Below are 56,135 nucleotides of genomic sequence, written 5' to 3' on the forward strand. Positions count from 1 at the left end.
CCCACAAGCCCCCACTGCCCTTGAGTTCAGTGGGGGCTTGTGGGAGCGGGCTTGCCCGCGAAAAGGCCACCATCGACTCAACTGACACCCCTCACCTGCCCCTGCGCCGATAGGGAAACACATCGATCACCTTCCCTTCCCGTATCGCCCCCTGCAATCCCTGCCAGTAGTCCGCGTCATACAACTCCCCATGCAGCCGACTGAACAACCGCCGCTGGCCGATATCGGCGAACAGGAACGGCGGAAACTCCTCGGGAAACACATCGTGCGGCCCGATCGAATACCAGGGCTCGCCAGACATCTCATCCTCCGGGTAGCGCGGCGGCGGGATATGGCGAAAATTCACCTCGGTGAGATAGCTGATCTCGTCGTAGTCATAGAACACCACCCGCCCATGCCGGGTAACGCCGAAGTTCTTCAGCAGCATGTCGCCGGGAAAGATGTTTGCCGCCGCCAGTTGCTTGATCGCCAGCCCGTAGTCCTCCAGCGCTTCGAGCACCTGGGCCTCGCTCGCCTGCTCCAGGTACAGGTTCAACGGCGTCATGCGCCGTTCGGTCCAGCAGTGGCGGATCAGCACGCTGTCACCCTCCACCACCACCGTCGAAGGCGCGACCTCCAACAGCTCGGCCAGGCAATCGGCTTCGAACTTGGCCACCGGGAAGCGAAAATCGGCGAACTCCTGGGTGTCGGCCATACGCCCCACGCGATCGACACTTTTCACCAGCCGGTATTTTTCGATCACGGTGGCCCGGTCGACGGTCTTCGAGGGTGAAAAGCGGTCCTTGATGATCTTGAACACGGTATTGAAGCCCGGCAGGGTGAACACACTCATCACCATGCCACGCACGCCAGGCGCCATGACGAAACGGTCATCGGTACTGGCCAGATGATTGATCAACGCGCGGTAGAACTCCGACTTGCCATGCTTGTAGAAGCCGATCGAGGTATACAACTCGGCAACGTGCTTGCCCGGCAGGATGCGCTTGAGAAAGTTGACGAACTCCGCCGGCACCGGCACATCGACCATGAAGTACGAGCGGGTGAACGAGAAGATGATCGACACCTCGGCCTCGTCGGTGATCAGGGCATCGGCCTCGATGCCATGGCCCTCGCGGTGCAGCAGCGGGATCACCAGCGGCCATTGCTCGTCACGGGTGTACAGGCGCCCGACCAGATAGGCGCCCTTGTTGCGGTACAGCACCGAGGAAAACAGCTCCACGGCCAACGCCGGATCCTTGCATACCCAGTCGGGCAGGCAGTCACGCAGTTGCTCCTCAAGGCGCATTAGATCGGCGTCCAGCTCGCCGTAGGGCACTTCGAAAGCATGGTCGGCAAGGATCGCCCGCAACAGGCTGCCCAGGCCATCGCGCAGGTGATAGGTGCGGGTCTGTGCAGCGCGCTCGCGGCCGCGCATGGCCGGACGGGTGGTGTGGATGAACATGCAGCCGTCGCTGATCAGGTCGTGGCTGAACAGGCTGCAGAACAGGGAGTTGTACCAGGTCTCGGCCAGCTCATCGTCCAGGCGCGGGTCGATCAGGCGGATATAGGCGCTCTTGACCAGCGGCCACTGTTCCACGTCCAGCAGCAGCGAGGCGTCGAAACCCTCGCGCAACCAGCCGTTGACCTCGGCGACCTTCTCTTCGTACAGGTTGATCCGCGCAGCAGCGGCCTGCTGGATCGCCTGCCATTGCGCCTGTTCGAAGCGTTCGCGGGCGCCCAGGGTGATGCGGCGAAAGTGTTCGCGGTAATTGTCGAAGCCATCGAGGATCATCCGGGCGATGGCTGCAGCGGGCCAGGGCTGGGGCATGCTGAGGGGCTCGTTGGGTGCGGAATGAAAAGAGCTTAGTCGGGTGTCGGCCTTTTCGTGGGCCGACACAATTGCCAAAGCAAGAAAGCACAAGAAACACCCCCGACAGCTGACGTACACTCGCGCCCCTGCCCAGAACCCGGAGATACCCGTGAGCCCCATCGCCCTCGCCCGCCTGCTGACCCTTGCCGCCGTCTGGGGCGCGAGCTTCCTGTTCATGCGCATCATCGCCCCTGAACTGGGTACGGTGCCGACCGCTTTCTTTCGCGTCTCCATCGCCTGCCTCGGCCTGATCGGCATCCTCGCCGCAGCCAGTGTGCGCTGGGACTTCCAGGGCAAGCTCGGTGCCTGCCTGGTGCTGGGCATGATCAACTCGGGCATTCCGGCGACCTTCTATTCGGTCGCCGCGCAGGTATTGCCCGCGGGCTATTCGGCAATCTTCAACGCCACCACACCGCTGATGGGCGTGCTGATCGGCGCGTTGTTCTTCCGCGAAAGTATGACCCTGCCCAAACTGTGCGGGATCTTCCTGGGCCTGTTCGGCGTCGGCATCCTCAGCGGCGCAGGCCCGGTGGCGCTGGACATGGCACTGGTGCAAGGCGCCCTGGCCTGCCTTGCGGCGACCACCTGCTATGGCTTCGCCGGTTTTCTCGCCCGGCGCTGGATCGGCGGCCTGGACAGCCGCCTGTCGGCCCTGGGCAGCATGCTGGGAGCGACCTTGCTGCTCAGCCCGCTGTTTGCCTGGAGCGCCCTGACCCAGCCACCCGCCAGCTGGGGTGGCTGGTCGGTGTGGCTGTCGTTGCTGGGCCTGGGGCTGGTGTGCACGGCCTTCGCCTACATCCTGTACTTCCGCCTGCTCAACGAAATCGGGCCGGTCAAGGCCAGTACCGTGACCTTCCTGATTCCGGTGTTCGGGGTGCTGTGGGGAGCCTGGTTGCTGGATGAGCCCCTGTCGTTGGCGCACCTGTATGGCGGGGTCCTGATTGCCGCAGCACTGTGGTTGGTGCTGCGGCCGGCGCGTGCCTGAAACCGTACCGCCGCAGGCGGTATCAGGCCTCGGCCATCTTCACCCCAGGCTTGCGGAACACGAACAGCAACCCCACCACGATCAGCCCCATCCCCAGCAGGCTCAGCGGCGCCAGGCGGTTACCGAAGATAAGGAAATCCATCACGGCAGTCACTGCTGGCACCAGGTAGAACAGGCTGGTGACATTGACCAGGTTGCCTCGGGCGATCAACCGATAGAGCAGCAGCGTCGCCAGCAACGACACCACCAATCCCATCCACAGCAGGGCGCCGACGAAGCTGGCGCTCCATTCGACGTGCAGCGGCTGAAACGGCGCAAACACCGCACACAGGGCAAACCCTGCGAGGTATTGCAGCGGCAAGGTTCCCATCGGGTTGTCGGTGATGCGCTTCTGCAGGATCGAGCCGAACGTCATGCTGGTCAGCGCCAGCAGGGCAAACAGCATCCCGGCAAGGGAAACCCCACCCAGGTTGATGCTCTGGTAGACCACCATCACCAGGCCGCCAAGCCCCAGGCCCAGGCCGAACAGACGGCTCCATGAGCGCTGACGCTCCATCGACACCACCGTGAGGATTGGTTGCACCCCCATGACCGTGGCCATGACACCGGGGGTGACGTGGGTGTTGAGCGCCAGCAGGTAAAAGATCTGGTACGCACCGAGCAGCACGCAACCGGTGCCCAGGGCACGCAGGATACCGCCGCGACTGCGCGGCCAGCGCAACCCCAGCCAGGGGCCGATCAGCAACAGCCCTGCCAGGGCCAGGGCCGAGCGCAGCAGCAGGAAGGCGAAGGGGCTGGCCTGGGCCAGGCCGAGCTTGGAGACGATCGCCCCGCTGCTCCACAGCAGGACGAACAGGCTGGTAGTGGCCGCCGAGGCCACGGATGCTTTGGAAAGGACAGACATGTAGTGCCACCTGAGTATTGGGCAAAAGCCAAACGGTGGGCGCGCTTCAGCGAGCAAAGAGGCCGACCGTGTTCAGTAGGTTGCGAGTGCGCGTGGGCCGGCGAGAACGCCGATCAGCCCAGCACGACCACGCAGCGGGGCGGGGATACGCCGCCGACGACGCCACTGACAGGTGGTGGGTAGTGACTGATCATGGCCGGCTGCTGGCTGCCACGCACGACAACGCCCGCGACAGGCGCGAGAACGTAGGCGGAGGTGGAAGGGATGGCTGGCATGAACAGGTCTTCGGGGAAGATGGATGTTTCGGAATATATCGGTGAATGCGGGACAGGGCAACACCCTGGATTGATCGGACAGACCTCTTCGCGGGCAAGCCCGCGAAGAGGTCAACGAATCAGAACAACCAGCGATACAGCAGGTAGGCCACCACCACCGCCAGCACCGGCCGCAGGATGCGGTAGGCCTTGGGGTTGGAGCGCTTGAACTGCTTCACATGGGTGCTGATGCGGTTGCTGAAGCGCTTGCTCCAGGCATAGGCCTGGTTGATCCCGCCCACCCGCTCGTCGTCAGTGTTCTGCGGCGCGGTGGCGCGGCCAAGGAACGCGCTGACCTTGCGGTTGATGCGGGTCATCAGCGGGCTGTTGAGCGGACGCTCGACGTCACAGAACAGGATTACCCGCGTCACGTCGGTTTCGTTCTTCACCCAGTGCACATAGGTTTCATCGAACATCACGTCTTCGCCGTCACGCCAGGCATAGGCCTGGCCATCGACGTAGATGCGGCAGTCATCGGAGTTGGGGGTCGAAAGCCCCAGGTGATAGCGCAGGGAGCCGGCAAACGGGTCGCGATGCGGGTTCAGGTGGCTACCGCCAGGTAACAGGGCGAACATTGCACCTTTGACGTTGGGAATGCTGCTGACCAGTTCGACGGTACGCGGGCACAGGGCCTCGGCGGACGGCAGCGGCTTGTCGTACCACTTGAGGTAGAACCGCTTCCAGCCCTTCTTGAAGAACGAGCCGAAGCCGGCGTCGTTGTCTTTTTCGGCTGCGCGGATATACCCCTCGTCGAACAGGCGCATGGCCTCTTCGCGGATCTCCTGCCAGTTATCCTTGAGCACATCCAGTTCCGGGAACCGCTGGCGGTCCAGGTAAGGCTTGGACGGTACGCCGGAGAACAGGTACATCAGGCTGTTGTAGGGGGCGAACAGCGCCGAATGGTTGACGAACTGGCGCAGTACCGGCAGGCGTGCCTTGCCGCGCAGGTGCACGAACAGCACACTGCCGAAGAACACCAGCAGGACACCCGCCTTGGCGACGAAGGAAAAGGTCATGCAACACTCCTTGACGGGGAAATCAGGCCATCCCCAGATAGCCGGACATGATAAACCCATCCGGGCCGGGTAAAAACAGCCCGGACCGGATCACAGTGTCACGGATTGTGCAGCAAACCGAAACCGTCGGCATTGCCCAGGATCAGCGTTGAGGCAGGGGCGCTAGACGCCCCTGGGCTTCACTGCTGGTTTTCCTGCTCGCTGAACATGTCGCTGAACAGCATGCTCGACAGGTAGCGCTCGCCCGAGTCCGGCAGGATCACCACGATGGTCTTGCCCTGCATCTCCGGTTTTTCCGCCAGGCGCACGGCCGCCGCCATCGCCGCACCGCAGGAGATACCACACAGGATGCCCTCCTCCTGCATCAGGCGGATGGCCATGGCCTTGGACTCTTCATCGGTGACCTGCTCGACCTGGTCGACGACCGACAGGTCGAGGTTCTTCGGCACGAAACCTGCGCCGATGCCCTGGATCTTGTGCGGGCTGGGCTTGAGTTCCTCGCCGGCCAGGGTCTGGCTGATCAGCGGCGAAGCCACCGGCTCCACAGCCACCGACAGCAGCGGCTTGCCCTGGGTGTGCTTGATGTAGCGCGACACGCCGGTAATGGTGCCGCCGGTGCCGACACCTGCGACCAGCACATCAACGGCGCCGTCGGTGTCGTTCCAGATCTCGGGGCCGGTGGTCTTCTCGTGAATCGCCGGGTTGGCGGGGTTTTCGAACTGCCCTGGCTGGAAGTACTGCGCGGGATCGGAGGCGACGATCTCGTTGGCTTTTTCGATCGCACCTTTCATGCCCTTGGCAGGGTCGGTCAGCACAAGCTCGGCGCCCAGAGCCTTGAGCACCTTGCGCCGCTCCAGGCTCATGGAGGCCGGCATGGTCAGCATCAGCTTGTAGCCGCGCGCCGCAGCAACGAAGGCAAGGCCGATGCCGGTGTTGCCCGAGGTGGGCTCGACAATGGTCATGCCCGGTTTGAGCTTGCCGCTGCCTTCGGCGTCCCAGACCATGTTCGCGCCGATCCGGCACTTCACCGAATAGCCCGGATTGCGCCCCTCGATCTTGGCCAGAATGGTCACCCCGCGCGGGGCGATGCGGTTGATCTGCACCAGCGGCGTGTTGCCGATGGAGTGGGCGTTGTCGGCGTAGATACGGCTCATGGCAGGGGTCCTTGAATCGTTGGAAACAGGCGGGAAAGCTTCAAGGGTAAGCCTGCCCCGGCAGCCCGTAAAGCCCGTTCGAACCAAGCCCGGCGCCTGGCGGTCAACCGCACAACCTGCCTTGGAGAGCTTGCGATGAAAGCCCGTTATCGCTGGTCGCTGATCGGCCTGGCCGGCCTGATCGTGCTGCTGGTGGCCCTGCATCTGGCCCTGCCCTACCTGGTGCGCGACTACCTGAACGACAAGCTCGCCGACATGGGCGACTACCGCGGCCAGGTCGCCGACGTCGATCTCGCCTGGTGGCGCGGTGCCTACCAGATCAACGGGCTGAAGATCGTCAAGACCACCGGCAAGGTGCCCGTGCCGCTGCTCAATGCGCCGCTGATCGACCTGTCGGTCAGTTGGCATGCGCTGTGGTACGACCAGGCCGTGGTCGCCGAGGTGGCGTTCGTGCGGCCCGAGCTCAACTTCGTCGATGGCGGCAGCAAACAGAACTCGCAGACCGGCCAGGGCACCGACTGGCGCCAGCAACTGGAGAAACTGCTGCCAATTACGCTCAACGAAGTGCGCATCGAAAACGGCACCCTGACCTTTCGCAACTTCAACTCCAAGCCGCCTGTGGACCTCAAGGCCATCCAGCTTCAGGCCAGTATCCGCAACCTGACCAACGTGCGCGACGAAAAGGGTCGGCGTGACGCCAGCTTCGAGGCCACCGCCCTGATCGCCGGAGATGCCAAGGCCGAAAGCCGCGCCACCTTCGATCCGTTCAGCGACTTCGACGACTTCGAGTTCCGCCTGCGCGCCGAGGGCCTGGAACTGCGTCGACTCAATGACTTCGCCAGCGCCTATGGCAAGTTCGATTTCAATGCCGGGCACGGCGACCTGGTGATCGAGGCCCAGGCCGAGAACGGTAGGCTCAACGGCTATATCAAGCCGTTGCTGCGCGATGTCGATGTGTTCGACTGGCAGCAGGATGTCGAAGACAAGGACAAAGGCTTCTTCCGCTCGATCTGGGAGGCGGTGGTCGGTGCCAGTGAAACGGTGCTGAAGAACCAGCCGAAGAATCAGTTCGCCACCCGCGTCGAGCTCAGTGGCAGCGTGCATCAACAGAACATCAGCGCATTCGAGGCGTTCCTGCAGATATTGCGCAATGGTTTCGTCCAGGCATTCAACGCCCGCTACGAGCAGCCGCCACCCAAGGCTGACTGAAACCGGGGTGACGGGCCATTCAGGGACTGAATACCCGGTCTGCGTTTGCAGCTGCCTGGGGCCGCGTTATAGTCGGGGACACATCATAGACATGAGTTCTCGGTGTCGGCCTTTTCGCGGGCAAGCCCGCTCCCACAAGGTACTCTCCCCTGTAGGAGCCAGCTTGCCCGCGAAAAAGCCAGCACCGACACCCCGCAGAGGATCGGCTCCATGAAATTCGAAGGCACCCGCAACTACGTCGCCACCGACGACCTGAAGCTGGCGGTCAACGCGGCCATCACCCTCGAACGCCCGCTGCTGGTCAAGGGCGAGCCGGGCACCGGCAAGACCATGCTGGCCGAGCAACTGGCCGAATCTTTCGGGGCACGCCTGATCACCTGGCACATCAAATCCACCACCAAGGCCCACCAGGGCCTCTACGAGTACGATGCGGTGAGCCGCCTGCGCGACTCGCAACTGGGCGTGGACAAGGTCCACGATGTGCGCAACTACCTGAAGAAAGGCAAGCTGTGGGAAGCCTTCGAGGCCGATGAGCGCGTGATCCTGCTGATCGACGAGATCGACAAGGCCGACATCGAGTTCCCCAACGACCTGCTGCAGGAACTCGACAAGATGGAGTTCTACGTCTACGAAATCGACGAGACCATCAAGGCGAAACAGCGCCCGATCATCATCATCACCTCCAACAATGAAAAAGAGCTACCCGACGCCTTCCTGCGCCGCTGCTTCTTCCACTACATCGCCTTCCCCGACCGCGAAACCCTGCAGCGCATCGTCGATGTGCACTACCCGAACATCAAGCAGTCGCTGGTCAGCGAGGCGCTGGACGTATTCTTCGACGTGCGCAAGGTGCCGGGCCTGAAGAAGAAGCCCTCCACCTCCGAGCTGGTCGACTGGCTCAAGCTGCTGATGGCCGACAACATCGGTGAGGCGGTGCTGCGCGAGCGCGATCCGACCAAGGCCATCCCGCCGCTGGCCGGTGCCCTGGTCAAGAACGAGCAGGACGTACAACTGCTGGAGCGCCTGGCCTTCATGAGCCGTCGCGGCAACCGCTGAGGGGCTGGCCATGCTGCTCAACCTGTTCAATGAAATGCGCGCGGCCAAGGTGCCGGTGTCGGTGCGCGAACTGCTCGACCTGCTCAACGCCCTGCAGCAGCGTGTGGTATTCGCCGACATGGACGAGTTCTACTATTTGGCGCGGGCAATCCTGGTGAAGGATGAGCGCCATTTCGACAAGTTCGACCGCGCCTTCTCGGCTTATTTCAAGGGCCTGGAAAACCTCGACCGCCACCTGGAAGCGCTGATCCCCGAAGAATGGTTGCGCAAGGAGTTCGAACGCTCGCTCAGCGATGAAGAGCGCGCGCAGATCCAGTCGCTCGGCGGGCTCGACAAGCTGATCGAGGAATTCAAGAAGCGTCTCGAGGAGCAGAAGGAACGCCACGCCGGCGGCAACAAGTGGATCGGCACCGGCGGCACCAGCCCGTTCGGCTCGGGCGGTTTCAACCCCGAGGGCATCCGCGTCGGCGAGGCCGGCAAGCGCCAGGGCAAGGCGGTCAAGGTCTGGGATCAGCGCGAGTACAAGAACCTCGACGACCAGGTCGAGCTGGGCACGCGCAACATCAAGCTGGCCCTGCGTCGCCTGCGCAAGTTCGCCCGCGAGGGCGCCGCCGAGGAGCTCGACATCGACGGGACCATCGACCACACCGCCCGCGATGCCGGGCTGTTGAACATCCAGATGCGTCCGGAACGGCGCAACACGGTCAAGCTGCTGTTGCTGTTCGATATCGGCGGCTCGATGGATGCCCACGTGAAAGTGTGCGAAGAGCTGTTCTCGGCCTGCAAGACCGAGTTCAAGCATCTGGAGTACTACTACTTCCACAACTTCGTCTACGAATCGGTGTGGAAGAACAACCTGCGCCGCACCTCCGAGCGTTTTTCCACCTTCGACCTGCTGCACAAGTACGGTGATGACTACAAGGTGGTGTTCGTCGGCGATGCGGCGATGGCGCCCTACGAGATCACCCAGCCGGGCGGCAGCGTCGAGCACTGGAACGAAGAGGCCGGGTATGTGTGGATGCAGCGCTTCATGGAGAAATTCAGGAAGATCGTCTGGATCAATCCTTACCCGAAACAGACCTGGAACTACACCGCCTCCACCCAGCTGGTGCGTGAGCTGGTCGAGGACCGGATGTTCCCGCTGACCTTGCAGGGGTTGGAAGAAGCGATGAGGTATCTGTCCAAATAGGTTCGCGGCGTCTGTACCGACCCTATCGCGGGACAAGCCCGCTCCCACAGGGATTGGGCTGGCCTTTAGATTTTGAACAAGGCAGTTTCTCCCACAGATACCCTACCGTCCCTGCGAACAGTGGGTTATCTGTGGGCTTGCCCCGCGATAGCGCCCGAAAGCTCACGCCCAGCGCTGCAGATACCCCTGCTGCTCCCGCCAGGCCGTCTCCTGCACCACCGCCCGAAACCGCACGACCGCCCCCGGCATGCACTGGGCCAACTGCGCCAGCGCCAGCGGCGTCAACGCCCCCAGCCGCGGATAGCCGCCAATGGTCTGGCGATCATTGAGCAGCACGATCGGCTGCCCATCCGGCGGCACCTGCACGGCGCCCAGCGGAATACCTTCGGAAATCATCGGCGCGCCCTGGTAGACCAGTTGCGGCCCCAACAGGCGGCTGCCCATGCGGTCGGCACGGCTGTCCAGCGTCCAGTCGCTGTTGAAGGCCTCGAACAGGCTGGTGCCGCTGAAGTCGCCGATCTGCGCGCCCATCACCAGGTCCAGTACCGGCTTGGCCGGATACAGCGGACGCAAGGCTTCGGGTACTTCACGCAAGGCCGGGGCGCCCTCGGCAAAGCGCAGAGCCTGCCCCTTGGCCAGCGCCTCGCCGCGCCCCTCGATGCCACCGAGCGCTTCACGCGCCACCGTCGAACAACTGCCCAGCACGGTTTCGCCGGCAAAACCGCCCGGTGCCGCCAAGTAGGCACGTATCCCCTGACGCGGCTGCCGCAGCGTCAGCCGTTGGCCCTTGTGCAGGGCGAAGCTGCGCCAGGGCGCCAGCGGCTGGTCGTCGATCCTGGCGTCCAGATCGGCGCCGGTCAGGGCCAGCACACAGTCCTGCTCGGCGAGCAGGCTCAAACCACCCAGCGCCACCTCCACCACTGGCGCGTCCAGGGCATTGCCCAGCAGCCAGTTGGCCCAGTTCATCGCCACCCAGTCCAGCGCTCCGCCCTGGGTCACACCCAGATGCCGCACACCCAGGCGCCCGGCGTCCTGTAGCTGGCACAGCGCGTTGCTGGCTTCGATCCTCAACTGCCTCATGCCAGCGCCTCCAACGGACGGTCATCGCCGCCCAATGCCATGAATTCGGTGTGCGACACCGCCACGAAACGTACCCGATCCCCCGGCTGCAGCAGGCTGTAGCCATCACGCTCGCGGTCGAACAGACGCACCGGCGTGCGCCCGATCAGGTTCCAGCCCCCCGGCGACACCGCAGGGTAAGCCGCCGTCTGCCGCTCGGCGATGCCCACGCTACCGGCTGCGACACGCTTGCGCGGTGTGCTCAGGCGCGGCGTGGCCAGACGCTCGTCCACCAGCCCCATGAAACCGAACCCCGGTGCGAAGCCCAGGGCGAACACCGGGTAGTCACGCGCGCAGTGCAGGCGGATCACCTCGTCTTCGCTCAGGCCACTGCGTGCGGCCAGCAGCGCAAGCTCCGGGCCGACGCTGGCGTGGTACCACACCGGAATCTCGTGACGCCGACCACTGTGGCCTGTATCCGGCTGCAAGCCTTCCAGCGCCTGGCCAATTCGCGCGCGCGCCTCACCTGGCGCCAGGTCCGACTGCAGCATCAGCGTGGTGTAGGACGGCACCAGGTCGATCAGGTGCTCACCGAACGCTGCGCGCAGGCGCTGGCTGGCGGCGAGGATCCACGGCATGTTGCCCTCATCGATGGTGTCGAACAGCCGCACCATCAGGCTGTCGATCGCCACCACTTCGATACGTGGCTTCATCGCGACATCCTCATGCCTGCAACGCGTCGAGGGCCTGGCGGATCTGCCGCACCGCAGCCACCGAGCTTTCGTTGTCGCCATGCACACACAAGGTGGCAGCATTGAGCCGCAGCGCGCTGCCATCATTGGCCACCAATGCCTCGCCACGGGCCAGGCGCACGGCCTGCTCGACCACCAGGGCCGGGTCATGGTGCACGGCACCGGGCAGGCGACGCGACACCAGGTGGCCGCTGGCGGTGTAGGCGCGGTCAGCGAACGCTTCGAACCACAGCGGCACCCCGATCTCGTCGCCCAGGGCCTGTGCAGCGCTGTCGTCGGCGGTGGCCATCAGCATCAGCGGCAGGTCTGCGTCATAAGCGGCCACAGCCTCCAGCACCGCGCGCAGCTTCTGCGGGTCGGCCATCATGTCGTTGTACAGCGCGCCGTGCGGCTTGACGTAGGCCACGCGGCCACCGAGCACCTTGCAGATGCCGTCCAGGGCGCCGATCTGGTAGTGCAGCAGGTCGCGAATCTCGTCGTCGCTGCAGGCCATCGAGCGGCGGCCGAAGCCGACCAGGTCCGGGTAGGCCGGGTGCGCACCGATGGTCACGCCATGCTGCAGCGCCAAGGCCACGGTGCGGCGCATGGTGCCGGGGTCGCCGGCATGGTAGCCACAGGCGATGTTGGCGCAGTCCACGAAGGGCATGACCTCGGCGTCCAGGCCCATGCGCCAGTTGCCGAAACTCTCGCCCATGTCGCAATTGAGAAGCAGGCGGTTCACCTGTCGAACTCCTGTTGTGCTGTTCATAGGTCTACCTTAACGCGCCTTCAGTTCTTTGCCGCGGGTTTCTGGCAGGCTCAGGGCGGCGACGATCACGATGCCATAGGACACCGCAGCGAATGCGCCGATGCCCAGGCCCAACGGGATCTTCTCGCCGAGCAGGCCGATCAGCAGCGGGAACATCGCCGCCAGCACCTTGCCGACGTTGTAGCAGAAGCCCTGCCCCGAGCCGCGGATGCGCGTGGGGAACAGTTCGGTGAGGAACGCCCCCATGCCGCTGAAGATGCCCGAGGCGAAGAAGCCCAGCGGGAAGCCCAGCCACAACATAACGCCGTCACTGACCGGCATCTGCGTGTACAGCAGGACAATGACGAACGAACCCACCGCGAACAGGATGAAATTCTTGCGACGCCCCAGCAGGTCACTGAGGTAGGCGCTGATCACATAGCCGATGTAGGAGCCGACGATGACCATGGCCAGGTAGCCACCAGTGCCCAGCACGCTCAGGCCACGCTCGTTCTTGAGGAAGGTCGGCAGCCACGAGGTGATGGCGTAGTAGCCACCCAGGGCGCCGGTGGTCAGCAGCGAAGCGCGGATCGTGGTCCAGAGCATGCCGGAGGCGAAGATTTCGTAGAAGTGCGAAGGCGCTTCAGGCTTTTCCGCGCTCTTGGCTTCGCGGTAGACCTCCGGGTCCTTGACCATGCGGCGCACGAAGATCACGAAGATCGCCGGCAACAACCCGAGCAGGAACAGCGCACGCCAGGCCTGTTCGGCCGGCAGCCAGGAGAACAACAAGGCGTAGAGGATCGCGGTCAGGCCCCAGCCGATGGCCCAGCCCGATTGCACCATGCCCACTGCCTTGCCGCGGTCCTGGGCACGGATCACCTCGCCGATCAGCACTGCACCGGCGGTCCACTCGCCACCGAAGCCAAAGCCCATCAGGGTGCGGGCGATCAGTAACTGCTCGTAGCTCTGGGCGAAGCCGCAGAGGAAGGTGAAGAAGGCGAACCACAGCACGGTCAGTTGCAGGGTACGTACGCGGCCAATGCGGTCGGAGAGGATACCGGCGACCCAGCCGCCGATGGCCGAGGCGATCAGGGTGCTGGTGTGGATCAGGCCGGCTTCGGCAGTGCTGATGCCCCAGATCATGATCAGGGTGGGGATGACGAAGCTGAGCATCTGCGTGTCCATGCCGTCCAGGCCATAGCCGATCTTGCAGCTCCAGAAGGTGCGTCGTTGCTGGGAGTCGATGTCACGGTACCAGGCAAAGGGCCCGCCCGAAGATCGGGCGGGTGCCTGCTGCTGTACGCCGGTGGGGTTCATGGATGCCTCGGCTTGTTGGTATTGTTTGAGGAACGACTGCGTGGTCGCGGCCTGGACGCTATTGTTCAAAGCCCGCGCAACCTGCGTCCAACGAGAAAAACCGTCGGTCTGGAACAAGAAAACCTGATCGCCCTGCCCTGCGAGCACACGATGAACCTGCGATTTCTCGAAACCTTCGTCTGGGTCGCCCGGCTCAAGAGCTTTCGCCTTACGGCCGAGAAGCTGTTCACCACCCAGGCCTCGGTGTCCAGCCGCATCGCCGCGCTGGAGGCCGACCTGGGCGTGAAGCTGCTGCTGCGCGACTCGCGCGGCGTCAGCCTGACCCCGGAAGGCAGCAAGGTGCTGGAGTACGCCGAGCGCATGCTCGACACCGCCAAGGCGATGAAACAGTCGCTGGGCGGCGAACGGGCCGTGGTCGGTCGGATCCGCCTGGGGGTCATGGACACGGTGATCCACACCTGGATGAGCGCCTTGGTGGCCGAGTTGACCGAGCGCTACCCGCAGGTGGAAATCGAGTTGGTCGCCGACACCTCGCTGAACCTGCGCGACCAGTTGCAGAAGGGTTTTCTCGACGTGATCCTGCAGACCGACCTGCTGCGCCAGGAAAGCATCCGCAGCCTGGACCTTGCGCGCTACCCGATGGGCTGGATCGTCGCCACCGGCTCACCGCACCATCGCGACTATGCATCGCTGGCCGAACTGGCGCGCGAGCGGATCATCACCTTTTCGCGCAACTCACGGCCGCACCAGGAGGTGTTCAGCCTGCTGCAGAGCGCGGGGAGCGAGACGCCGCGGCTGAACTGCGTGAACTCGGTGTCGGCCATCACCCGGTTGCTGCGCGACGGCTTCGGCATCGGCGCCCTGCCCCCGGCGCTGGTCGCCGCAGAGCTGGCACGCGGCGAACTGGTGCTGCTGACCGGGCTGCAGCCACCGCCTAGCCTGGAGCTGGTGGTGTCGTGGCAGACCGGGGTGGAGCTGGTCGATGAAGTGGTGGGGTTGTGCCGGCAGGTGCTGGAGCGCTATGCGCAGGATGTGGGGGTGCAGCGGATCGTGCTGGTCTGAGCCAGGGATGTGTCAGTTTCGGCCTTATCGCGGGACAAGTCGCAGCGGCGAACCGCCGCTCCCACAGTGTTGGACCTTGCGGGAGCTACTGTCCTGTTCAAAATCTAAAGGCCAGCTCAATACTTGTGGGAGCGGCGGTTCGCCGCTGCGACTCGTCCCGCGATGAGGCCCGCCCCGGCAACGAAATACCGGCAGCCTAGCGCCAGCTTTCCTTCACCGCCCGACGCCGCCCGCCCAGGATCACCCAACCGATCCCCAGCAACAGGCTCTCGACCAGGAACGCCAGCAGGAAGCCGCTGGCAATCCCCCAGCCGATCGCCTCGGGCACCAGCAGGATCTGGTAGCTATAGCCCTTGAGCGTCTCTTCGCGCAGCTGCGGATCGGCCTGCACCAGCACATGCCAGCTGCGGCTGGCCCAACTGCCTTGCAGCGCCTGCCATTCGTTTTCCAGCAACTGGTTGCGAATCATCAGGCTTTCGATGCTGTTGGCGTCACTGTTGAACACCGGGTCGTCGCTGGTACGGTAATGGCGCACCAACGCCTGCAGATCGCCCTTGAAGAAGCGCTCGGCGGTTTCCTGGAAGCCCGCCAGCGCTTCGCGCGACTCGAGCATGTGCGCCTCGACCCGCTGGCTGTAGTCCTTGACCAGGCCGGGCACCTGGACACCGGCCAGCAGGCCGAAGGTGAACAGCAGCAAACGCAGGTAACTTCTGAACATGCTCTGTCCTTAGCCTTTGGCGACGCACTCGCCGTGCCGCCACAGGGCCCATTGACCCGGCTCGTAACGCTGCCAGGTCTCGTTTTCGGTCAGGGCCTCGGTGGCGATCACCGTGACCACGTCATTGGGTGTGGTTTCCGATTGAAAATCCACGATCAGGTCGACATCCTTCAACCGCGCGGCACCAAAAGGCGCGCGTCGGGTGATGTGTACCAGCTTGGTCGAACAGAAGCAGAACAGCCAGTCGCCGTCGCTGAGCAGGCAGTTGAACACGCCCTTCGCGCGGTAGCCTGCGCAGGCCTCGACCAGCACCGGCAGCAGCGCCTCGACCTCGACGGGCTCGGGGAATGCCGCACGCACGCGGTTGAGCAGGTCGCAGAAGGCGGCTTCGCTGTCAGTGTCGCCGACCGGGCGGTAGAACGTCTTCTCGCCACTGAAATCGGCGAGCTGGCCGTTGTGCGCGAAGCACCAGTTGCGCCCCCACAGCTCACGCACGAAGGGGTGGGTGTTGGACAGGCAGACCTTGCCGACGTTGGCCTGGCGGATATGGCCAATAACCACTTCGCTCTTGATCGGGTAACGCTGCACCAGGTTGGCCACCTCCGACTCGCTGCTCGCGGCCGGGTCCTGGAACAGGCGCAGGCCACGCCCTTCGTAGAAGGCAATGCCCCAGCCATCGCGGTGCGGCCCGGTACGCCCGCCGCGCTGCATCAGGCCTGTGAAGCTGAAGACGATATCGGTGGGGACGTTGGCACTCATGCCCAGCAATTCACACATTGGCGAGGGCTCCGTCCTAGATCCGTGGCTCGACGCGGCCGCCACCATTGCCCGGGCGACGCACCGGGGCAGCAGGTGGCTCTTCACGGTAGCGATCGCGAGGATCGGCGACGGGCGCATCGGCCATCACCGCATCGTCTTCGGCCGCCTGGCGCTTGGCGGCGGCCTCGACCTTCTCGCGGCGCTCGCCAGCGCGTTTTTCCAGTGGCCAGCGCACCAGCACGAACAGCAGGTAAAGGCCAAAGGCGATCATGCCGTACATCGCCAGGTCCGAGGCTGCGCGCCAGGCGTTGTTGCCCACCTTGAACGCCAGGTCCAGGGCGGTGATGGCAATGGCCGGGGCAAAGCTGTCCTTGACCGGGTCGACAATGGTGGGAGTGAACAGCAGCACGGCAACGATCACCCGCAGCGGCTCGCGCAGCCAGCGCCACATCCAGCCGGTGAACTTGAAGGCCACCAGCAGGCAGCCCAGGGCGGCGACAGCGTAGAGGCCCCAGGCCAGTGTGTAGTCTTGTTCGATCATGGTGTCCGTGCAAGGCAGGCAAAGAGATGCCTATGATAAACACTTTTACGGGCACAGGCGCCTCTTCCCTCTATGAAGCCTGAGCGGCCTCTTCGCGGACAAGCCCGCTCCCGCAGACCGGCAATGCTGGCGAAGAGGCCGGCACAGACGCCACCAAACCACGGACATCCCATGCATACCAGACCCAAGCCCCCCATCGCCCGCCCCGCCCAAGCCGCCGATCCCTACGCCTGGCTGCAGGAACGCGACACCCCCGAAGTGCTGGCCTACCTGGAGCAGGAAAACGCCTACCAGCAAGCCTGCCTCGCCGACCAGGCCGAGCTGCGCGAACAGCTGTTCGAAGAAATCAAGGGCCGCATCCTCGAAACCGACCTGTCGCTCCCCTCCCCCTGGGGCCCCTACCTCTACTACACCCGCACCACGGCAGGCGACGAATACCCGCGCCACTACCGCTGCCCGCGCCCGGCCGACGACAGCAACCGCGTCGACGAAAGCGCCGAGCAACTGCTGCTCGACCCCAACGCCCTGGCCAACGGCGGCTTCCTCGCCCTGGGCGCGTTCAATGTCAGCCCCGACCATCGCCTGCTGGCCTACAGCCTCGACACCAGCGGCGACGAGGTCTACACCCTTTACATCAAGGACCTGGAAAGCGGCAGCGTCACCACCCTGCCCTTCGACGACTGCGACGGCAGCCTGACCTGGGCCAACGACAGCCGCACGCTGTTCTTCGCCGAACTGGACGACACCCACCGCCCGTGGCGCCTGCGCCGCCACACCCTGGGCGAAAGCGACGCCAGCACCGTGTTCGAAGAGCCCGATGGGCGCTTCTTCCTGCACTGCTACCGCGCAAGTTCCGAGCGCCAACTGGTGCTGCTGCTCAACAGCAAGACCACCAGCGAAGCCTGGGTACTCGATGCCGCCACGCCACAGGCCGACTTCACCTGCCTGGCGCCGCGGGTCGAGGGCCACGAGTACTTCCCCGACCACGGCCAGCTCGATGGCCAGTGGCGCTGGCTCATCCGCAGCAACCAGGACGGCATCAACTTCGCCCTGTTCCACGCCCCGGCCGACCAGGTGCCCAGCCGCGCACAATGGCAGGTACTGGTGCCGCACCGTGACGACATCATGCTCGAAGGCTTGAGCCTGAACGCTTCGGCGCTGTCGCTGAGCCTGCGTGAAGGCGGCCTGCCGATCATCGAAGTCCGCCCCCAGGGCCTGCCGGCCTATCGCGTCGAACTGCCCGACGCCGCCTACAGCCTCTACGTGCAGGACAGCCTGGAGTTTTCCAGCACGCGCATCCGCCTGCGCTACGAAGCGCTCAACCGCCCGGCCCAGGTTCGCCAGCTGGAGCTGGCCAGTGGTGAGCAGCAGGTGCTCAAGCAGACCCCGGTACTCGGTCGCTTCGATGCCGACGACTATGTCAGCCAACGCCTATGGGCGACCGCCAAGGACGGCACCCAGGTGCCGATCAGCCTGGTGCGCCGCCGCCAGGACCTGGACCGCGAAGTGCCGCTGTACCTCTACGGCTACGGCGCCTATGGCGAGAGCCTCGACCCCTGGTTCTCCCACGCCCGCCTGAGCCTGCTCGAACGCGGCGTGGCCTTTGCCATCGCCCATGTGCGTGGCGGCGGCGAGCTGGGTGAAGCCTGGTACCGCGCTGGCAAGCAGGAGCACAAGCAGAACAGCTTCGACGACTTCATCGCCTGTGCCGAACACCTGATCGCCCAGGGCGTCACCCGCACCGAGCAACTGGCCATCAGCGGCGGCAGCGCCGGCGGCCTGCTGATGGGCGCGGTGCTCAACCAGCGTCCGGAGCTGTTCCGCTGCGCCATCGCCGAGGTGCCTTTCGTCGATGTGCTCAACACCATGCTCGACCCCGAGCTGCCGCTGACCGTCACCGAGTACGACGAGTGGGGCAACCCCGAAGAGCCTGAGGTGTACGCACGCATCAAGGCCTATGCCCCCTACGAGAACGTCAAGGCCCAGGCCTACCCGGCCATGCTGGTGGTGGCTGGCTACAACGACAGCCGCGTGCAGTACTGGGAGGCGGCCAAGTGGGTGGCGCGCCTGCGCACCCGCAAGACCGACGACAACCTGCTGCTGCTCAAGACCGAAATGGGCGCCGGCCACGGCGGCATGAGCGGACGCTATCAGGGGCTGAAAGACGTGGCCCTGGAATATGCGTTCGTCTTCAATGAGTTGGGCGTGGTGTAAATCGCATTTCTTGTTGTCATAGAGTTCTCGCACACCCTGCGGCCTCTCCCGCAGGGTCTGTGGAAGCTCTCAAATACCGGACGACACGAAGAACAACACATGCCCGACCCAAGCCTCCTCAGCGCCGAAATCCGCGACATGCTCATGGACTGCGGCTTATTCGACAGCCTGCAGCCCAGCGACTTCCAGGCCGTCGCCGGTTACTTCGCCATCGCGGCGATGACCGAGGGCCAGACCATCTTCGCCGAAGGTGACGCCGGCACCTTCATGTGCATCCTGCACCGCGGCGCGGTGTCGGTGCGCAAGACCAACGGCAACGGCCAGCAAGTCGAGATCGCGATCTTGCGCAAGGGCCGGGCCTTCGGCGAAATGGCCGTGCTCGACGGCGAACGTCGCTCGGCCAGTTGCGTGGCGGCCAGTGACTGCCAGTTGCTGACGCTGGGCAAGGACTCGCTGGACAAGATGCTCAACGACGCACCGCGCATCGCCGCACGGATCATCCGCGCCTTGGCGGTGGCGTTGTCGAAACGCCTGCGCATGCAGGACGGCCAGCGCCTCTCGCAACAAGTCTAGCGCTCTGTTTCAGTGAGGCCTGGGAGGGTGTAGACAACATCAATTGGCAAACCGACGCGCCAGCATCCGAGGCGCAGCCTGATCTGCACATGCTCCGCCTGAATCGAACAGCTGGGTGTCGCGCGCCAGGCACGCCCAAGGCTCTATCGAATAAATGAGCGCAAGATCTTTGATTGATGTTGCCGACACCCTCCTCGTTACTGCTGAAGTTTGCAGTTGCACTTCACAACTTTTACAACACCGCGCGCTCGATAATCCGTAGTGCCTCGCCTGAATGATATCAATATGAAGTTACTCGCTGTCATTACACGGACATCTTCATGTTATTTCCTGTACGTCAACTCGGCTTAAACGACTTCCGTAACTTGACCTTTTTCAGGAGAACCTGTGCATGTTCACACCGGTCGCCCGTATCCTTGAGCTCAAACAACTCACGAAACAAAATACGAGCTCTGGATGGGGCGATGCGGTCGACCTTGCCAAGGCCAAAGGTGCGGGCATCGAATGGCAGCGTCCGGAAAACGACAAGCGCACTGCACAGGAAATCATTGATGACTCCCCGCTGCTGAACAAGCTCGGCAATCAGGGTGGGGTCAAGGACATGCTCAAAGAGCGCGTTGGTGATTTCGAGAACGACGCCGACGCCGCCTACCGGGCCAGCCAAGTGCTCGACCATGTGGTGCGCTTCGACGAGCAAGGCAACCGACTGGGCGGCAAGGACGTGTTCAACACCAGTATCGATGGGTTCACCAGGGACCATGAAGCGCGCCACGGCACCGAGGCCGGGCGCCTGCAGGATTTCGGCAAGTACGGTTTCGAAAGCCTCAAGGGCGAACTCAAACACATCCACGCAATCGCCGACGACCCGGAAACCCGCGCCAGGGCCGAAGCCGTAGGCATTCAGTGGGAGCGCCCGGAGGGCGACGAGCGCTCGGCGCAGCAAATCATCCATGACAACCCACTGCTGGACAAGCTCGGCAATCAGGGTGGAGTCAAGGACATGCTCAAAGAGCGCGTCGGTGATTTCGAGAACGACGCCGATGCCGCCTACCGGGCCAGCCAAGTGCTCGACCATGTGGTGCGCTTCGACGAAAACGGTGAGCGTCTGGCGGGCAAGGACGTCAACAACACCAGCATCGACGGCTTCACCAAAGACCGCGAAGCCCGCCACGGCACCGAGGCCGGACGCTTGCAGGACTTCGGCAAATACGGCTTCGACAGCCTCAAAGGGGAGCTGCAACATCCTGGCAACGTCAGTGATGACAGCAAAGCACGGGAAGAAGCAGAGATGGCAGGGATCGTCTGGGAACGCCCTGAAGACGACAAGCGTTCAGCCCGGGACATCATCGACGACAACCCCCTACTGGCCAAGCTTGGTAACCAGAGCGGGGTCAAGGATGCGCTCAAGGAGCGGGTGGGCGATTTCGAAACTGATCCAGATGCCGCTTTGCGCGCCATTCAGGTGCTCGACCGGGTCGTCGGCTTTGATGACAAAGGTAACCCACTCTTCGGTAAGGACGTCACCAATACCAGCATCGACGGCTTCACCAACAGCGGCGAAGCGCGCCACGGCACCGAGGCCGGACGCCTGCAGGACTTTGGCAAACATGGCTTCAAAGCGCTGCCCAAGGCCCAGGCCAGCGATGAGATCGCCAGCTACAAGGAATACCTCAAGACTCATTCCGACGCTGATGCCGGCTCCAGGCAGATCGCCCAATACGCCGCGATACTTGATGCGAAGTTCGACTCCATCGTCGGCAAGACCGGTGGCGACGACACGCTGCGCCAGCAGAACATCAAGGACTACCTGGCTACCAACCCGCAATTGAGCCAGCAAGAGAAGGAAGCTCTGAACTTTTTCTCCCAGCCGGGGGCTTATCGCATGCTCGACACGGCTGGCAGCCCTCTGGCAGACACCGCAGACGGCAAGATCAGTCGCAACGATATCCAGACTTGGCTCAAGGGCTCAGCACCGGTCGACGCACAAACCCTCACCAGCCTCATTACCAGCGTTACGGGCGGGAACATTACCGCAGGCGTCGACACCAGCAAGCTGGGCGCTGATGTATTCGAGCAACCGGAGAAGTACACCGCCGAGGAAAAAGCTGCAGTACTGCTGGACCTACAGCGCGCTCAGAAGCTGGTAATCGATGGTGCCAATGCCGGCATGTGGGGCGACGACTATGGCAAGGTGTCGATCGCCAGTCGCTCCGGGGTTTTCTGGGAGCCGGACAAGGTCCTGCAGGACATCAACAAGCACATGGCTATCCTGCAGAACGACAACGAAACTGCCGAGTACCTGAAGAAGGCCGGGGATGACGCCGTCAACACGCTGTTCAACGACAACCCCGGCTTGAAGGCAGCAGTCAGCACGACCTATGAAGACGAAATCAAGTCCGGCAAGGCGCTGGACCAGGCGTGGGAAGCTGCGACCAAGGATGGCAAGACCTCGCAGCAAACTGCGCTGACCAACTTCTACGCTACCGCCACCAGCTTACAGTCGATGCTCGGTATCGACGATGCCAAGGCGATCCAGGACTCGGTCGGCAAGTCTGCACATGTGGAGGAGTTCAAAACCTTCTACAAGGACCAGCTGGCAACGGGTGAGCGCATGCGCGAATTGCTCAGGGACACCCCCCCGGAGCATGCCGCCGCTGAGTTCAGCCTGGAAGTAGCGCTGTACAACACTGCGTTGGACCCGCAGTTCACAGCCCAGTTCGACCAGCAGCTCAACGAAAACTTCTCCACCATCGCTCAGGAAAACCTGTTCAAGGGCGCCACCTTCGAAGACCTCAAGCTAGCCTTCGGCAAGGAAGGCGGCGACGAACTTGACGAAGACAAAGTGCGCAAGCTGATCGATCAAGTGCGCAGCGAAAGTCCCGAGCTACTGGTCAATGAAGACGGCAGCGTGGCTACCACCGATCAGATACTGGCAGGCTTCCGAGGCAACTGGGATCAACTGCGTCAGGGTATCAAGGCCCTGGACAAGTTCGGCAAGCTGTCGGATTTCGATCCCGCTGGCGATATCAAGAGTGGCTACAACAGTGGTGTGCTGCACGGTGTCAGCGGCCTGTTCCTGGCAGGGGTCACGATAGCTCGCGGCGCGCAGACTGGCGGTAACCTGACCGATCGCAACATCGTCGACATCACCACCGGTACGGTGCAGACCGTCACGGTTCTGATCGAAGGTGGCAGCAAGGGGTATCAGGAGTACCTGAACACGGCAATCAAAAAGGGCGAGGACACCCTCGACGGCCTGCAGGGCGATGAACTCGACAAGGTCAGGGACAACATCAAGGACGGCAAGCACGCCAAGGCTATCGCCAAGAACTTCGAGGAGGCTGCCAAGGGTATTGGCGGCCTCGCCAGCATCGCGGCTGGGGCCTATGGCATCTTCGACGCGGTTAACGCGATCCGTCGTGGCGACAAGTTGACGGGCGGCTTTGGTATCACTGCTGGTTCGCTAAGTGTGCTGGCCGGAACGGCATCCGCGGTCGAGGGAGGCTTGGGCTTGCTTGGCGCGAACCTGCCCCGGTTCCTGCCTGCACTGGCTGGCACTGCCGGTGTGTTGGGTTTCCTGGGCGCTGGTGTAGCGGTGCTGGCGTCGATCGTTCCAGGACTGGTCAAGGAAGGCCGCCAGCAGGTCAATGCGGACAAATTCGGTGATGTGCTGGGCGATGCGCTGGAGCGCTATGGCATCGACGGGGTGGAGGGTGGGACGATCAAGGACATTCCGGTCGAGCGTTGGCCAGGACCTGATGAGTGAGGTGTTGATGAGGCGTTCAAGGCCTCCACAACGGGCAAAGGTGCGGTGACAGCGTTTGATCACCTGATCAAGCCGTATGATCCGGGCGCGAAGGCAGTGCGCAAATGGCCGGATTGAGGCACTGATCGTAACGAAAAGTCGAGCACGCGACTGATCCCAGTGTGCTACCAAGCAGGCGGGCAAGCCTGCTCGGTAGTATCACTGGAGCGGCAAGAGGCTCAGCGACGAGTTTTCAGCTCGCAAGCCGAGCGCTTTGCCAGGTGAAACAACCGACGTCAGCCGCCGTGCAAGGAGTGCCCAGGCGACTGCACACGATCACTTTGCCACTAAGCGAGCGTTACGTTGGCTGCATCCTGAACAGTTATTTTGTTTGCATGACCTGCCGAATGAAATTTACGTTCACTGGACGAAGTTACCTGCGCTGGGTTCTGGGAACTCGGTCTGCCACGCATTATCACCGTCGCCAGCATAGTTTTCGTGGTCAAGTGTCCTACGCGTCTCTCGGCGCTCCCACTCATCGGATCGAAAATCGAATATGCTCTGGTCTTTAGGCGAATCGCGCTGCCCCCAGTTATGCATGTAGGTCTGCACCCACGCATAGGCTTCGTCGCCGCCTTCTTTTAAAAGACCGTCGTTCTTGAAGTCTTCGATGTCTTTCCAATCACGTTGGGACATTTTCTTCAGTTGTTCGCTACGGGCGATGCTGAGGAATGCGCCAACGAAACCCATCGCGGCGCCGGTAATAAACCCAAGCGGCCCCGCAAAAGAAAGCACCCGCCCCAGTGTTCCAGTAATGCCGAAAGCGCTACCAATACTCCCTAAACCAGCGACGGTCGAACCTAGCCCCCCGACGATGCCTAACGAGCCAGCAGCAATCTGCAGCTTGTCGCCGGACTGGATACCACCGCGCAGACCAAATGCGCCCAAAACGATACCTATGACGCCGCCAGCGAAGTCGCCGCCTGCACCTAAGAAGCGTGAGACGCTGCCGGCGATTCGATACCCCACGCTGGCGCTGACGCCATACTTGACTCCACCGCCATTTACCATACCGCGGCTGAAGCTCTCGATCTGGCTAGGGGTTAGTCGCTTTTCCGAAGGGGTCTGTGTGGGGCTGACATCATCATCGAACGGCAGGTCTCGGAAGATATCTCGATGGTCCACGTTTGGATTTACCCGCGGATCCACATCGTCATCGAAGGGCAGGTCTCGGAAAATATCTCGACGGTCCGCGTCTGCACTTACGCCTCCTTGAGGCCGCGGATCCACATCATCATCGAAGGGCAGATCTCGGAAAATATCTCGACGGTCCGCATCTGGATTTAACCCTCCTCCGCTAGACCGCGGGTCTACATCATCATCGAAGGGCAGGTCACGGAAAACATCACGGGTGTCGCGAGCGTCTGCATCCAGTAAATCCGGATCGAAAGGAAGTTCTTTAAGCGCGTTCCGCTGCTCGACGGCAGTGAGTTTATGGAGCTCGTCCTGGAGCCCAGCAGCGCCCAGAGGATAGGTCACGGTCGGGTCCGCCCCCCACAACAAATCCTGAATCGGTGTGCTCAAGCCGAACTTGGCGTTGGTATGAGTATTAAAGAGACTGTCGTAGGTCTTACTGCCCAACGTCATGAAGCCATTGGAAAAACTCAGGAAGGTCACGAAATCCGAAGCGATGACCAATCGCCCTTCCGCTGTCGCCGCAAGGTTGGTGGGGTTGCCGACCAACTGATAAATACCGCGTATGAGCCCCATCGTCCCGGAAACAGAGCCTAATACGCCGGCGTCTTTAAGATGAGCGAACATTGTGAATACATTGCTTTTTTCACTCGCCGACAAGGGTGAGAAACCGGAAGCTTTGAAGCTTTCGGTCTTGTCCATTGCGGCACGAACGTCGTCGGTGGTCAGTTCTCGGACTTTGGCGGTTTCACCCAGCTCACGCCATACCTTGTCGATGTCGGCGGCGGTCGCCTTGTTTTGATAGATTTTCTGGAATGTTGTTTCGTAGGCATTTATGAGGTGCGAGGGCATGTCGCCAGCGGCGCGCATTGCACGAAGAATGAAATTGGTAGTATCGGAGCCTGCAAGAGCCGCATTTTCGGCACTGACGCTGCCAGGGTCGCCCATGATCTTGTCGAGTTCCATGAGCCACCCGTCACGGCTGAGGTCTCGCACGAAGTCATCGGCCTTCTGCACATCGAAATGCGCAAGCCCCATATAGATCCTCTGCACCTCCATTTTTGCAGCATCGCCTTGGCCTGCATCCTCCAGCGCTTTCAGATAGAGACGCAGATCATCGGAGCCTGCGAGGGCCTCGAGCCGCTGCTCCACAGCGTTGATTTTCTCCTCCCCGCCCTCGACCTTCGAACGTGCTTCACTCTTGAAACGTTCCAGGTCTTTCTGGATCTGAGGATCGCTGATGCCCTTGGCAAGCGCCTCATCCACGGCTCTGGCATCGAATATGGTGTCGCGCACATCACGCGACTCGAGCCACATGGGCTCTCCAGGCGCCACGAAGATGGTATCGACGCTGCCATGGGGCACAATCGGCATACCGTTTTCGACTCGGCTCTTGGCATCGAGCGCACGAATAAACTTTGCGCGTGGATCGTTCTTGTCGATACTGCAGCTCTCAACACCGGCTTTGTACTCGTCGTACATAAGCTTGAATTGCAAGTCTTGCAGGCTGAGGGGGTTACCTTTTTCATCTTTCTCGGTAGTCGCCAGCGTATCGACAGATAATTCACTGTCCGCGGGTATATTATACGTAGTCCGCAGTTCGCTCAGCACCTCGGGCGACATCTGCTTGGCAGTAGCGGCCTCTAATAACTGGGCATGAAGCGCAGGATTATAATCGGCCGACACCACAAACTTCTGCTCTTCCCCACCCGGCTTGTGCACGACATAAGTGATGAGCCCTTGACCCAATTGATCGGGGACACCAATGTCTTTGACATCTTCAGTGGACGACAGATAATCATCATTGCCCGCGAGTCGGAAACCTTCTTTCTCAGCAGCACTTATGCCCTCCAGCGTGCTGTGCATTTGCATAAACCGCTCATAGGCGGCTGGCGCAGTCGCTTCAAGCACCACTTGCGTGTCCCCCCGGCCCCATTTGACCATGAGAACCCCTTCGCCAGAGACTTCGATAGATTCGATCTGTGCCAGCTTGGGTACCGGCTGAGCATCATCGACTACCCGCAGGTCTTTATCATACGCATCCTTGAAAGCCTGTTCAGCCGGCGTGCCACTGACCGCATGGAAATCGAGCAGTGTGTCGATAAGCTTCGTCCCACCTACCGTTTCTGAAGCCGTCGGTCGTTGTATCCAACCATCGAGATATATGCCGGGCTGCGGCACAAGGTCTTCAGCATGCGCCATGTCCCAGTCGAGGGCATCGAGTTTCGAAATCGCGTAGCGCTTGCTGTCATACTCGAAAGCGATCACCCCGGTTTCTTTATCGACAGCATCAATCTTCAGCTTGTTTGGATCCACTGACTTCGGCAGTTCGTTGACCAACTCGTAACCTTGGCCCTTGAAGGTTTCAAGCGCGGATTTCGCTTTACCAATGGATTCCAACTGGGCGAACTGCGACGGAGTGAGATCGCGAGAGACCACATAGGTTTTCCCAGCGGTCATCTCCGCCTGCACGACGCCTTCCTCCAGCACACGGATGGACTTGTAATCGGCAGTCGCCAGCGGGAGCTTGTAGGAGGGATTGACGAGTTCACCCGATGAGGGCGATTGCTGAAGGTGCTTCAAACGGCTGAATCGTTTGAATGTGTCCGGCGTCAGGCGCTCATTGATCACCATCTTATTGGCACCGAACTCGAACATGATGACACCCTCGTGCTCATGCCGACGGTCAACCTTACTGGGGTCGTTATAATCCAGAAACATCAGCACATCATCATTATCCCGAGACAACGTAAATCCATCTTTCATTGCTTCGAGCGTACGGTAATCGGCCAATACAACCTTATACAACTCGGGGTCCAGCGCCTTGTCTACGACTACCTGCTTGCCGTCAAGCGTGGTGTAGGTCAGCCGCTTATTATCCTCGACGACCTCAATATGCTTATACTCGCCGAACGCGGGAGTCGCGACGTCCTTCCCAGGGTCTTTCGGTGTGTCTTTTTTCGGGGCGGCTGCACTTTCCAATGCGCGATCGAAGTCATATATTGGTTTCGCGGCAAGCATGCCAAGCCGTTGGATGGGCCCTGTAGTCATTGGAGTCCTTACCCTCAATTATCGTAATTAATTTGGTTCCCCCATATGCGTAATTACGATACTACATCCCCTCCCGCCCGCACCAAACGCACCAACTGTTCTTCACAAGATTTCGTGAAAATTGGCAATATTAAATTTTTGTGAAAGTCATACTCCAGCCTGCGGACAAACAGAAACTCAAGCCGTCAAAGGACACGCCCATATTTGCGCTTCAGCCAGCCCCAACCATGGCGCACCCTCCATCAAGCAACCGATCCTGATGCAGGATTCGACGCCTTGCGCACGTTTCACATGCGCTATAAACGAGCCGCAAGAGGTTCACTTAGTTTTGCTTTCACCTTCTGGCCCCACCCGTAAAGGCTGATCCTTTGGCGGGCCCGGCAGTGGCATCGGCGGCAGCAGCGGCAGCAGCGGCGCGCCAGGCTGACGGCTGGCGGCCTTGGGAGGCGTACTCGGGGTGATCTGCGGGTAAGGTGTGGGCGTGGGCGTGCCCGGTGCACCTGGCACCGGAGTGATGCTTCCCGAAGGCTGCCCGGCGGCATCAGCCAGCGGGGCGCAAAGCAGGAGCAGCGTGGCAAGGATCACAGGCAACATCGTTAACCTCCCGTCCGGAACCTGCCTAAAGGCTACGCCCAATTGCGCGCTTTTGCCTGTCCGCCAGGCCCGCAGGCGCGCTAGACTCAACGCCATAACCGTCATTGCCCTGATAACGAAAAAGGTAACACCATGAGCTCGGCCTCCAACTCCGCCGCCACCGCCCGCCTCGACCGCATCCTCGCCGACGCCAAGCGCGACAAGGAAATGGGCTACCGCGACAAGGCACTGAAGATGTACCCGCACGTCTGCGGGCGCTGCGCCCGTGAGTTCTCCGGCAAGCGCCTGTCGGAACTGACCGTGCACCACCGCGACCACAACCACGACAACAACCCCCAGGATGGCTCCAACTGGGAGTTGCTGTGCCTGTACTGCCACGACAACGAGCATTCGCGCTATACCGACCAGCAGTATTTCGGCGAGGGCTCGCTGAGCACGCCGAAAACCAATGTCGCCACGCACAACCCCTTCGCCGGCCTGGCTGCCCTGATGAAGAAGGACTGACCGTCGATTCATCCGCCCACGGCGTCGGCGAGCCCGTATAATCGCGCTCTTTTTTTGCGAAGGGCCCCGACTCGTGGCGAACAAACGGTACAGCTGCATCGGCCTGTTCAACCCAAAATCTGCTGAAAACGTCGGCTCGGTGATGCGAGCGGCAGGCTGCTATGGCGTCAACTCGGTGTTCTACACCGGCAAACGCTACGAGCGCGCCCGCGACTTCGTCACCGACACCAAGCGGGTGCACTACGACATCCCGCTGATCGGCATCGACGACCTGCAGCGCATCATCCCGCTGGGCTGCACGCCAGTGGCAGTGGAGCTGATCGACGGCGCACGGCCGCTGCCCGAATACACCCATCCGGATCGGGCGATCTACATCTTCGGCCCGGAGGACGGCAACCTCGACGAAAGCGTACGCGCCTGGTGCGAAGAAACCATCTACATCCCCACCCAGGGCTGCATGAACCTGGCCGCGACGGTCAATGTGGTGCTGTATGACCGGCTGGCCAAGGGCTTGAATACTCGCTCCGGGCCCAAGTTCAAGTAACGGGGATCAGGGTAATTGCACTGAACGCCGGGGCAGCCTCCAAGGTCAGCTGATGTACCAACCCACAAGGAGACCTACCCATGCTCGATATCCATTCGGCGTCAGACAGGCATGACCACAACGTCCAGGGCTGGGAGCGCGTCAGCTCACTGGCGGGCGGTGCCCTGATGATCAGCAAAGGGATGCGCCACGGCGGGCTGATCGGCTTGCTGCAGGTAGCGGTGGGCGGCATGGCGCTGGCCCGGGGCATCAAGGGCCATTGCGCGACCAAGGCCTGGTTCCACAAGCATCGTGCGGAGTACCACCGGTTGCATGCCGATATCGAACGGGGAGCGGCGGAGTTGAAGGCACTCAAGGCCAGCGCCGAGGCGGCGACCCGCACGGTGACGGTGACGGGTAAGGATCCGTTGGCTGGGGTTTGAATCGGCGGTGGCCTCTTCGCGGGCAAGCCCGCTCCTTCAGGACCTCCACCGCCTTGAGGGTGGTGTGGGAGCGGGCTTGCCCGCGAAGAAGCCGACACCCACTCAACGCAACAACTTGCTCTCCAGCACCTCGGACTCGCGCCCCAGCACGCTCTCGCTGATCTGGATGAATTCCTCCGTGCTGACACTGGCCATGCGCATCAGCGCGCGAGTGACGTCGTCCAGCGAGCGCTTGTCGTGGCTGTGCAGGCGAATCTCGCGATCCAGCGCCTGCAACAACAGCACGCCCCTGGCCACCTGCATTGCGTCGGCCTGCTCGGTGCGAAGGGTCTTGACCTTGGCGCCGTCCTTCTTCAATCGCGCCTGCAACGCCTGGTAGCGGTCATCGCTCAGGCCGCCGGCGCGGCGCAGCAGTTCGGTGGCGTAGTAGTCGGTCAGGCTCTCGCCCAGCCAGTCACTGCGATCACGGTCGTCGATCTGCGCGAACAGTTGCACCAGCTCACGCAGCAGCGGGCTGCTGCCGCTCTCGCCGATCAGCGGGCCGGTGCTGTGCAGGTACAGCGAGTTGCGCGAGGCACGCGCACCGCGCCACATGTCGTCGCGGGCACCGACCACCAGCAGCTTGGACGGATTGCGCGGGAACACCGCCTGCAACTGCGGCCAGACGAAGGTCATCAGGGTGAGGGTATCCATGCGCCGCATGCCCTGCCCCTGCGGCGCGGCGACCGTCACCTCGGTATCACCCAGGCGTGCGCGGCGGCTGCCGAGGTTGCCGGCGAGCATCCAGCCAGTGGGGCGGTCGAACAGGCGCGAGACGTTGTCGATACGGAATTTCTGCTTGCCGATGCGCGGCCAGGCCGTCTCGACACTCTTCCAGCCCGACGGCAGCTCGAAGGCCAGGCGTGTCACCAACTCGGTGCCATCCTGCTGATCGAGACGGGCTGGGGGCACGAGCTGATCGCCGCGAAACAACGCCCAATGCGGTGTGATGCGTGCCTCATAGGCGCTGCCATGGGGCTTCACATCGAGCTGCACGCGGTAGCTGAGGCTGCTCTTGCCTGCTCCGGGGTGCCAGACGCCACGGTCCTGCTGCACCTGCCATTGGCCGTCCGCCTTGAAATCGCTGTAGGCACCCTGCCTGCCCAGGTCGAATTCCAGGCTGCGCACCGGCGTGCCCTCGGCCAGGGTCAGGCGCACTTCGGCCTGGCCCGTCTGGGGCAGCAAGCGCACCTGGTAATCCAGATCGACCTTCTTCGCCCAGGCCGGGAAGCTGGCCGACAGGGCCAGTAGCAACAACAACGGGCGACGCATACAGAAACTCCTTGTTCCCCAGAGGCGCGGGCCAGGCGGATCAGCCGGCGCGAAAGATCAGGTGGTCTTCCCAGTCGTCTTCGTCGACGTCGTTCTCGCTGAGCATCCGCCCGGACTGGGAAATGCGCTGCTCATGGACCTGCTCGCGGTCGCCACAGACCAAGTGGTGCCAGGCCGGCAGATCCTTGCCCTCGCTGACCAGTCGATAGCCACAGGTGGTCGGCAGCCATTTGAACTGGTCGGCCTTGCCCGGCGTGAGCTGGATGCAGTCGGGCACCTGCTCGAAGCGGTTGGGGTAGTCGCTGCACTGGCAGGTGTTCATGTCCAGCAGTTTGCAGGCGATACGCGTGTAATAGATGCTGTTGTCATCCTCGTCTTCGAGCTTCTGCAGGCAGCATAGCCCGCAGCCGTCGCAAAGCGACTCCCACTCCTGCGGGTCGAGCTGGTCGAGGGTCTTGCGCCGCCAGAAGGGCGCGGGGTCGGCGATCATCACACGTTTTCCTGCAATCACTTTGAAGGCCGCGGCGCGCGGCGGCGCCAGTCTAGAGCCTGTCCCGACGCAATGCCATACCGCTTGTCAGTGCCGAGCGGACGCAGTAGCGTTCAGGCTTTCCCTCGTCCTTTCGCAGGAGCCCGCATGAGCGTCAATCCCCGCATCGCCGACTATGCCATCAACGAGCAGTTCATCAACCGCTGGTCACCTCGTGCGTTCACCGCTGAACCCATCAGCGAAGAGACCCTGCTGAGTTTCCTCGAAGCTGCGCGCTGGGCGCCGTCGGCCTACAACTCGCAACCCTGGCGCTTCCTCTATGCCCGCCGCGACACGCCGAACTGGGAGCGCTTCCTGGAATTCCTGGTGCCGTTCAACCGCAGCTGGGCACAGCAGGCCTCGGCGCTGGTGCTGATCCTTTCCAAGACCACCTTCACTGCCCCGGGCGCCAGCGAAGAGACACCTGCCCTGTGGCACACCTTCGATACCGGTTCGGCCTGGGGCCACCTGGCGCTGCAGGCGAGCATCAGCGGCTGGCACACTCACGGCATGGCCGGGTTCGACCAGGAACTGGCGCGCAAGGAGCTGAAGGTCCCCGAAGGTTATGTGCTGCATGCGATGGTGGCGATCGGCAAGCTGGGCGACAAGGCCAGCCTGATCGAGGCGTTGCAGGCACGTGAAGTGCCGAGTCCGCGCCGGCCGCTGAGCGAGTTGGCGGCTGAGGGGGATTTCAGCCTCTAAGACCGGGTTGGCCCTATCGCGGGAAAAACCCGCGATAGGGCCAACAGAAGCACCTCAATACCCCCGCGAGAAATCCACTTCCCCGCGCAGCCCCTGCCCCGCCGCATACGCCCGCACGTTCTCGACGAACAAGCGCACCATCGCCACCGGCGAGGTCGGCGCCGAACTGTGCCCGGTCAGCAGCAACCCCCAGGCGGTCCAGAACGGATGGCGCTGGGGCAACGGCTCCTGGCGGCAGACATCGATCACGGCACCAGCCAGGTGCCCGCTCTTGAGTGCCTCGACCAGGTCGGCATCGACCACCGCCACACCACGCCCGGCGTTGATGAACAGCGCGGTCGGCTTGAAGCACTGAAACAGCGCGGCATCGTACAGGTCATGGGTGGCCGGGGTATCCGGCAGCAGGTTGAGTACGTAATCGACCTGGCCGACCAGCCGCGGCAACGCATCCAGCCCCGCCACTTCGACGAACGGCGCCTGCTCGCGCGGGCTGCTGGCCACGCCATACAGCGTCACGCCAAACGGCAGCAGGAACTCGGCGACCCGCTGGCCGATGTCGCCGGTGCCGACGATCAGCACCTTGCGCCCTTCCAGGCTGTTGCCCGGCCGGCCATCCCAGCGCCGCTCGACCTGGCTGACCAGCCGCGCCAGTACATCGCGCTCGTGGGCCAGCATGTAGGTCAGCATGTACTCGGCCATGACCTGGCCGAAGATGCCCACCGCGCGGGTCAGGCGATAGTCACGCGGCAGGCCGTCGGCCAGCAGTGGCGTGATACCCGCCCAGGTGGACTGCATCCAGGCCGGCTTGTGGCCCTGGCGCAGCAGGCTGGCGACCAGGTGAGGCTCACCCAGCCAGATCGGGCATTCGGGGGCGTGGCGCGACAATTCGGCGGAATCGCCACTGGTCAGGACCTCCAGGTCCGGTGCCAGCTCGCCCAGCAGGCGAGCGTAAAGGGCATGATCCTGTTCAGCGATCAGAACGCGCATCTCGATGACAACCTTGCAGAACGACGAAAGCGGCCCGTCGAGGGCCGCCTGTTGATAGGGTTCGCGCCCGGCTCAGGCCGGATCGTTGCGCCGCAGCAGCTCTTCGGGCAGGTGCTCGATGTAGTCGTCGTCCGGTGGCGGCATCTGCAGGTGGTAACCCTGGTTGTCGAGGTTCTCCAGCACCTTGGCGATGTCCTCGCGAGCCAGCTTGCGCTCGGGGGTCAGCACCAGGTCGAAGGCATGCACCGGCGTACCGAAGAACGGCAGCAAGCCCTCAGGCACGCGCTCCAGCCCCTCGGCCTTGAGCACATACAGGTACATTTCGCGCTTGCGCGGGCTCTTGTAGATCGAGCAGATACGTTTCATCGAGTCTCTCCGGCACCTGCCAGGTCGTCCAGCAGGGCCTGGCCCATCCGCTCACGGCGCCAGCCGCGCAGCGAATCGGGCAATTGATAGGGGCCGTTGGGGTAACCGCTCTTGAGCAGGGCTTCCAGGGCCTTCTTGCGCAGCATCAGCTCAGGGGCGATCTGCAGGCGCTCGCCTTCGGCCTGGCCGATGGCGCGCAGGCGCTTGAGAATGCCGGCGGCTTCGATCGGCAGCGGCTCGGGCAGCACCGCGGGCCATTGCTCGGCGGGCTGGCTGGCGGCGTTCTTGATCAACTCGAGCAGCGTTGCGCCGTCCTGGCGGATGGTGCGCGGGTGCATTTCGTCGATCTTGGCCAGCGCCGACAGGGTGTCGGGCTGCCCCTTGGCCATGGGCCACAGCGAGTGTTCCTTGAGGATCCGGCTGCGCGGCACATCACGGCTGCGGGCTTCACGCTCGCGCCAGGCGCACAGCTCGCGCAACACCGCCAACTGCTGCGGGCCCAGCTTCCAGGCCAGCTTGACGTCGCGGTAAAGGGTTTCGGGCTCGACTTCACGGCGCATTTGCGCCACCAGCTCGGCGCCGTCCTCCAGCACCCAGGCGTACTTGTCATCCGACAGGCGCGGGCGCAGGGCGGTGAACAGCTCGGCCAGGTGCACGGCATCCTCGGCGGCGTAGCTGACCTGGGTGTCGGACAACGGGCGCTGCAACCAGTCGGAGCGCGTCTCGCCCTTGGGCAGCTCGATACCCAGAACTTCCTGGACCAGGCGCGAATAGCCCATCGAGAAACCGATGTTCAGGTAACCACCGGCCAACTGCGTGTCGAACAGCGGCTGCGGCAGCTTGCCGGTCAGGCGCAGCAGGACTTCGAGGTCTTCGCTGCAGGCGTGCAGCACCTTGACCACGCTACTGTCTTCGAGCAATTCGCCCAGCGGCTGCCAATCGCGGATCAGCAGAGGGTCGATCAGGTAGGCGCTTTGACCATCGCCGACCTGCACCAGGCCAGCCTTGGGATAGAAGGTATCGACCCGCATGAATTCGGTGTCGACGGCCACGAACGGCAGCGTACGCCACTTCCGGCAGAGTTCGGCCAGGGTCTGGTCGTCACGGATCCAGTGTATTTCGATGGCCACAAGGCTCTCCCACAAACATTGGCGCGCAGTATATACGGCGCGGGCACTGCTCGTGAAACCCGGGCCATCCATGGTGGCGATCAGCGGTAGCGCTGGCGCGCGATCAGTTCCTGGCCGTCAACCAGGGCCGGCACCCGGCAAACATGTCCAGCGACTGCTGGTACACCTCGGTGCGCACCTGCAGCAGGCCCAGCATCGAGTGGAACAGGTTGTCCTGGCTCAGCGGCGTGTCACGCATCTTCGACAGGCAGTCGGTATCGATGGCGAAGTCCTGGCGGTAGCTGTCGGAGAACCAGGCCAGCAGCGGAATGTGCTTTTGCTGGTCAGGGGCAAGCATGTACGGGGTGCCGTGCAGGAACAGGTTGTATTCGCCCAGCGACTCGCCATGGTCGGAGAGGTAGATCATGGCGGTGTCGACCTTGTCCTGGTGCTTGCGCAGGGTGTCGACCAGCGACGCAAGCACCTCGTCGGTGTAGGCCAGCGTGTTGTCGTAGCTGTTGACGATGTCCTGCTGGCTGCACTGGTTCAGGGCGTTGCTGCGGCACACCGGAGTGAAGCGCTCGAAGCCCGCGGGGTAACGCTTGTAGTAGTCCGGGCCATGGCTGCCCATCTGGTGCAGCACCAGCACGGTATCCTTGTCGAGGCTGTCGAGCAGCGCATCGAGGTTCTGCAGCAGGATCTGGTCATGGCACTCGCCATCGGCGCACAGGACCGGGTCCTTGGCGCTGGTGAGGTTGACGTAGTTGAATCGATCGCAGGTGCCTTTGCAGCCGGACTGGTTATCACGCCACTGCACCTCGATGCCGGCACGCCCGAGGATATCGAGCAGGCCCTCGCGGCGGCTGGCCAGGCTCGGGTCGTAGTCCTTGCGTGCCATGCCGGAGAACATGCAAGGCACCGATACTGCCGTCTCGGTCCCGCACGAATGCACATCGGTAAAGCCCAGCAGGCCAGCCTCCTTCGACAGGCGTGGCGTGGTATCGCGGCCATAACCCAGCACACCGAAGTTCTCGGCCCGGGCACTTTCACCCACCACCAGCACGGTCAGCGACTTGCGCTCATGCTTCTGCCAGGCAGCATCGCGACGGGCATCTTCGCCGTATTTCTGGAAGGGTTTGGCAGCGCTGCCGAGCTTTTCGCTGGCATAGCTGAACGACGCCCCGACGATATTGCTGGGGGTCAGCATCAAGTGCAGTTCGTGGTGATTGCGAAACAGCGACGAAAGGCCCTGGTAATTGACCAGGCCGATCGAGCCCAGGGCTGCAACGCAGGCGCCGCTGACGATGAGCTTGCCCAGCAGCTCGCGGTGCCAGGGGCGGTAGGCGATGCGCGCCTTCCAGAGCAACAACGACGGCACGACGCCCAACCCCAGCATATACAGTGCGAACTTCAACGACAGCAAGTCACGCACTTCCTCGATATTGGTTTCGGCGACATTGCGGAACATCCCGGCATCAATAAGTACGCCATATTGATTCATGAAATAGGCGACACCGGCACCACTCATGAAAAGCACAATCAAAACCGGTTTCAACACATACTTGAAGGCCAACAACGTCAATATCAGGTTGAAGGCGAACAACATCAGTACGGCAAACGCCAAGCCCAGCCACAGCCCAACCATGCCGGAGGGCAGGATGGTCTCCAGATGCTCCCAGAGGAACAGATTGAGGCCGATCAACAGGTAAAGGCTGGCCAGCAGCGTGACCCACTCGGTCCGCAGTGATTTGATTTTCAACATGGCGTTCGCAATCAGAGTTTAGAAGCGACCAGGCGTACCCGGGCGGGCACCTTGGGAAGTTGGCCGAACTGTAGAAAGCGTAGCATCAATTTTTTGTGAAAAAGACGCCAACAATCAGTTGTCATGCGTCTTTCATGATTAATTAAAGTTCATTCAGCTGCCATTCAGCCGCGTTGCGACGCTGCAGCCATGCCCGGCGAACCGCTCCCGCCTTCGGCAAACGCAGCTATCCTGAAAGATCAGGACTTTTACCAACCCCTGAAACAGAGGTGAAGAGATGCCAGTCCCGCACGATCTGCTAGCCGACCTGCATATTACCGAAGACAAATTCCAGGCCCTGATCGACAAGGATCAGGACCTGTACAAGCTGCACAAGGAATACAACGCCAAGGACAAGGAAGTGCTGGCCGCCGAAGGCAACGGCACCAACGACGAGGCGGTCAACCGCCTGCGCAAGGAGCGTCTGCTGATCAAGGACAAGATCGAACGGATCATTCATCCGCCCAAGGCTTGAGGTCGTTCGTTGCAACGCCATCGCGGGACAAGTCGGAACGCCGAACTGCCGCTCTCACAGGTGCTACGTAGTAGCTGAAACCGTTGGGTTCCTGTGGGCGCGGCGGTTCGGCGTTCCGACTTGTCCCGCGATGGCGTCAGCCGCCGTTACGCAGAGGCCGCCGCCTGCAACCCCGCCTCGAGGTCATCGATCAGGTCGCGGTAATCCTCGATCCCCATCGACAACCGCACCAGATTCTCGCTGATACCCATCACGCCCTTCTGCTCCGGGCTGAGCGAGTTGTGCGACATGGTCCAGGAATGGTTGATCATGCTCTCCACACCGCCCAGCGAGTCAGCCAGGACGAAGATCGACAACGCTTCGACCAGGCGATTGACCGCGGCACGGTCACCCTTCACACGCAGTGCCACCACCGCCCCGCCAGTGCGCATCTGGCGCTGGCACAGCGCATGCTGCGGATGGCTCGCAAGGCCTGGGTAGAAGACCTGCTCGACCTGCGGGTGCTGCTCCAGGTACTGCGCCACACGCAGGGCGTTGGCGCTCTGGCGCTCCATGCGCACATCGAGGGTCTTCAGACCGCGCAGGGCCAGGTAGCAGTCGAACGGGCCCTGGATCGCGCCCACCGCCATGCTGATCTTGCGCAGGCGCGCCAGCAGTTCAGGATTGCCCGCCACCACCACCCCGCCAGTCAGGTCGGAATGGCCGCCGATGTACTTGCTCGCCGAGTGCATCACCAGGTCCACCCCCAGGGTGATCGGTTGCTGGTTCCACGGCGAGCAGAAGGTGTTGTCGATGCAGGTGAGGATGCCGCGCTCGCGGGCCAGGTCGCACAGCGGCTTGATGTCCACCAGGTGCAGCAGCGGGTTGGTGGGCGACTCCAGCCAGATCATTTTCGTATTCGGGCGGATCGCTGCGGCGACGGCGTCCAGGTCGTTGAGGTCGACGTAGGTGGTGGTCAGGCCGCAGGTGTGTGCCCGGTAGTCCTCCATCAGGCGGAAGGTGCCGCCATAGACGCCATTCATCACCACCACGTGGGCATCCTTGGGCAGCAGCTCGAGCACCGTGGCAGTGGCGCTCACGCCCGACGCACAAGCGACCGCACCGACACCCTCTTCCAGGGCTGCGACGCAGGTTTCATAGGCGTGCCGGGTCGGGTTGCTGACGCGGCTGTAGGCGTACTCGGGGTTATCGTCCAGGCCGCGCTTGATGAACGAGCTGGAGGTGACAATGGCCGGGAAGATAGCGTTGTCGGCGACGCTGGACTGCTCGCCGGCGTGGATGGTGCGGGTGGCGAAATTGCGCGGTTTTTCGGCCATGGTCGGATCCGTTGACTGAAGGGGTCAGGTAGAAAACCGCCACTATCGCATATCCCGGCCCGACCCGCTGCAACAGCGCCAGACGTAGCAAGCGATTCCCCTATTGAGCTACTCTCGAGAAACTTTTTCTGCAAAGCCGGCCCCTATCGCCATGGACAGTTTCGACCAGCACATCCTCACCCTGCTCCAGCGCGACGCCTCGATCTCCCTCAAAGACCTGGCCGAGGCGGTCAACCTGACCACCACGCCCTGCTGGAAACGGGTCAAGCGCCTGGAGGATGAAGGCTATATCCGCGGCCGCGTCGCCCTGCTCGACCCCGAGCGCATCAACCTGGGCCTGAGCGTGTTCGTCCAGCTCAAGACCCAGCGCCACGACAGCGCCTGGCTCGAGCATTTCGCCAGGACCGTGACCGGTTTCGAGGAAGTGATGGAGTTCTACCGCATGTCCGGCGACTGGGACTACATGCTGCGGGTGGTGGTCAGCGACATTGCCGCCTACGACCGCTTCTACAAGAAGCTGATCACCAGCACCGACGGGCTGTCGAACATCACGTCCAGCTTTGCCATGGAACAGATCAAGTACACCACGGCGTTTCCGGTGTATCGGTGAGAAGATCACGGCAGCGGCCTGATGCGCCCTTACCGATCGCTTGATAGATCACACCTATCAAACGGTCGGGCAAAGCAATTTGACGCCCGTGCCTGCAGGTTATAGCGTGGACATTACCCCACCCCACCCTTCCGAGCGCGAACGTGGAACACAGCAGCCAGGCCCTGATCGACGGTTTCAACCGAAAAATCGACTACCTGCGAATGTCGGTGACCGACCGCTGCGACTTCCGCTGCGTCTACTGCATGGCCGAAGACATGCAGTTCCTGCCCCGCCAGCAGATCCTCAGCCTCGAAGAGCTCTACCAGGTCGCCGAGCGCTTCGTCGCACTGGGCACCCGCAAGATCCGCCTGACCGGTGGCGAGCCGCTGGTACGCCAGGGCATCGTCGACCTGTGCGGGCGCATCGCCGCCCTGCCCGGCCTGCGCGAGCTGTGCATGACCAGCAATGGTTCGCAGCTTGGCCGCCTGGCCCAACCGCTGTTCGATGCTGGCGTCACACGCCTGAACATCAGCCTCGACAGCCTCGATGCACAACGCTTCAAGGCCCTGACCCGCACCGGCGACCTGGCCCAGGTGATCGCCGGCATCGACGCTGCGCGCCAGGCAGGCTTCCGCCGTACCAAGCTCAACTGCGTGGTGCTCAAGGGCCGCAATGACGATGAAATCGTCGACCTGGTGCGCTTTGCCATCGACCGCGAACTGGACATCACCTTCATCGAGGAAATGCCGTTGGGCGTGATCAGCGAGCACGAGCGTGGCGAGTCGTTCTACTCCAGCGACGATGTGCGCGAGCGCCTGGAACCGCACTTCACCCTGATCGAATCGGCCGAATCCTCCCAAGGCCCGGCCCGCTACTGGCGCCTGGCCGAAGCGCCGCAGACGCGGGTCGGTTTCATCTCGCCGCACAGCCACAACTTCTGCGCCACCTGCAATCGCGTGCGCCTGACCGTCGAAGGCCGGTTGCTGCTGTGCCTGGGCAACGAGCATTCGATGGACCTCAAACAGGTCCTGCGCAGCCATCCCGGCGACAGCGAGCGCCTGGAGCAAGCGATTCGCGACGCCGTGCACCTCAAGCCCTACCGCCATCACTTCGAGGTGGGTGGCGAGGTGCAGATCCTGCGCTTCATGAACATGACCGGCGGCTGATCGGCCGTCTCTGGAACCGCCTTGATCGTCCATTCCAACACCGACATGCTGCGCATGCTGTTCACCCTGCGCGGCTCGATCGTCAAGCGCATCGCCCTGCGCTGCCTGATGGTGACCCTGCTGGCAGCGCTGATCGTGCTGGTCGAGCGACGCTACCCGGCGCTGTTCTACCCGGTCAGCGCCACGCCCTTCACCCTGCTCGGGTTGTCGCTGTCGATCTTCATGAGCTTTCGCAACAACGCCTGCTACGACCGCTGGTGGGAGGGGCGCAAGGCCTGGGGGCGGATGATCATCGAGACTCGCTCGTTCATCCGCGAAAGCGTGGTGATCGCAGATCCGGCCCTGCGACGTGAGCTGCTGCGCAGCCTGTGCGGCTTCGCCCATGCGCTGAACGCCCGCCTGCGCAACGAGGACGAACTGCGTGGCGCGAAGCCGTGGCTAGCCGAGGGCGCAGTCGGCACCGAACACAATGTCTGCGACGGCATCCTGCGCCAGATCGGCGCGCACTGCTCGCACCTGGCCACCCAGCAGCACATCAGCGAATTCCGCTATACCCTGCTCGAGCAACGCCTGCTGGGGCTGTCGGAGGTGCAGGCGACCTGCGAGCGGATCAAGGGTACGCCGCTGCCGTTCCCCTACACCCTGCTGCTGCACCGCACCATCTATATCTTCTGCCTGCTGTTGCCGTTCGCCCTGGCCCAGCCCCTGGGCTGGCTCGCGCCGCTGTTCACCACCATCGTCAGCTACACCTTCCTTGGCCTGGATGCGATCGGCAACGAACTGGAAGACCCGTTCGGCCGCGACGAGAACGACCTGCCCACCGACGCCATGGTGCGCACGCTGGAGCGCGATGTGCTGTCTGCGCTGGGCGAGCCGCTGCCGCCGGTGCTGGAGCCGGTGAAGCATGTGTTGAGCTAGGGACGGCCGCTCACAAGATTTGTCTACACAGGGTTTTTTGCGTCAGGCTAGGGGCCCGGCGCGAGCGTCCAGTCGATAAGACGTGTCGTGCAGTCCTTCTCTATCGTCAGGCCCGACCATGGACATCAAGCAGCTCAAGTTCCTCATCGCCCTCGACCAGACCCGCCACTTCGGCCAGGCCGCCGCGCTGTGCCACATCACCCAGCCGACCCTGTCGATGCGCCTGCGCAACCTGGAGGATGAGCTCGACCTGGTGCTGGTCAAGCGCGGCCAGCGTTTCGAGGGCTTCACCGAAGCCGGCGAGCGCATCCTGGCCTGGGCCAAGACCCTGCTCGCCGCCCACGACGGCCTGCAGGCCGAGGCCGCCAGTTGCCGCGGCCAGGTGGTCGGCAGCCTGCGCCTGGGCACCGTGCCGCTGGCCAGCTTCAACCCGATGGAGTTGCTGCTGCCGCTGCGCGAGAAATACCCCGAACTGCACTTCCAGCTGAGCTCGCTGAGTTCGGAGCAGATCATCGACGGCCTGAGCCGCAACCAGCTCGACCTGGGCATCTGCTACCTCGACCAGGTCAATGTCAGCTTCTTCGATGTGATCGAGCTGGGCACCACCACCATGGGCCTGCTGCACGATACCCGACACTTCCAGTTCGACGCCGAGCAACTGCGCTGGGAAGACCTCGACGGCCTGCCGCTGGGCCTGCTGAGCAAAGGCATGCACTACCGCCAGTCGCTGGACCTGAGCTTTCGCAGCCGCGGCCTGGAACCCCAGGCCGTGCTGGAAAGCGACTCGACCTTCCAACTGATCCAGGCACTGAACGCCGGCATCTGCTGCGCGGTGATGCCGCTGGACTGCGGCCTGGAAGAGCTGAGCGAACACCTGCGCATCATCCCGGTGGCCGACGCCAGCATTCACAGCCCGGTGGGCCTGTTGCTGCGTCGCAGCGAACCACGCTCGGCCATCGCCGAACAGTGCTTCGACGAAGCACGTGCACTGTTCAGCGCAGGCTGAGCCTGCTCAGCGCTTGGCCAGGCCAAGGGTGCCGAGAAGCAGAGTGCCGTGGGCAAGGGTACGCAGGTGGGGCATGGTGACGACTCCGGTCGTTGGGGTTTTCAGCTCGTAAACGCCCGCCACGCCGGTTTATTCCCTCACCGTCGGTCACCCGGTCAGCGACCTTGCCCTAACTGCGCCGCCAACCACTGCGAAAACACCCGCACCCGCGCCGACAGTTGTCGGCTCTGTGGGTACACCACCGACACCGGCATCGGCGGTGGCGGGCAGTCCGGCAACACTTCGCGCAGGCTGCCGGCCGCCAGTTCCTGGACAATCCGGTAGCGCGGGACCTGAACGATCCCCAGCCCCGACAGCGCCGCGCCGGTGTACAGGTCAACGCCGGTCACCGAAACCCTCGCTGGCAACAAACGCTCCACCACCTCACGACCGACCCTGAACTCCAGGGGCACCGCCCTGCCGGTGGCGCTGGACAGGTAATCCACCGCGAAATGCTGCTGCAAGTCGTCCAGCGTCGCGGGCGTGCCGTGTTGCGCGAGGTACTCGGGGCTTGCCACGGTCACCTGTTCAAGGCTGGCGACCTGTCGGCCGATCAACGACGAATCCTGCAGCAGGCCCGCCCGCAGCACGCAGTCCACGCCTTCGCGCACCAGATCGACCAGGCGGTCGTCCTCACCGATGCGCAGGGTAATGTCCGGGTACTGCGCCAAAAACCCACCCAGCGCCGGCATGACGAAATGCTTGGCCAGGGTGCCCTGCAGGTTGACCCGCAGCAGGCCCTTGGGCGGGGCATTGCGAAAGGCGCTTTCGGTCTCCTCGAGGTCCAGCAACAGGCGCACGCATCGGTGGTAGTAGGCCTCGCCATCGTGGGTCATGCGCACATGCCGGGTGGTGCGCTCGAGCAGGCGCACGCCGAGGCGCTGCTCCAGGCGCTTGATCAGGTTGGTGACGGTGGCCCGCGGGATCTGCAGGTCTTCGGCGGCCTGGGAAAAACTGCCGCGCTCGGCGATACGCACGAACACCTGCATTTCCTGGAAGCGATCCATGGACGGGTTCTCCTGGAAGGTGGCGGCTACGCTTGCTTCGCAAGGGAAAAGACGCCAAGGCGATAATTAAAGCAAATGGAACACTGATCGCACCTGCCGCGCAATTATCTTTTTTCGCCAACAGTCCACACTCCTTCCCACACCCACTCAGAAGGATGCCCAGCATGACCTCTCAAGTAGCCTTGATCACCGGCGCCTCGCGCGGCATCGGTGCCGCCATCGCCCGCCGCCTCAGCCGTGACGGCTTCGCCGTGGCGATCAACTACGCCAGCAACGATGACGAAGCCGATGCGCTGGTGAGCGAGATCCGCCAGGCCGGCGGCAAGGCCATCGCCCTCAAGGCCGATGTGTCCAGCGCAGGCCAGGTGCAAACCCTGTTCGACACCCTCGAGCGGCAACTGGGTCGCATCGATGTGCTGGTCAACAACGCCGGCATCCTCAAGGTCGCGCCCTTGGCGCAGACCAGCGACGAGCTGTACGCCCGCAACTTCGCGATCAACACCCAGGGCGTGTTCAACACCCTGCGCGCTGCAGCCACACGCCTGAACGACGGCGGGCGCATCATCAACCTGACCAGCACCACGCTGGCCCTGAAAATGCCAGGCTACGCCATCTACAACGGCACCAAGGCCGCGGTCGAGGCCTTCACCCAGGTGTTCGCCAAGGAGCTGCGCGGTCGCAACATCACCGTCAATGCCGTGGCCCCTGGCCCGGTGGAAACCGATCTGTTCCTGGCCGACAAGACGCCCGAGCAGATCCAGGCCGCCACTCAGGCTCCGCCCCTGGGCCGCCTGGGCCAGCCAGAGGATATCGCCGGTGTCGTCGCCTTCCTCGCCGGCCCCGACAGCGGCTGGGTCAACGGCCAGATCCTGCGCGCCAACGGCGGCGTGGCCTGAGCAGCCGATAACGCCGCCCCACGTTCCTGATCTTCCCGCCTTTCTGCACCCCGGCCCCGGGGTGCTGTCATGCGTGGCGGTTTATCGCCAGGGCCTGTTGTGGTGCAAAAAAAGATGGCACGCGCAATGTTTTCGAGCAATTACTCGAAACTTCCGGACTTTCCCAATAAAAACAGTCAATAACAAATTTAGTGCGCATGACCGCCTGCGAAAGACGACCGCAAACCTTACCGCAAACCCGCCATTTGTTTCACGATAAAGATGACAACTGCGAATGTGTTCACAAACTTCGCGATGGCGGATTACCGCCAACTAATAAACGACACACAAGGATGATCTAAATAGTATCCATAGGGGGGTCAGTTTATCCCCGCCCAACAATGAATCGCGCCGTGGCTGCGCATTGCGCACACACTTAACACCCTTTGCCAGGTATGGCGGGGAACCGCCGGGCGCTATTCGGCTTTTTGTCAGTACACACCGTCATGATCCGTACAGCCCGCGATTTACAATGCCTCCATTCGCCGTCGTCGTCCGGCAAAGCACGTCCGCGACCTCACTCATTCGGCAACCCGAACGCCATACGAATGAAACATTCGGAATTCCGAATAAAACCACGACCGACCTCGGCAGTGCGCATCGTTTCGCGAAAGTTCAAGGACGCCCGTTACCTGATAATCATCGGATCCATGGCACGGTACTTGCCAGAATTTGATCCGTTGCGGAGTCCTTCCGCGACATGCCTTGCGAAAGATGAGCGAACAATGACAAGCGAGTGGCCATTGGCTATCGAAGTTCGCCCGTGCCGCCAAGACAGACCTTTACGTCGGATCGTGCTGTTTATCCTGAACATGTGAAACAACAAAGGCGCCCTTCAAGACCGCCAATAACTAACTCATTCATAAAGGTTTAATCATGCCCCTGACCAAGACCAAGCCCGGAAAGATTGTCGCCCTGGACGCCCTGGATACCCCTGATCCGGAAAACGCCCTGTGCTTTGGGTCCTTCGTGCTATACCCCCAGCAGCATCTGCTGTTCAAGGACGGGGAGCTGGTGCAGTTGGGCAGCCGTGCGCTGCAACTGCTGGTCACGCTGGCGAGCCGAACCGGCGAGCTGTTGGAAAAGAACGAGCTGCTGGCGCTGGTCTGGCCCAAGGTCGTCGTCGAGGAATGCAACCTGCGCGCGCAGATGACCACCCTGCGCCGAGTGCTTGGCGAAGAAGGCGACTTCACCTACATCGTCACCGTACCGGGCCGCGGCTACCGCTTCGTGGCCCCGGTGACCATCCGTGAAATGGCGCCACAACCCCTGCTCGCAACGAAGACCGGCAACGATCTCCCGAGCCTTGGCAGCAGCGTCATCGGCCGCGACGACATTCGCCAGAGCCTGGCCGAAACCCTGCGCAGCCGCCGCCTGCTCACCCTCACCGGCACCGGCGGTATCGGCAAGACCACCCTGGCACTGACGCTCGCCCACGCCATGGCCGAAGACTTCAGCGAGGGGCGCACCTTCGTCGACCTCACCGAGGCTGACCAGCCTGCCTGCGTCGCCGACATGGTGGCGGCGGCGCTGGGCATCGATAGCACCGCACAAGACGCCGTGGCGCTGATCGCCGCCCTGCTCGACGAAGCACGCCACCTGCTGATCCTGGACAACTGCGACCACGTGCTCGAAGCCACCGCGACCCTGGTCGAAGCCCTGCGGCAACAGGCGCCGGGCTGCCATATCCTGGTCACCAGCCGCGAAGCCCTGCACGCCGAAGGCGAATGCGTCCACGAGGTCGCGCCGCTGCCCTGCCCCGCAAACGATCACGTGCTGTGCGCCGCCCAGGCCCTGCTCAGCCCCGCCGTCCAGTTGTTCGTCGAACGTGCCGCAGCGCACGACACAGACTTTGCCTTCGGCGATGCCGACGTGCCGGCGGCGCTCGCACTGTGCCGCACCCTCGACGGCAATCCGCTGGCCATCGAGATCGCCGCCAGCCACGTCCGCGCCTTTGGCCTGGCCTATCTGGTCGAACTGCTCGATGGCGACTTCCGCCTGCAGATGGCCGGCCGGCGTACCGCCCTGCCCCGCCACCGCACCCTGCAAGCCTCGCTGGAGTGGAGCCACGCCCTGCTGTGCACGCAGGAGCAGGCGATGTTCCGGCAGTTGTCGGTGTTCACCGGCAGCTTCACCCTCGCCGCCGCCAAGGCGGTGGTCGAGGTCCAGCCAGGCCCGTTCCAGGACACCGCCTGGCTGGTGGAAAGCCTGATGGACAAGTCACTGCTGGTGGCCGCCGGCGCGCAACCGATCAAGCGCTACCGCCTGCACCACACGGCCCGCGTGTACGCAGCGCAGCAGCTGGCTCTGCATGACGAGACTGATGCTATCGCCCAGCGCCACGCGCAATACACCCTTCAGGAGCAACGCCGCGCGGTACAAGACCTGGAGCGCCTGGACAGCGACAGCTGGCTGGCCCTGCACAGCCCCGGCAGCGACAGCGTACGCAGCGCCTTGAACTGGTGTTTCAGCGACCAGGGCGACGCCTGCCTCGGCGTCGAACTCACGCTGATGAGCGTGCCGCTGTGGCTGCGCCTGTCACGGGTCGACGAATGCCACGCCTGGGTCGACCGCGGCCTGCGTTTCGAGGCCATCACACCTCGCCAGCGCATGCTCCTGCTGACCCTCTCGGCCAGCGTCATGGCCCTGACCCGCGGTGCCGGGCAGTCGATCCGCGACGCCTGGCAGCAGGTGATCGAAGACGCCCGTACCCTGGGCGACACCGAGCATGAACTGCGCGGCCTGTGGGGCCTCTGGCACGACCACTGCTGCAGCAACCAGCACGCCGAGGCGCTGGACCTGGCCAACCAGTACATCCAGCTCAGCGAACGCACCGGCATCCTTGAGCGGCGCATGCTCGGCCGACGCATGCGTGCAACGCCGCTGTTCCAGATGGCCGACTTCGATGGCGCCCGCCAGGCGATCAGCGAAGCCCTGAGTTTCCCGATGATGCCCCGCGCCCACGTCATCGACAGCCACTTCGACCAGGGGATCGCCGCGCGCTCGCTCAAGGCCCAGGTGCAGTTGCTGCAAGGCCAGGTCGGTCAGGCCCTGCTGACCATCGAGGCCAACGTCGAGGCGGCGCTGACCCAGCACCACCCGGCCAGCCTCTGGTACACCCTGAGCCTGAGCGCGATCCCCATCACCCTGCTGGTCGGCCACGAAAAGCGCAGCCGCGAGTTTCTTGCCCGCCTCAAGGACAGCCTGGGGCACCACGAGATGCCGGTATGGCGCCTGTTCGCCCGGTGCTTCGAGCACATCCTGCTGATCCGCCAGGGCAATGCCGAAGACGGCGTGCGCGGCCTGGGCGAAGCACTCGACCAGCTCCATGCGATCGGCGACAGCCCGCTGTACAACCTGGTGCGCAGCGAGTACGCCCAAGGTCTGGCGCAACTGGGCCTGGAGCAGTTGGCCATCGAGATCCTCGACCAGACCCTGGCCGTGACCGCCGCTCGCCAGGAACGCTGGTTCCGTCCCGAGCTGTTGCGCATCAAGGCCCAACTGCTGGCCAGGCCCGATTCGCCCGAACGCCAGGCGCAAGCCCAGGAACTGCTTAATCAGGCCATGCACGAGGCCCAGGAACAGGGCGCGCGATTCTGGGCCGGACGCATCACCGCCAGCCTGTCGCAGTTGACCAGCCAACCGGAGGAAGCCCCCAGGCGCACCAGTCAGGCCTGGGATCAGCGTCGTCAGGAGCGCCTGGTCAACACACAGTTTTCACACAGGTGAGACCGTTTTGTAATTTGCCAAGGTGGTGCGTTCTAGAGGTCGAGCTCGCCTGGGATCAGACTTCCATGAGCCTTTGATGTCGGTCGCGCAACCTGGTCGCCGAGCTCCCGCAAGCTCTCGATAGCGGCACGCTGAAGGCGTCAAAGGTGCTCAGATCAACCGCGCAGCCACCAACAGATCAGCCACGGTCTGGAAGGTGCTGTCCGGCACCGGGTCCCCCGCCACGGTGCGCCGGGCAAGCTCCGCCGCCAGGCGCGCATCCATGGCATGGGGGATCCCCAGTTGCGCAGCTTCGCCAAGCATCCGCACGCTGTCTTCAGGGTCTGCCTGGCACACCACCACCGGCACCGGGGTCTCGCCGCGCACATAGCGCAAACCCACCACCCAACCACCCGCCACCCCCACCATCAACGACGCCCGGCCCAGCCCCAGCTTGGTCGCCATGGCCTGCATTTCCTGGCGCTGGCGGCGCAGCTCGCGCTTGATCAACGGATCGCCATCGGTATCCTTGCGCTCGCGCTTCTGCTCGCTGCGAGTCATGCGCATGTCGCGGCCGAACAGCCAGCGCTGCATCAGCACATCCGCCGCCCCCAGCACCAGAAACGCCGCCAGTACCGTGAACACCAGCGGCTTGAGCACCAGCAGGAAGGTCGACTGCAGGCACTCCGGCCCACACCGCGACGACTCCATCAACGCCTGCAGCGCATGGCGCCCGACCACATAGAACGCCAGCCCCAGCAAGTGCACCTTCACCAGGCCCTTGAGGAATTCCACCACGTTGCGCATGGCGAAGATCCGCTTGAAGCCCTCGGCCGGGTTGATGCGCTTGAAATCCGGCTTCAGCGGCTCGACCGAGAACACCAGCCCGCGCATGGTCACCAGGTTGGTCAGCACCACGGCCGTCACCGTCACCGCCATCACCGGCAGGGTGATGCCGATCAGCAGTTGCTCGGCGGTATCGAGCAGGCGCGGCCACACCGTGGCGAAGGGTTCGATGTAGATCTGCGCGGTCAGGTCCACCAGTGCCGTGACCTGGGCCTTGGCCCGTGGCGCGAGGATGGCGATGCACAGGGTGCAGAGCAGGATCACCACCCCCGACACCAGGTCCTGGCTCTTGGCGACCTGGCCCTTCTTGCGCGCGTCCTTGAGTTTCTTGTCCGTTGCCGGCTGCGACTTCTCTTCGCTGGTGTCAGCCATTGCCCCCCTCCACCAGGCTCTGCAGCACCCCGACCGTGCCGCGAAACTCCGCAAGCTGATCGAGCATCAGCGGCACCAGGAAGCCGATGTAGACCACCATCAGAAGGGTGAAGAACAGGTTCTTCACCGGCAGCGACAGGTCGAAGATGTGCAGGCTCGGCGCCATGCGCGAAAGGTAGGCGAGCATCAGGTCGGTGATCAGCAACGAAATCAGCAACGGCGACACCATCAGCACCCCGATGCGCATCACCTGGTCGAGGATCGACAGCACCGCCGTCAGCGCGGAACCGGCGAACAACGGCGTGAACTGGGTCACCGGCCATAACTGGTAGCTGTGCAGGTAGCCATCGACCATGAGGATGAAACCACCCGACATGAAATACAGCGCGATCAGCATCACGGTGAGCAAGGTTGCCATCACCCCCGACTCTCCCGACGACAGCGGATCCACCAGTTGCGCCATGGTCGAGCCCCGCTGCAGGTCGATCAGCTCCCCCGCCACTTCCGCCGCCCAGAACGGGATGCCGAACAACAGACCGACCACCAACCCGACCAGGAACTCCTTGATCAGCAAGCCCGCCAGCCAGAATCCGCCAAGCTCAGGCGAGGCGGTAAAGGCCGAGAACACCGGCAGGAACATCGGCACCGAAATCGCCACGGCGGCGCAGGTGCGGATCATCCCGGTCAGGCCCAAGCGGTTGAAGGCCGGGGTGATCACCACCACGCCCATGGCACGGGCCGTGGAGAGCGCGGCCGAACTGATCACCGGGTAGGCGATCTCCAGAAAGGCATTGACGAAACCTGCGTCCATGCCCGGTCAGCGCGTCCACAGCGCGAAGTTGTCCAGCACCTGGTTGCCCAGCCCCATCACCTGCCCGGCCAGCAGCGGGCCGACGAAGACGATCAGCAGCAGCACCGCCACCAGTTTGACCACTTGCGGCAGGGTCTGGTCCTGGATCTGCGTCAGTGCCTGCAAGAGGCCCACGCTCAGGCCGACGATGATCGCCACCCCCAGCGCGGGCGCCGACAGCAGCAACACCGTCATCAGCGCCTGCTTCATCAACGAAAGGAACACGTCCTGTCCCATCGGCTCAGCTCCCGTAGCTCAGAATCAGACCATGCATCAAGCGCGACCAGCCGCTCAGCGCAACGAAGAGGAACAGCTTCAGCGGTATCGAGATCAGCGTCGGCGACACCATCGACATGCCCATCGCCATCAACACGTTGGACACCAGCAGGTCGACCACCAGGAAGGGGATATACAACAGGAAACCGATCTCGAACGCCCGCGTCAGCTCTGAGCTGACGAACGCCGGGATCAGCACTACCAGATCGTCGTCGCGCAACTCGGCCCGGGCCTCTTCGGACCAAACGTTCTGCGTGGCCTGCACGAAGAAGCCGCGCTCGCTCTCGTTGGCGAAGCGCGACAGGTGCGCCTGCAAGGGTGGCCTGATCGCCTCGCCCAGCTCCTTGAGCTGCTCGGCGTTCTCCAGTTGCAGGCCGTGGCTTTGCGCGGCCCGGTACATGTCGCCGATCACCGGCGTGGTGACGTACACCGACAGGATCAGCGCGATGCCATAGAGCACCAGGTTCGGCGGCGTCTGCTGCACACCCAGGGCGTTGCGGATCAGGAACAGCACCACGGAGATCTTCAGGAACCCGGTCAGGGTCACCACCGCCAGCGGAATCAGGCCGATGGAGGCGACGACCAGGATGATCTCGATCAGGTTTGGCTGGTAGCCACTCATGATGCGGCAAAGCTCAGCAGGCGCACGCCCAGGCCGTCGCCGATCTTCACCAATTGGCCTTGGCCGACGCGACGGCCGTTGATCATCAGGTCGACGCCTTCGTGCATGCGCGGTGCCAGCTCCAGCACGCTGCCCACGCCCAGCTCGCGCAGTTGCGCCAGGCTCAACTCGACGCTGCCGACCTGGCAGACCAGTTTCAGTTGCAGCTCGTCAAGGCTGCTGTCCAGGCTCGGCCCGGTGCCCTGTTCGCTCATGTGTCGCTCCTTCAAGGCAAGCGCGGTGATAGGGGGTTCGAGTAGTTGCAGGCGTCGTCCGTCGCGCTGCACACGGGCCCGCCACTGGTCGTCCAGGTGCAGGCGCAGATGATCGTTCGACCAGGGGTCGAGCATGACCACATCGCCCGGCAGCAGGCTGCGCAGCTCGGCCAGGCTGAGCCAGGCTTCGCCGCCGTCGACGCCCAGCGTCAGCGCCAGGCCACCGAGGTCGTGGGGCATGGGGGTGGGATGCTGTTCCAGCAATAGGGCGATCTCGGCCCAGGTCGCTGTATCGCAGCGCAATTGCACCGCCAGCGCGCTGTCACCCAGGTGCACCGCCAGGTCAAGGCTCAGCGGCGCCAGCTCGACGCACTGCGCGAGCGCGCGGTCGAGCACGCGGATGGGCTGCGCGAACAACTGCTCCAACGGCGCGATCAGCGTCAGCAGCGCCTGCTCCAGCAACAGCGCCGCGGGCAGGCTCGGCAGCACCATCCCCTCGGGCAAGCCGAGCAGATCGAGGGCACGGGCCGGCACACGCAGTTGCACGGGCGACTCGCCCAGCGACAGCCACAACTCAAGCTGGGGTTCATCCATCACCGCCCCACTCGACGCCCAGGTGACACTCAACGCCGCCTCGCCCAACTGCCCGTGCCAGGGCTGGCGCGGCCGATGCAGGCGCTGGTGCAGGGCCTGCCACTGCGGGTCAAGGCACTCCAGGCTGTGCTCGAAGGCCAGCGCGTCGGCGGGCACCTCGGTGGTCTGGAGGGTCAAGGCGTGAGATCCAGCAAGGGGGCAAACAGGTCTTCGCCTTCATCCTGCGCTTCCCCGACGCGGCGCTCGCCCAAGGCGTGACCTTCGACCAGGGAATCCCAGGCATCGGCCTGGCGCTGGCGAGCGACATGGGCCTGACGCAGGCTCTCCTGGGTCTGCTCCTGCTGCTGGTGATAGTCGTGGGCCTCGTCCAGATTACCCAGCAGCGTCTCCTGTTCGTCCTCCAGCTCCGACAGGTGCACTTGCGCGGCAAGCCAGGCCTTGACCGACAGCCCCTCGCTGAAGCGACCGTAGAGTTTTTCCGCCTCGAGCGCAGAGGTTTCCCGCGCCAGGCACAGCCGCTGGCGGGCGTCGTCGAGGGCCGCATGGGTTTGGCGACAGAGCTGGCGCTGCGCGGCCAGTTGCGCCGACGCCCGTTGTTCACGCAATTGGCGCAGGGTCTGCAGGCTTTTCAGTTCGTGACTCTTCATGGGCGCTCCTCATTCATGCCAGCACCTTGCGCATGTGATCCAGGGTTTGTCGGGCGCCGCTCGGCTCCGCCGCCGACTGGCGCAGGAAAGCTTCGATCGCGGCGTGGCGGGCGATCGCTTCGTCCGCCAGTGGGTCGCTGCCGGCGGCGTATTCACCGATGCGGATCAGCATTTCGATATCGTTGCGCCGCGCCATCAGCTCGCGCATGCGCATGGCCAGCTGGCGTTGCTCAGGGCTGGCGACCTGCTCCATCAGGCGGCTGCGGCTGCGCAGCACATCGATGGCGGGAAAATGGTTGCGCTGGGCAAGCTCGGCGCTGAGCACCACATGGCCGTCGAGAATCGAGCGCGCCTCCTCGGCCACCGGATCGGTCGCCGCGTCGCCTTCGGTGAGCACCGTGTACAGCGCCGTGATGCTGCCCCGGGCTGCGGGGCCGGCACGCTCCAGCAGGCGCGGCAGGGCCGAGAAGAACGACGGCGGATAACCGCGACGGGTCGGCGGCTCGCCCACCGCCAGGCCGATCTCGCGCTGGGCGCGGGCGAAGCGGGTCAGGCTGTCCATCAGCAGCAGCACGTTGCGGCCCTGGTCGCGGTGATACTCGGCCAGCACCGTCGCCACATAGGCGGCGCGGGCACGCTCGGCGGCCGGCCGGTCGGAAGTGGCGACCACCGCCACGGTGCGCGCGCGGGCCTGGGCATCGAGCTGCACGTCGAGCAGCTCGCGCACTTCGCGGCCACGCTCGCCGATCAGGCCGATCACCACCACGTCGGCATCGGTGTTGCGCACCATGCTGGCGAGCAGCGACGACTTGCCCACCCCCGGCTCACCGAACAGGCCCATGCGCTGGCCACGGCCAAGGGTCAGCAGCCCGTCGATGGCGCGAACCCCCACCGACAACGGCTCGACGATCACCTGCCGGGCGAAGGGTTCAGGCGGCTCGGCCTGCAGCGGATAACGGCGCATCGGCCCCAGCGGCGGCTGGCGATCACCATCGAGGTAATCGCCCATGGGGCTGATGACCCGCCCCAACTGGCCATCGCCCACGCTCACCCCCAGCGCCTCGCCGGTGGCCGTGATCTCGGTGTGCGTCGACAAGCCTTCGAGCGAGCCGATCGGCGAGAGAATCGCCTCGTCGCCATCGAAACCGATGACCTCTGCCGCCAGGGCGCGACCACTGGACGGGTCGTGCAGGCGGCACAGCTCGCCGATGCGCACCCCGGCGACGCTGGCACGCAGCAACACACCACGAATGCTGCGGATGGTGCCCTTCATCGGCCGTGGCCGGGCATCGCCCAGGCGCGCGTGCAGGCGCGGCAACAACGCTTGCAAGCTCACGGCGTCACCTCGGCGAACGGCAACAGGCTACGGCGCAGCGCCTGCAACTGGGCGTCCAGCCCCAGCTCCACCGAGCCGACCGGGCTGCTCAGGCGAGCCTGACCGGGCTGCAATTGATCATCGGACTCCACGGCGATCGTCGCCAGGCCATCCGTTTCGCCGTGCATGCGGCGGCGCACGGCCTCGACCTCCAGGCGCGGCACGAACAGCGTCAGCGCCTGGTCCTGGCGAAACGCAACCAGCGCCTTGCGTGTGCACAGCACGATGCGCTCGGCGTCCCCCAGGCTCTCCAGCACTTCGCGGGCAATGCCCAGGGCTAAGTCGGCCAGGCTGTTTTCCAGCCCCGCCAGGTAGGCCTCGACCTTGGCGGCAGTGTCGGCCAGCAATTCGCTGACTGCCTCGGCGCCTTTGGCGCGGCCGAGTTCAAAACCCTCGGCGCGGGCCTGCTCCAGCCAGCGGGCGCTGTCTTCACGGATACGTTCGGCCTCATCGCGGGCGGCCTGCAGGTAATCGCGTCCATCGGTCCAGGCCTGGACCTCGGCGGCACGCAGAATGCGCGACGCCGGACGGCTGGGCAGCTGACTCATTGCACGCTCTCCCGGTTCTCGGACAACGGCATCAGCAAGGCGGCGACCCGACGCACGATGCCAGGGTCGGCCAACGATGCCGAACCTTCCGCCACAGGCATCGGCAGGCGCAATTGCAGCCAATCGCGCAGGTCGGCGGGCTGCTCGTCGAACCAGGCCTGCACACAGCGCGCACCGTCGTGATCGATGGCGGTCAGCAGGTCGTCAGGCTGGCGCAACAGGTCCATTGCCCCGCCCCATTGGCGGTGAGCAATGGCCAGGCCGAAGACCTCATGCCCAAGACCCTGACGCAGGTGCTCGACCACCTCGCGACGGATTTCCCGGCCCAAGGTCGCACCATGCCAGATGGCCCCACACAGGCGCGGCAAACGGGCGAAGTCCTGCGGCGCCAGCAGCAATACCGGCAGGTCCTGTTCGGTCGGTTGCGACACCTGATCCAACGGCTGCAACTGGAAGTGCGCCAGCATCAGCGCCTGCAGGCGCGCGTGGAAACGCGGCGACTCGATCAATGCCTGGATCTGCGCACCGGCGACGTTCTCGGCGAAACAGCGGCGCAGGTGGCGCCGGTCGACAAAGGCCAGAGGCTGCCCCAGCAGGGCCTGCCATTGGGGCATCAGGCTCATGGCGCCTCCGACAGGCTGTACAGCGCACGACCACGACGCTGCTGCCAGTGTCGCCAGCCCAACAGCCCGGCGAGGGCCAGCGCCACCAGCAGGCTGCCACCGAGCAGCAGACGCGCGCGGGACGCATCTTGCTCTAGCATCCAGATGCCCATCACGCTGACCAGGCGCGGCTGCCCCTCGTCTTCGCTCCTGGGGGCCGCAGCCTTGATCGCTGTCACCGACACACCGTCATAGCTGAGCCCGGAAATGCCGTTGGCGACCAGGGTCTTGATCTGCGGGATCAGCGGATTGATGTCGGTGTTGGCGTCATAGCGCACCAGCACCGAGGCCGACGACGGGGAAATCACCCGCTTGAGCAAGTCGTTGTCCGGCAGCACCACATGTACCCGCGCCGAGACGATGCCGTCGATCTGCGAGACGCTGTGCGACAGCTCTTCGCTCAGGGCGTAGACCATCTGCGCACGCTCCTGCACCGGCGAGGACACCAGGCCATTGCTCTTGAACACTTCGCCCAGGTTGGAGAACGACTGCCCCGGCAGCCCGGCCTCGTCGAGGCGGGCCATGGCGTCGGCAAAGCGACGCTCGTCCACCACGATCTTCATCTGGCCGTTGTCCTGGACCTTGCGCGAGGCCGGTATGCCATCGCGCAGCAACACCGCGAGCATGGCATTGGCCTCGCGCTCGCTGAGGTTGCTGTACAAGTCCATGTCACAGGCCTGCAACAGGCTGGCCAGGGCGACGACGATCAGCACACGCAGGGCTCGCCAACGACGGGTCATCGATTCATTGTCCTTTGAGCAGGGTGTTGGCGGAGCCGGAAACCTGGGTCGCGCCACGCACCACCATCTGGGTTTCGATGGAGTAGTCGAACATCCGCCCGAGGGACTCGACGATGTTCGCGACCTGGGTCTCTCCGACCTTGGGCGTGCCCTCGGCGCCCGGCGCCATGAACGGCGACGAGCCCACGGCCGGGCTCGACGATGGCATCGCTGGGCCGCCATGGCTAAGCAACTCGGCCCGAGCGCTGAAGGTGCGCGAACGGTCGATGAAACCATCCAGGCGCTGCATCAGGCTCTCACCGATCTGGTGAGGACTGGCACCTTCAGGCATGCCCTTGGCGCTGTTGGCCATGTGTTCGAAGAGGTTCTGGGAGGCACCAAGCCCCCCTTGTCCTCCTGACGGCGGCAGTGCCGCCGTAGTCGCAAGACTGGCTGTCATGGCCGCTTACTCATCGTCGTCCGAGGACTGGGCTTCGTTCAGCATTTCCTGCGCCTTGGGCATGATGATGAACTGCCCGCCGATCATCACGGCCTGGTTCACCAGCGCCTCCTGGAAGCTTGGATCGTCAGAGGCGTCCTGGGATTTGCCGAGCGCAGCATCGAAGCGCGCTTCAGCGCTGCTCGGGGTGCTGCCGGGGGTATCGATCGGGGTAACGGCCATGGGGCTTCTCCTGGTTGGTTTTTCAGTGATCGCTGACGCTGGCGCCGCGGAACACCCGGATACCCCGGGAGGCTGCGGACGTCGCGACGGGTTGGGGTCGGTTGTCGAGGTGCTGCTGGATCATGTTCAGGTAGGCGGGCGGTCCGGACACCAGCAGCTCGTCGCGGTCGGCGCCAGGGCGTTGCGACAACTGGCGGCCGTACACATCGAGGCTTTGCAGGTAGTCGCGCAACTGCTCCAGGTCCAACCCGGGCTGGCGACGGAACAAG

At 63.5% G+C, this 56,135-nt stretch carries 54 protein-coding genes (1 of these 54 running past the window's edge); 19 read left to right on the forward strand and 35 right to left on the reverse strand.

Annotated elements, in window-relative coordinates:
• Window positions 1-91: 91 nt before the first annotated feature.
• Window positions 92-1,807 (reverse strand): bifunctional isocitrate dehydrogenase kinase/phosphatase, encoded by a 1,716-nt coding sequence (gene aceK / locus HU748_RS23310; RefSeq protein ID WP_186722128.1) that lies wholly within the window; start codon window positions 1,805-1,807, stop codon window positions 92-94.
• Window positions 1,808-1,958: 151 nt separating this feature from the next.
• Between aceK and HU748_RS23315 the strand changes: the two genes are divergently transcribed.
• A complete protein-coding gene (locus HU748_RS23315; protein WP_186722130.1) occupies window positions 1,959-2,834 on the forward strand; it encodes an EamA family transporter in 876 nt (291 codons plus the stop codon).
• Between the two features lie 22 nt (window positions 2,835-2,856).
• On the opposite strand, the gene HU748_RS23320 is transcribed toward HU748_RS23315, so the two are convergent.
• From HU748_RS23320 to cysK, 4 genes are all read right to left on the reverse strand, one after another.
• Window positions 2,857-3,738 (reverse strand): DMT family transporter, encoded by an 882-nt coding sequence (locus tag HU748_RS23320; RefSeq protein WP_186722131.1) that lies wholly within the window; start codon window positions 3,736-3,738, stop codon window positions 2,857-2,859.
• A gap of 113 nt (window positions 3,739-3,851) precedes the next feature.
• The gene (locus tag HU748_RS23325; protein ID WP_186666902.1) at window positions 3,852-4,013 is read right to left on the reverse strand and encodes a hypothetical protein; all 162 of its coding nucleotides are present in this window, start codon (window positions 4,011-4,013) and stop codon (window positions 3,852-3,854) included.
• A gap of 119 nt (window positions 4,014-4,132) precedes the next feature.
• Window positions 4,133-5,068, reverse strand: a complete 936-nt coding sequence (locus HU748_RS23330) for an aspartyl/asparaginyl beta-hydroxylase domain-containing protein (protein ID WP_186722132.1) — start codon at window positions 5,066-5,068, stop codon at window positions 4,133-4,135.
• A gap of 179 nt (window positions 5,069-5,247) precedes the next feature.
• Window positions 5,248-6,222: a cysteine synthase A gene (cysK, locus tag HU748_RS23335; protein ID WP_186666903.1), complete on the reverse strand. Its 975-nt coding sequence runs from the start codon at window positions 6,220-6,222 to the stop codon at window positions 5,248-5,250.
• Between the two features lie 135 nt (window positions 6,223-6,357).
• On the opposite strand from cysK, the gene HU748_RS23340 reads away from it, so the two are divergent.
• The 3 genes from HU748_RS23340 (at window position 6,358) to HU748_RS23350 (ending at window position 9,676) form a co-directional block, all read left to right on the forward strand.
• Window positions 6,358-7,431: a DUF748 domain-containing protein gene (locus tag HU748_RS23340; protein ID WP_186722133.1), complete on the forward strand. Its 1,074-nt coding sequence runs from the start codon at window positions 6,358-6,360 to the stop codon at window positions 7,429-7,431.
• A gap of 210 nt (window positions 7,432-7,641) precedes the next feature.
• Complete coding sequence (locus HU748_RS23345; RefSeq protein WP_054895020.1) at window positions 7,642-8,487, forward strand: MoxR family ATPase; 846 nt, start codon at window positions 7,642-7,644, stop codon at window positions 8,485-8,487.
• 10 nt (window positions 8,488-8,497) lie between these two features.
• A complete protein-coding gene (locus HU748_RS23350; RefSeq protein WP_054895021.1) occupies window positions 8,498-9,676 on the forward strand; it encodes a VWA domain-containing protein in 1,179 nt (392 codons plus the stop codon).
• A gap of 162 nt (window positions 9,677-9,838) precedes the next feature.
• On the opposite strand, the gene HU748_RS23355 is transcribed toward HU748_RS23350, so the two are convergent.
• The 4 genes from HU748_RS23355 to HU748_RS23370 are packed head-to-tail and all read right to left on the reverse strand — an operon-like array spanning window position 9,839 to window position 13,531.
• Complete coding sequence (locus HU748_RS23355; protein WP_186722134.1) at window positions 9,839-10,756, reverse strand: biotin-dependent carboxyltransferase family protein; 918 nt, start codon at window positions 10,754-10,756, stop codon at window positions 9,839-9,841.
• The gene (gene pxpB, locus HU748_RS23360) at window positions 10,753-11,448 is read right to left on the reverse strand and encodes a 5-oxoprolinase subunit PxpB (RefSeq protein WP_186722135.1); all 696 of its coding nucleotides are present in this window, start codon (window positions 11,446-11,448) and stop codon (window positions 10,753-10,755) included. Before pxpB ends, HU748_RS23355 begins: the two co-directional genes overlap by 4 nt.
• Window positions 11,449-11,458: 10 nt before the next feature.
• Window positions 11,459-12,235, reverse strand: a complete 777-nt coding sequence (locus HU748_RS23365; RefSeq protein WP_186709781.1) for a 5-oxoprolinase subunit PxpA — start codon at window positions 12,233-12,235, stop codon at window positions 11,459-11,461.
• 9 nt (window positions 12,236-12,244) lie between these two features.
• Window positions 12,245-13,531, reverse strand: coding sequence for an MFS transporter (locus HU748_RS23370; protein WP_186666909.1), 1,287 nt, complete (start codon window positions 13,529-13,531; stop codon window positions 12,245-12,247).
• A 150-nt stretch (window positions 13,532-13,681) separates the two neighbouring features.
• Between HU748_RS23370 and HU748_RS23375 the strand changes: the two genes are divergently transcribed.
• Window positions 13,682-14,593, forward strand: a complete 912-nt coding sequence (locus HU748_RS23375) for a LysR family transcriptional regulator (protein WP_186667007.1) — start codon at window positions 13,682-13,684, stop codon at window positions 14,591-14,593.
• Between the two features lie 196 nt (window positions 14,594-14,789).
• Here the strand turns inward: HU748_RS23375 and HU748_RS23380 are convergent, their stop codons facing one another.
• Genes HU748_RS23380 through HU748_RS23390 form a run of 3 tightly spaced genes read right to left on the reverse strand, consistent with a single transcriptional unit; the run spans window position 14,790 to window position 16,611 of the window.
• Window positions 14,790-15,311, reverse strand: a complete 522-nt coding sequence (locus HU748_RS23380) for a DUF2937 family protein (RefSeq protein WP_186666910.1) — start codon at window positions 15,309-15,311, stop codon at window positions 14,790-14,792.
• A gap of 9 nt (window positions 15,312-15,320) precedes the next feature.
• A complete protein-coding gene (locus HU748_RS23385; RefSeq protein ID WP_054895027.1) occupies window positions 15,321-16,088 on the reverse strand; it encodes a class II glutamine amidotransferase in 768 nt (255 codons plus the stop codon).
• Between the two features lie 16 nt (window positions 16,089-16,104).
• Window positions 16,105-16,611 carry an MFS transporter gene (locus tag HU748_RS23390; RefSeq protein ID WP_186722137.1) on the reverse strand — a complete coding sequence of 169 codons (507 nt, stop codon included), beginning with the start codon at window positions 16,609-16,611 and terminating at the stop codon, window positions 16,105-16,107.
• Window positions 16,612-16,782: 171 nt separating this feature from the next.
• Here HU748_RS23390 and HU748_RS23395 point away from each other — a divergent pair, with 171 nt between their 5' ends.
• From HU748_RS23395 to HU748_RS23405, 3 genes are all read left to right on the forward strand, one after another.
• The gene (locus HU748_RS23395; protein ID WP_186722138.1) at window positions 16,783-18,825 is read left to right on the forward strand and encodes a S9 family peptidase; all 2,043 of its coding nucleotides are present in this window, start codon (window positions 16,783-16,785) and stop codon (window positions 18,823-18,825) included.
• Window positions 18,826-18,924: 99 nt separating this feature from the next.
• The gene (locus tag HU748_RS23400; RefSeq protein ID WP_186666913.1) at window positions 18,925-19,398 is read left to right on the forward strand and encodes a cyclic nucleotide-binding domain-containing protein; all 474 of its coding nucleotides are present in this window, start codon (window positions 18,925-18,927) and stop codon (window positions 19,396-19,398) included.
• Window positions 19,399-19,789: 391 nt separating this feature from the next.
• Window positions 19,790-23,164 carry a type III effector HrpK domain-containing protein gene (locus HU748_RS23405; RefSeq protein WP_238343443.1) on the forward strand — a complete coding sequence of 1,125 codons (3,375 nt, stop codon included), beginning with the start codon at window positions 19,790-19,792 and terminating at the stop codon, window positions 23,162-23,164.
• Window positions 23,165-23,563: 399 nt separating this feature from the next.
• On the opposite strand, the gene HU748_RS23410 is transcribed toward HU748_RS23405, so the two are convergent.
• Both HU748_RS23410 and HU748_RS23415 read right to left on the reverse strand, forming a co-directional pair.
• The gene (locus HU748_RS23410) at window positions 23,564-27,358 is read right to left on the reverse strand and encodes a sulfite exporter TauE/SafE family protein (RefSeq protein WP_186722139.1); all 3,795 of its coding nucleotides are present in this window, start codon (window positions 27,356-27,358) and stop codon (window positions 23,564-23,566) included.
• 348 nt (window positions 27,359-27,706) lie between these two features.
• A complete protein-coding gene (locus HU748_RS23415; protein ID WP_186722140.1) occupies window positions 27,707-27,982 on the reverse strand; it encodes a hypothetical protein in 276 nt (91 codons plus the stop codon).
• 132 nt (window positions 27,983-28,114) lie between these two features.
• Here HU748_RS23415 and HU748_RS23420 point away from each other — a divergent pair, with 132 nt between their 5' ends.
• The 3 genes from HU748_RS23420 to HU748_RS23430 all read left to right on the forward strand — a co-directional run bounded on the left by HU748_RS23420 (window position 28,115) and on the right by HU748_RS23430 (window position 29,452).
• The gene (locus HU748_RS23420) at window positions 28,115-28,486 is read left to right on the forward strand and encodes a YajD family HNH nuclease (protein ID WP_054895032.1); all 372 of its coding nucleotides are present in this window, start codon (window positions 28,115-28,117) and stop codon (window positions 28,484-28,486) included.
• Between the two features lie 73 nt (window positions 28,487-28,559).
• A complete protein-coding gene (locus HU748_RS23425) occupies window positions 28,560-29,030 on the forward strand; it encodes an RNA methyltransferase (protein WP_186722141.1) in 471 nt (156 codons plus the stop codon).
• A gap of 80 nt (window positions 29,031-29,110) precedes the next feature.
• The gene (locus HU748_RS23430; protein WP_063543658.1) at window positions 29,111-29,452 is read left to right on the forward strand and encodes a DUF2892 domain-containing protein; all 342 of its coding nucleotides are present in this window, start codon (window positions 29,111-29,113) and stop codon (window positions 29,450-29,452) included.
• Between the two features lie 102 nt (window positions 29,453-29,554).
• Here HU748_RS23430 and HU748_RS23435 read toward each other — a convergent pair whose 3' ends face one another.
• Together HU748_RS23435 and HU748_RS23440 are read right to left on the reverse strand one after the other, a co-directional pair.
• The gene (locus tag HU748_RS23435; protein WP_186722143.1) at window positions 29,555-30,763 is read right to left on the reverse strand and encodes a hypothetical protein; all 1,209 of its coding nucleotides are present in this window, start codon (window positions 30,761-30,763) and stop codon (window positions 29,555-29,557) included.
• Window positions 30,764-30,803: 40 nt separating this feature from the next.
• Window positions 30,804-31,253: a YcgN family cysteine cluster protein gene (locus tag HU748_RS23440; protein ID WP_063543654.1), complete on the reverse strand. Its 450-nt coding sequence runs from the start codon at window positions 31,251-31,253 to the stop codon at window positions 30,804-30,806.
• Window positions 31,254-31,400: 147 nt separating this feature from the next.
• Between HU748_RS23440 and HU748_RS23445 the strand changes: the two genes are divergently transcribed.
• Window positions 31,401-31,994: a nitroreductase family protein gene (locus HU748_RS23445; protein ID WP_186666916.1), complete on the forward strand. Its 594-nt coding sequence runs from the start codon at window positions 31,401-31,403 to the stop codon at window positions 31,992-31,994.
• Between the two features lie 54 nt (window positions 31,995-32,048).
• On the opposite strand, the gene HU748_RS23450 is transcribed toward HU748_RS23445, so the two are convergent.
• The 4 genes from HU748_RS23450 to HU748_RS23465 all read right to left on the reverse strand — a co-directional run bounded on the left by HU748_RS23450 (window position 32,049) and on the right by HU748_RS23465 (window position 36,218).
• Entirely contained in the window at window positions 32,049-32,981 is a 933-nt protein-coding gene (locus HU748_RS23450) for a D-2-hydroxyacid dehydrogenase (RefSeq protein WP_186666917.1), read from the reverse strand.
• A gap of 72 nt (window positions 32,982-33,053) precedes the next feature.
• Complete coding sequence (locus HU748_RS23455) at window positions 33,054-33,347, reverse strand: YcgL domain-containing protein (RefSeq protein WP_186666918.1); 294 nt, start codon at window positions 33,345-33,347, stop codon at window positions 33,054-33,056.
• Window positions 33,344-34,477, reverse strand: coding sequence for a ribonuclease D (rnd, locus tag HU748_RS23460; protein ID WP_186666919.1), 1,134 nt, complete (start codon window positions 34,475-34,477; stop codon window positions 33,344-33,346). The genes HU748_RS23455 and rnd overlap by 4 nt, the downstream gene beginning before the upstream one ends.
• Before the next feature lie 103 nt (window positions 34,478-34,580).
• A complete protein-coding gene (locus HU748_RS23465) occupies window positions 34,581-36,218 on the reverse strand; it encodes a phosphoethanolamine--lipid A transferase (RefSeq protein ID WP_186722145.1) in 1,638 nt (545 codons plus the stop codon).
• A gap of 277 nt (window positions 36,219-36,495) precedes the next feature.
• On the opposite strand from HU748_RS23465, the gene HU748_RS23470 reads away from it, so the two are divergent.
• Window positions 36,496-36,732, forward strand: coding sequence for a YdcH family protein (locus HU748_RS23470; protein ID WP_186722147.1), 237 nt, complete (start codon window positions 36,496-36,498; stop codon window positions 36,730-36,732).
• Between the two features lie 146 nt (window positions 36,733-36,878).
• On the opposite strand, the gene HU748_RS23475 is transcribed toward HU748_RS23470, so the two are convergent.
• Window positions 36,879-38,048 (reverse strand): aminotransferase class I/II-fold pyridoxal phosphate-dependent enzyme, encoded by a 1,170-nt coding sequence (locus HU748_RS23475; RefSeq protein ID WP_186722149.1) that lies wholly within the window; start codon window positions 38,046-38,048, stop codon window positions 36,879-36,881.
• A 151-nt stretch (window positions 38,049-38,199) separates the two neighbouring features.
• Between HU748_RS23475 and HU748_RS23480 the strand changes: the two genes are divergently transcribed.
• The 4 genes from HU748_RS23480 (at window position 38,200) to HU748_RS23495 (ending at window position 41,730) form a co-directional block, all read left to right on the forward strand.
• Window positions 38,200-38,658 (forward strand): Lrp/AsnC family transcriptional regulator, encoded by a 459-nt coding sequence (locus HU748_RS23480; RefSeq protein WP_065861420.1) that lies wholly within the window; start codon window positions 38,200-38,202, stop codon window positions 38,656-38,658.
• Window positions 38,659-38,801: 143 nt separating this feature from the next.
• Window positions 38,802-39,806 (forward strand): GTP 3',8-cyclase MoaA, encoded by a 1,005-nt coding sequence (gene moaA / locus HU748_RS23485; RefSeq protein WP_186709761.1) that lies wholly within the window; start codon window positions 38,802-38,804, stop codon window positions 39,804-39,806.
• Window positions 39,807-39,827: 21 nt separating this feature from the next.
• On the forward strand, window positions 39,828-40,724 hold the full coding sequence (locus HU748_RS23490; RefSeq protein WP_186709760.1) for a bestrophin family protein: 897 nt from the start codon (window positions 39,828-39,830) through the stop codon (window positions 40,722-40,724).
• A 118-nt stretch (window positions 40,725-40,842) separates the two neighbouring features.
• Window positions 40,843-41,730: a LysR family transcriptional regulator gene (locus HU748_RS23495; protein ID WP_186666925.1), complete on the forward strand. Its 888-nt coding sequence runs from the start codon at window positions 40,843-40,845 to the stop codon at window positions 41,728-41,730.
• 155 nt (window positions 41,731-41,885) lie between these two features.
• Here HU748_RS23495 and HU748_RS23500 read toward each other — a convergent pair whose 3' ends face one another.
• Window positions 41,886-42,776, reverse strand: coding sequence for a LysR family transcriptional regulator (locus tag HU748_RS23500; RefSeq protein WP_186666926.1), 891 nt, complete (start codon window positions 42,774-42,776; stop codon window positions 41,886-41,888).
• Between the two features lie 155 nt (window positions 42,777-42,931).
• Between HU748_RS23500 and HU748_RS23505 the strand changes: the two genes are divergently transcribed.
• Together HU748_RS23505 and HU748_RS23510 are read left to right on the forward strand one after the other, a co-directional pair.
• On the forward strand, window positions 42,932-43,672 hold the full coding sequence (locus tag HU748_RS23505; protein ID WP_186666927.1) for an SDR family oxidoreductase: 741 nt from the start codon (window positions 42,932-42,934) through the stop codon (window positions 43,670-43,672).
• A 915-nt stretch (window positions 43,673-44,587) separates the two neighbouring features.
• On the forward strand, window positions 44,588-47,440 hold the full coding sequence (locus HU748_RS23510) for a winged helix-turn-helix domain-containing protein (RefSeq protein WP_186722151.1): 2,853 nt from the start codon (window positions 44,588-44,590) through the stop codon (window positions 47,438-47,440).
• A gap of 150 nt (window positions 47,441-47,590) precedes the next feature.
• On the opposite strand, the gene HU748_RS23515 is transcribed toward HU748_RS23510, so the two are convergent.
• The 13 genes in view from HU748_RS23515 to HU748_RS23575 are tightly spaced (at most 22 nt apart) and all read right to left on the reverse strand, a layout consistent with a single transcriptional unit that may run on beyond the window.
• Window positions 47,591-48,637, reverse strand: a complete 1,047-nt coding sequence (locus tag HU748_RS23515) for an EscU/YscU/HrcU family type III secretion system export apparatus switch protein (protein WP_186709759.1) — start codon at window positions 48,635-48,637, stop codon at window positions 47,591-47,593.
• Complete coding sequence (sctT, locus tag HU748_RS23520; RefSeq protein WP_186666929.1) at window positions 48,630-49,448, reverse strand: type III secretion system export apparatus subunit SctT; 819 nt, start codon at window positions 49,446-49,448, stop codon at window positions 48,630-48,632. Before sctT ends, HU748_RS23515 begins: the two co-directional genes overlap by 8 nt.
• 6 nt (window positions 49,449-49,454) lie before the next feature.
• Window positions 49,455-49,724 (reverse strand): flagellar biosynthetic protein FliQ, encoded by a 270-nt coding sequence (locus HU748_RS23525; RefSeq protein ID WP_054892864.1) that lies wholly within the window; start codon window positions 49,722-49,724, stop codon window positions 49,455-49,457.
• A gap of 4 nt (window positions 49,725-49,728) precedes the next feature.
• Window positions 49,729-50,385: a type III secretion system export apparatus subunit SctR gene (gene sctR / locus HU748_RS23530; RefSeq protein WP_063543624.1), complete on the reverse strand. Its 657-nt coding sequence runs from the start codon at window positions 50,383-50,385 to the stop codon at window positions 49,729-49,731.
• The gene (locus HU748_RS23535; protein ID WP_186722153.1) at window positions 50,382-51,410 is read right to left on the reverse strand and encodes a FliM/FliN family flagellar motor switch protein; all 1,029 of its coding nucleotides are present in this window, start codon (window positions 51,408-51,410) and stop codon (window positions 50,382-50,384) included. The genes sctR and HU748_RS23535 overlap by 4 nt, the downstream gene beginning before the upstream one ends.
• Window positions 51,407-51,880, reverse strand: a complete 474-nt coding sequence (locus HU748_RS23540) for a YscO family type III secretion system apparatus protein (protein WP_186722155.1) — start codon at window positions 51,878-51,880, stop codon at window positions 51,407-51,409. Before HU748_RS23540 ends, HU748_RS23535 begins: the two co-directional genes overlap by 4 nt.
• A 13-nt stretch (window positions 51,881-51,893) precedes the next feature.
• Window positions 51,894-53,216 carry a FliI/YscN family ATPase gene (locus HU748_RS23545; protein WP_186722157.1) on the reverse strand — a complete coding sequence of 441 codons (1,323 nt, stop codon included), beginning with the start codon at window positions 53,214-53,216 and terminating at the stop codon, window positions 51,894-51,896.
• Complete coding sequence (locus tag HU748_RS23550) at window positions 53,213-53,803, reverse strand: FliH/SctL family protein (protein WP_186666933.1); 591 nt, start codon at window positions 53,801-53,803, stop codon at window positions 53,213-53,215. Before HU748_RS23550 ends, HU748_RS23545 begins: the two co-directional genes overlap by 4 nt.
• On the reverse strand, window positions 53,800-54,426 hold the full coding sequence (locus tag HU748_RS23555; protein WP_186722159.1) for a type III secretion protein: 627 nt from the start codon (window positions 54,424-54,426) through the stop codon (window positions 53,800-53,802). Before HU748_RS23555 ends, HU748_RS23550 begins: the two co-directional genes overlap by 4 nt.
• Window positions 54,423-55,205, reverse strand: a complete 783-nt coding sequence (gene sctJ / locus HU748_RS23560; RefSeq protein WP_186722161.1) for a type III secretion inner membrane ring lipoprotein SctJ — start codon at window positions 55,203-55,205, stop codon at window positions 54,423-54,425. The genes HU748_RS23555 and sctJ overlap by 4 nt, the downstream gene beginning before the upstream one ends.
• 4 nt (window positions 55,206-55,209) lie before the next feature.
• A complete protein-coding gene (locus tag HU748_RS23565) occupies window positions 55,210-55,644 on the reverse strand; it encodes a hypothetical protein (protein WP_186722163.1) in 435 nt (144 codons plus the stop codon).
• A 6-nt stretch (window positions 55,645-55,650) separates the two neighbouring features.
• Window positions 55,651-55,866: a hypothetical protein gene (locus HU748_RS23570; protein WP_186666937.1), complete on the reverse strand. Its 216-nt coding sequence runs from the start codon at window positions 55,864-55,866 to the stop codon at window positions 55,651-55,653.
• Between the two features lie 22 nt (window positions 55,867-55,888).
• A protein-coding gene (locus HU748_RS23575; RefSeq protein WP_186666938.1) for a type III secretion protein crosses the window boundary here: on the reverse strand, window positions 55,889-56,135 show its 3' end. 332 nt of this gene lie beyond the right edge of the window; 247 of the gene's 579 nt are visible here — the last part of the coding sequence; its start codon lies off the right edge, out of view — the gene reads right to left on this strand; the stop codon is at window positions 55,889-55,891.

This window comes from Pseudomonas sp. RW3S2 (assembly GCF_014268955.1).
Classification (GTDB): Bacteria; Pseudomonadota; Gammaproteobacteria; order Pseudomonadales; family Pseudomonadaceae; genus Aquipseudomonas; species Aquipseudomonas wayambapalatensis.

Excerpts from the sequence above, each read along its gene's own strand:
- HU748_RS23325 (WP_186666902.1), bottom strand. The coding sequence starts at position 4,013 with ATGCCAGCCATCCCTTCCACCTCCGCCTACGTTCTCGCGCCTGTCGCG.
- aceK (WP_186722128.1), bottom strand. The coding sequence starts at position 1,807 with ATGCCCCAGCCCTGGCCCGCTGCAGCCATCGCCCGGATGATCCTCGAT.
- cysK (WP_186666903.1), bottom strand. The coding sequence starts at position 6,222 with ATGAGCCGTATCTACGCCGACAACGCCCACTCCATCGGCAACACGCCG.
- HU748_RS23370 (WP_186666909.1), bottom strand. The coding sequence starts at position 13,531 with ATGAACCCCACCGGCGTACAGCAGCAGGCACCCGCCCGATCTTCGGGC.
- HU748_RS23410 (WP_186722139.1), bottom strand. The coding sequence starts at position 27,358 with ATGCTTGCCGCGAAACCAATATATGACTTCGATCGCGCATTGGAAAGT.
- HU748_RS23405 (WP_238343443.1), top strand. The coding sequence starts at position 19,790 with ATGTTCACACCGGTCGCCCGTATCCTTGAGCTCAAACAACTCACGAAA.
- HU748_RS23450 (WP_186666917.1), bottom strand. The coding sequence starts at position 32,981 with ATGCGCGTTCTGATCGCTGAACAGGATCATGCCCTTTACGCTCGCCTG.
- HU748_RS23500 (WP_186666926.1), bottom strand. The coding sequence starts at position 42,776 with ATGGATCGCTTCCAGGAAATGCAGGTGTTCGTGCGTATCGCCGAGCGC.
- sctJ (WP_186722161.1), bottom strand. The coding sequence starts at position 55,205 with ATGACCCGTCGTTGGCGAGCCCTGCGTGTGCTGATCGTCGTCGCCCTG.
- sctR (WP_063543624.1), bottom strand. The coding sequence starts at position 50,385 with ATGAGTGGCTACCAGCCAAACCTGATCGAGATCATCCTGGTCGTCGCC.
- HU748_RS23470 (WP_186722147.1), top strand. The coding sequence starts at position 36,496 with ATGCCAGTCCCGCACGATCTGCTAGCCGACCTGCATATTACCGAAGAC.
- HU748_RS23495 (WP_186666925.1), top strand. The coding sequence starts at position 40,843 with ATGGACATCAAGCAGCTCAAGTTCCTCATCGCCCTCGACCAGACCCGC.
- HU748_RS23345 (WP_054895020.1), top strand. The coding sequence starts at position 7,642 with ATGAAATTCGAAGGCACCCGCAACTACGTCGCCACCGACGACCTGAAG.
- HU748_RS23415 (WP_186722140.1), bottom strand. The coding sequence starts at position 27,982 with ATGTTGCCTGTGATCCTTGCCACGCTGCTCCTGCTTTGCGCCCCGCTG.
- HU748_RS23515 (WP_186709759.1), bottom strand. The coding sequence starts at position 48,637 with ATGGCTGACACCAGCGAAGAGAAGTCGCAGCCGGCAACGGACAAGAAA.
- HU748_RS23510 (WP_186722151.1), top strand. The coding sequence starts at position 44,588 with ATGCCCCTGACCAAGACCAAGCCCGGAAAGATTGTCGCCCTGGACGCC.
- HU748_RS23385 (WP_054895027.1), bottom strand. The coding sequence starts at position 16,088 with ATGTGTGAATTGCTGGGCATGAGTGCCAACGTCCCCACCGATATCGTC.
- HU748_RS23365 (WP_186709781.1), bottom strand. The coding sequence starts at position 12,235 with ATGAACAGCACAACAGGAGTTCGACAGGTGAACCGCCTGCTTCTCAAT.
- HU748_RS23380 (WP_186666910.1), bottom strand. The coding sequence starts at position 15,311 with ATGTTCAGAAGTTACCTGCGTTTGCTGCTGTTCACCTTCGGCCTGCTG.
- HU748_RS23350 (WP_054895021.1), top strand. The coding sequence starts at position 8,498 with ATGCTGCTCAACCTGTTCAATGAAATGCGCGCGGCCAAGGTGCCGGTG.
- HU748_RS23480 (WP_065861420.1), top strand. The coding sequence starts at position 38,200 with ATGGACAGTTTCGACCAGCACATCCTCACCCTGCTCCAGCGCGACGCC.
- HU748_RS23570 (WP_186666937.1), bottom strand. The coding sequence starts at position 55,866 with ATGGCCGTTACCCCGATCGATACCCCCGGCAGCACCCCGAGCAGCGCT.
- HU748_RS23525 (WP_054892864.1), bottom strand. The coding sequence starts at position 49,724 with ATGGGACAGGACGTGTTCCTTTCGTTGATGAAGCAGGCGCTGATGACG.
- HU748_RS23475 (WP_186722149.1), bottom strand. The coding sequence starts at position 38,048 with ATGGCCGAAAAACCGCGCAATTTCGCCACCCGCACCATCCACGCCGGC.
- HU748_RS23375 (WP_186667007.1), top strand. The coding sequence starts at position 13,682 with ATGAACCTGCGATTTCTCGAAACCTTCGTCTGGGTCGCCCGGCTCAAG.
- HU748_RS23465 (WP_186722145.1), bottom strand. The coding sequence starts at position 36,218 with ATGTTGAAAATCAAATCACTGCGGACCGAGTGGGTCACGCTGCTGGCC.
- HU748_RS23435 (WP_186722143.1), bottom strand. The coding sequence starts at position 30,763 with ATGCGTCGCCCGTTGTTGTTGCTACTGGCCCTGTCGGCCAGCTTCCCG.
- HU748_RS23440 (WP_063543654.1), bottom strand. The coding sequence starts at position 31,253 with ATGATCGCCGACCCCGCGCCCTTCTGGCGGCGCAAGACCCTCGACCAG.
- HU748_RS23430 (WP_063543658.1), top strand. The coding sequence starts at position 29,111 with ATGCTCGATATCCATTCGGCGTCAGACAGGCATGACCACAACGTCCAG.
- HU748_RS23555 (WP_186722159.1), bottom strand. The coding sequence starts at position 54,426 with ATGAGCCTGATGCCCCAATGGCAGGCCCTGCTGGGGCAGCCTCTGGCC.
- HU748_RS23540 (WP_186722155.1), bottom strand. The coding sequence starts at position 51,880 with ATGAAGAGTCACGAACTGAAAAGCCTGCAGACCCTGCGCCAATTGCGT.
- HU748_RS23505 (WP_186666927.1), top strand. The coding sequence starts at position 42,932 with ATGCCCAGCATGACCTCTCAAGTAGCCTTGATCACCGGCGCCTCGCGC.
- HU748_RS23445 (WP_186666916.1), top strand. The coding sequence starts at position 31,401 with ATGAGCGTCAATCCCCGCATCGCCGACTATGCCATCAACGAGCAGTTC.
- HU748_RS23420 (WP_054895032.1), top strand. The coding sequence starts at position 28,115 with ATGAGCTCGGCCTCCAACTCCGCCGCCACCGCCCGCCTCGACCGCATC.
- HU748_RS23565 (WP_186722163.1), bottom strand. The coding sequence starts at position 55,644 with ATGACAGCCAGTCTTGCGACTACGGCGGCACTGCCGCCGTCAGGAGGA.
- HU748_RS23550 (WP_186666933.1), bottom strand. The coding sequence starts at position 53,803 with ATGAGTCAGCTGCCCAGCCGTCCGGCGTCGCGCATTCTGCGTGCCGCC.
- HU748_RS23340 (WP_186722133.1), top strand. The coding sequence starts at position 6,358 with ATGAAAGCCCGTTATCGCTGGTCGCTGATCGGCCTGGCCGGCCTGATC.
- HU748_RS23400 (WP_186666913.1), top strand. The coding sequence starts at position 18,925 with ATGCCCGACCCAAGCCTCCTCAGCGCCGAAATCCGCGACATGCTCATG.
- HU748_RS23330 (WP_186722132.1), bottom strand. The coding sequence starts at position 5,068 with ATGACCTTTTCCTTCGTCGCCAAGGCGGGTGTCCTGCTGGTGTTCTTC.
- HU748_RS23455 (WP_186666918.1), bottom strand. The coding sequence starts at position 33,347 with ATGAAACGTATCTGCTCGATCTACAAGAGCCCGCGCAAGCGCGAAATG.
- HU748_RS23390 (WP_186722137.1), bottom strand. The coding sequence starts at position 16,611 with ATGATCGAACAAGACTACACACTGGCCTGGGGCCTCTACGCTGTCGCC.
- HU748_RS23355 (WP_186722134.1), bottom strand. The coding sequence starts at position 10,756 with ATGAGGCAGTTGAGGATCGAAGCCAGCAACGCGCTGTGCCAGCTACAG.
- HU748_RS23320 (WP_186722131.1), bottom strand. The coding sequence starts at position 3,738 with ATGTCTGTCCTTTCCAAAGCATCCGTGGCCTCGGCGGCCACTACCAGC.
- pxpB (WP_186722135.1), bottom strand. The coding sequence starts at position 11,448 with ATGAAGCCACGTATCGAAGTGGTGGCGATCGACAGCCTGATGGTGCGG.
- HU748_RS23395 (WP_186722138.1), top strand. The coding sequence starts at position 16,783 with ATGCATACCAGACCCAAGCCCCCCATCGCCCGCCCCGCCCAAGCCGCC.
- sctT (WP_186666929.1), bottom strand. The coding sequence starts at position 49,448 with ATGGACGCAGGTTTCGTCAATGCCTTTCTGGAGATCGCCTACCCGGTG.